The 56228-nt window shown below is 36.7% G+C and carries 62 protein-coding genes and 3 pseudogenes (1 of these 65 only partly in view); 32 read left to right on the plus strand and 33 right to left on the minus strand.

Translation table 11 applies throughout. The annotated features are described in order from the left end of the window. Positions 1–70, minus strand: the start of a protein-coding gene (locus tag H6F45_RS08495; RefSeq protein WP_137668306.1) for a hypothetical protein. It extends 224 nt beyond the left edge of the window; 70 of the gene's 294 nt are visible here — the first part of the coding sequence; its start codon is at positions 68–70; the stop codon falls past the left edge of the window. 378 nt (positions 71–448) lie between these two features. Further along, a complete protein-coding gene (locus tag H6F45_RS08500; protein ID WP_137668305.1) occupies positions 449–1024 on the minus strand; it encodes a Uma2 family endonuclease in 576 nt (191 codons plus the stop codon). Between the two features lie 409 nt (positions 1025–1433). On the opposite strand from H6F45_RS08500, the gene H6F45_RS08505 reads away from it, so the two are divergent. Beyond that, the gene (locus H6F45_RS08505) at positions 1434–5420 is read left to right on the plus strand and encodes a magnesium chelatase subunit H (RefSeq protein WP_190346946.1); all 3987 of its coding nucleotides are present in this window, start codon (positions 1434–1436) and stop codon (positions 5418–5420) included. A gap of 85 nt (positions 5421–5505) precedes the next feature. Here H6F45_RS08505 and H6F45_RS08510 read toward each other — a convergent pair whose 3' ends face one another. After that, positions 5506–5706: a hypothetical protein gene (locus H6F45_RS08510; protein WP_137668303.1), complete on the minus strand. Its 201-nt coding sequence runs from the start codon at positions 5704–5706 to the stop codon at positions 5506–5508. 183 nt (positions 5707–5889) lie between these two features. After that, positions 5890–6072: a hypothetical protein gene (locus H6F45_RS08515; protein WP_137668302.1), complete on the minus strand. Its 183-nt coding sequence runs from the start codon at positions 6070–6072 to the stop codon at positions 5890–5892. Positions 6073–6087: 15 nt separating this feature from the next. On the opposite strand from H6F45_RS08515, the gene H6F45_RS08520 reads away from it, so the two are divergent. The 4 genes from H6F45_RS08520 to H6F45_RS08535 all read left to right on the plus strand — a co-directional run bounded on the left by H6F45_RS08520 (position 6088) and on the right by H6F45_RS08535 (position 8045). Beyond that, a complete protein-coding gene (locus H6F45_RS08520; RefSeq protein ID WP_096566385.1) occupies positions 6088–6366 on the plus strand; it encodes a type II toxin-antitoxin system RelE/ParE family toxin in 279 nt (92 codons plus the stop codon). Between the two features lie 74 nt (positions 6367–6440). Further along, complete coding sequence (locus tag H6F45_RS08525; protein ID WP_096566387.1) at positions 6441–6752, plus strand: HigA family addiction module antitoxin; 312 nt, start codon at positions 6441–6443, stop codon at positions 6750–6752. 7 nt (positions 6753–6759) lie between these two features. Further along, positions 6760–7335: a Uma2 family endonuclease gene (locus H6F45_RS08530; protein WP_190346947.1), complete on the plus strand. Its 576-nt coding sequence runs from the start codon at positions 6760–6762 to the stop codon at positions 7333–7335. 41 nt (positions 7336–7376) lie between these two features. Beyond that, positions 7377–8045, plus strand: a complete 669-nt coding sequence (locus H6F45_RS08535; RefSeq protein WP_190346948.1) for a hypothetical protein — start codon at positions 7377–7379, stop codon at positions 8043–8045. Positions 8046–8295: 250 nt separating this feature from the next. Here the strand turns inward: H6F45_RS08535 and H6F45_RS08540 are convergent, their stop codons facing one another. Then, complete coding sequence (locus H6F45_RS08540; RefSeq protein ID WP_190346949.1) at positions 8296–9090, minus strand: GIY-YIG nuclease family protein; 795 nt, start codon at positions 9088–9090, stop codon at positions 8296–8298. Between the two features lie 85 nt (positions 9091–9175). Here H6F45_RS08540 and H6F45_RS08545 point away from each other — a divergent pair, with 85 nt between their 5' ends. After that, on the plus strand, positions 9176–9394 hold the full coding sequence (locus H6F45_RS08545; protein WP_190346950.1) for a hypothetical protein: 219 nt from the start codon (positions 9176–9178) through the stop codon (positions 9392–9394). A 131-nt stretch (positions 9395–9525) separates the two neighbouring features. On the opposite strand, the gene H6F45_RS08550 is transcribed toward H6F45_RS08545, so the two are convergent. Together H6F45_RS08550 and H6F45_RS08555 are read right to left on the minus strand one after the other, a co-directional pair. After that, positions 9526–9855 carry a type II toxin-antitoxin system RelE/ParE family toxin gene (locus tag H6F45_RS08550; RefSeq protein ID WP_137666900.1) on the minus strand — a complete coding sequence of 110 codons (330 nt, stop codon included), beginning with the start codon at positions 9853–9855 and terminating at the stop codon, positions 9526–9528. A gap of 8 nt (positions 9856–9863) precedes the next feature. Then, complete coding sequence (locus tag H6F45_RS08555) at positions 9864–10103, minus strand: type II toxin-antitoxin system ParD family antitoxin (RefSeq protein WP_137666899.1); 240 nt, start codon at positions 10101–10103, stop codon at positions 9864–9866. Between the two features lie 105 nt (positions 10104–10208). Here H6F45_RS08555 and H6F45_RS26965 point away from each other — a divergent pair, with 105 nt between their 5' ends. Beyond that, positions 10209–10334, plus strand: coding sequence for a hypothetical protein (locus tag H6F45_RS26965; RefSeq protein WP_277876967.1), 126 nt, complete (start codon positions 10209–10211; stop codon positions 10332–10334). 44 nt (positions 10335–10378) lie between these two features. On the opposite strand, the gene H6F45_RS08560 is transcribed toward H6F45_RS26965, so the two are convergent. From H6F45_RS08560 to H6F45_RS08575, 5 genes are all read right to left on the minus strand, one after another. After that, positions 10379–10579, minus strand: coding sequence for a hypothetical protein (locus H6F45_RS08560; RefSeq protein ID WP_096566407.1), 201 nt, complete (start codon positions 10577–10579; stop codon positions 10379–10381). Further along, complete coding sequence (locus H6F45_RS08565; RefSeq protein WP_096566409.1) at positions 10576–10875, minus strand: BrnT family toxin; 300 nt, start codon at positions 10873–10875, stop codon at positions 10576–10578. Before H6F45_RS08565 ends, H6F45_RS08560 begins: the two co-directional genes overlap by 4 nt. Positions 10876–10996: 121 nt before the next feature. After that, entirely contained in the window at positions 10997–11131 is a 135-nt protein-coding gene (locus H6F45_RS26970) for a hypothetical protein (RefSeq protein WP_268932417.1), read from the minus strand. Positions 11132–11148: 17 nt separating this feature from the next. Further along, the gene (locus tag H6F45_RS08570) at positions 11149–11469 is read right to left on the minus strand and encodes a type II toxin-antitoxin system RelE/ParE family toxin (RefSeq protein ID WP_137666898.1); all 321 of its coding nucleotides are present in this window, start codon (positions 11467–11469) and stop codon (positions 11149–11151) included. A gap of 2 nt (positions 11470–11471) precedes the next feature. Next, positions 11472–11723: a type II toxin-antitoxin system ParD family antitoxin gene (locus H6F45_RS08575; RefSeq protein WP_137666897.1), complete on the minus strand. Its 252-nt coding sequence runs from the start codon at positions 11721–11723 to the stop codon at positions 11472–11474. 324 nt (positions 11724–12047) lie between these two features. On the opposite strand from H6F45_RS08575, the gene H6F45_RS08580 reads away from it, so the two are divergent. Together H6F45_RS08580 and H6F45_RS08585 are read left to right on the plus strand one after the other, a co-directional pair. Then, positions 12048–12314: a type II toxin-antitoxin system HicA family toxin gene (locus tag H6F45_RS08580; RefSeq protein ID WP_190346951.1), complete on the plus strand. Its 267-nt coding sequence runs from the start codon at positions 12048–12050 to the stop codon at positions 12312–12314. Beyond that, a complete protein-coding gene (locus H6F45_RS08585) occupies positions 12298–12510 on the plus strand; it encodes a type II toxin-antitoxin system HicB family antitoxin (protein WP_137666895.1) in 213 nt (70 codons plus the stop codon). Before H6F45_RS08580 ends, H6F45_RS08585 begins: the two co-directional genes overlap by 17 nt. A gap of 112 nt (positions 12511–12622) precedes the next feature. Here H6F45_RS08585 and H6F45_RS08590 read toward each other — a convergent pair whose 3' ends face one another. The 3 genes from H6F45_RS08590 to H6F45_RS08600 all read right to left on the minus strand — a co-directional run bounded on the left by H6F45_RS08590 (position 12623) and on the right by H6F45_RS08600 (position 13586). Further along, positions 12623–12997: a PIN domain nuclease gene (locus H6F45_RS08590; protein WP_242052572.1), complete on the minus strand. Its 375-nt coding sequence runs from the start codon at positions 12995–12997 to the stop codon at positions 12623–12625. After that, positions 12985–13206: a hypothetical protein gene (locus H6F45_RS08595; protein ID WP_137666893.1), complete on the minus strand. Its 222-nt coding sequence runs from the start codon at positions 13204–13206 to the stop codon at positions 12985–12987. The genes H6F45_RS08590 and H6F45_RS08595 overlap by 13 nt, the downstream gene beginning before the upstream one ends. 71 nt (positions 13207–13277) lie before the next feature. Continuing rightward, positions 13278–13586, minus strand: coding sequence for a hypothetical protein (locus H6F45_RS08600; RefSeq protein ID WP_242052573.1), 309 nt, complete (start codon positions 13584–13586; stop codon positions 13278–13280). A gap of 112 nt (positions 13587–13698) precedes the next feature. On the opposite strand from H6F45_RS08600, the gene H6F45_RS08605 reads away from it, so the two are divergent. Continuing rightward, positions 13699–14868, plus strand: coding sequence for a DNA (cytosine-5-)-methyltransferase (locus H6F45_RS08605; RefSeq protein WP_190346952.1), 1170 nt, complete (start codon positions 13699–13701; stop codon positions 14866–14868). 447 nt (positions 14869–15315) lie between these two features. Here H6F45_RS08605 and glmS read toward each other — a convergent pair whose 3' ends face one another. Together glmS and psaC are read right to left on the minus strand one after the other, a co-directional pair. Then, positions 15316–17193 (minus strand): glutamine--fructose-6-phosphate transaminase (isomerizing), encoded by a 1878-nt coding sequence (gene glmS / locus H6F45_RS08610; RefSeq protein ID WP_190346953.1) that lies wholly within the window; start codon positions 17191–17193, stop codon positions 15316–15318. Between the two features lie 268 nt (positions 17194–17461). Then, complete coding sequence (gene psaC / locus H6F45_RS08615; RefSeq protein WP_010997613.1) at positions 17462–17707, minus strand: photosystem I iron-sulfur center protein PsaC; 246 nt, start codon at positions 17705–17707, stop codon at positions 17462–17464. A 510-nt stretch (positions 17708–18217) separates the two neighbouring features. Here psaC and H6F45_RS26975 point away from each other — a divergent pair. Further along, positions 18218–18343 carry a hypothetical protein gene (locus H6F45_RS26975; RefSeq protein ID WP_277876968.1) on the plus strand — a complete coding sequence of 42 codons (126 nt, stop codon included), beginning with the start codon at positions 18218–18220 and terminating at the stop codon, positions 18341–18343. A gap of 139 nt (positions 18344–18482) precedes the next feature. Continuing rightward, on the plus strand, positions 18483–18845 hold the full coding sequence (locus H6F45_RS08620) for a DUF6464 family protein (RefSeq protein ID WP_096566423.1): 363 nt from the start codon (positions 18483–18485) through the stop codon (positions 18843–18845). Between the two features lie 66 nt (positions 18846–18911). Here the strand turns inward: H6F45_RS08620 and fmt are convergent, their stop codons facing one another. Beyond that, positions 18912–19913 (minus strand): methionyl-tRNA formyltransferase, encoded by a 1002-nt coding sequence (gene fmt, locus H6F45_RS08625; protein ID WP_190346954.1) that lies wholly within the window; start codon positions 19911–19913, stop codon positions 18912–18914. A 523-nt stretch (positions 19914–20436) separates the two neighbouring features. Here fmt and H6F45_RS26465 point away from each other — a divergent pair. Both H6F45_RS26465 and H6F45_RS08630 read left to right on the plus strand, forming a co-directional pair. Beyond that, a pseudogene (locus H6F45_RS26465) lies at positions 20437–20547 on the plus strand (RNA-guided endonuclease TnpB family protein); the annotation flags it as partial. Positions 20548–22066: 1519 nt separating this feature from the next. After that, positions 22067–23377 carry a hypothetical protein gene (locus tag H6F45_RS08630; protein ID WP_137666885.1) on the plus strand — a complete coding sequence of 437 codons (1311 nt, stop codon included), beginning with the start codon at positions 22067–22069 and terminating at the stop codon, positions 23375–23377. A gap of 405 nt (positions 23378–23782) precedes the next feature. Here H6F45_RS08630 and H6F45_RS08635 read toward each other — a convergent pair. Further along, positions 23783–23999, minus strand: a pseudogene (locus tag H6F45_RS08635) (hypothetical protein); the annotation flags it as partial. A 22-nt stretch (positions 24000–24021) separates the two neighbouring features. On the opposite strand from H6F45_RS08635, the pseudogene H6F45_RS26470 reads away from it, so the two are divergent. Next, a pseudogene (locus H6F45_RS26470) lies at positions 24022–24171 on the plus strand (DUF4114 domain-containing protein); the annotation flags it as partial. 66 nt (positions 24172–24237) lie between these two features. Here the strand turns inward: H6F45_RS26470 and H6F45_RS08645 are convergent. After that, positions 24238–24657 carry an NUDIX hydrolase gene (locus H6F45_RS08645; RefSeq protein ID WP_137666882.1) on the minus strand — a complete coding sequence of 140 codons (420 nt, stop codon included), beginning with the start codon at positions 24655–24657 and terminating at the stop codon, positions 24238–24240. 581 nt (positions 24658–25238) lie between these two features. Between H6F45_RS08645 and H6F45_RS08650 the strand changes: the two genes are divergently transcribed. Next, entirely contained in the window at positions 25239–26048 is an 810-nt protein-coding gene (locus tag H6F45_RS08650; protein WP_137666881.1) for an SDR family oxidoreductase, read from the plus strand. 359 nt (positions 26049–26407) lie between these two features. Here the strand turns inward: H6F45_RS08650 and H6F45_RS08655 are convergent, their stop codons facing one another. Continuing rightward, complete coding sequence (locus H6F45_RS08655) at positions 26408–26869, minus strand: cupin domain-containing protein (protein ID WP_096572601.1); 462 nt, start codon at positions 26867–26869, stop codon at positions 26408–26410. A gap of 118 nt (positions 26870–26987) precedes the next feature. Beyond that, the gene (locus H6F45_RS08660) at positions 26988–27776 is read right to left on the minus strand and encodes a cysteine hydrolase family protein (RefSeq protein ID WP_096566437.1); all 789 of its coding nucleotides are present in this window, start codon (positions 27774–27776) and stop codon (positions 26988–26990) included. Between the two features lie 92 nt (positions 27777–27868). On the opposite strand from H6F45_RS08660, the gene H6F45_RS08665 reads away from it, so the two are divergent. Then, complete coding sequence (locus H6F45_RS08665) at positions 27869–29278, plus strand: amidohydrolase (protein WP_190346955.1); 1410 nt, start codon at positions 27869–27871, stop codon at positions 29276–29278. A gap of 253 nt (positions 29279–29531) precedes the next feature. On the opposite strand, the gene H6F45_RS08670 is transcribed toward H6F45_RS08665, so the two are convergent. After that, positions 29532–31634, minus strand: a complete 2103-nt coding sequence (locus H6F45_RS08670) for a hydantoinase/oxoprolinase family protein (RefSeq protein ID WP_190346956.1) — start codon at positions 31632–31634, stop codon at positions 29532–29534. A gap of 297 nt (positions 31635–31931) precedes the next feature. Here H6F45_RS08670 and H6F45_RS08675 point away from each other — a divergent pair, with 297 nt between their 5' ends. Together H6F45_RS08675 and H6F45_RS27320 are read left to right on the plus strand one after the other, a co-directional pair. Beyond that, positions 31932–32492 (plus strand): helix-turn-helix domain-containing protein, encoded by a 561-nt coding sequence (locus H6F45_RS08675; protein WP_242027357.1) that lies wholly within the window; start codon positions 31932–31934, stop codon positions 32490–32492. A 307-nt stretch (positions 32493–32799) separates the two neighbouring features. Beyond that, positions 32800–34014, plus strand: a complete 1215-nt coding sequence (locus tag H6F45_RS27320) for a hybrid sensor histidine kinase/response regulator (RefSeq protein ID WP_137667070.1) — start codon at positions 32800–32802, stop codon at positions 34012–34014. A 359-nt stretch (positions 34015–34373) separates the two neighbouring features. On the opposite strand, the gene H6F45_RS08685 is transcribed toward H6F45_RS27320, so the two are convergent. Beyond that, the gene (locus tag H6F45_RS08685) at positions 34374–35459 is read right to left on the minus strand and encodes a response regulator (protein ID WP_190346957.1); all 1086 of its coding nucleotides are present in this window, start codon (positions 35457–35459) and stop codon (positions 34374–34376) included. Positions 35460–35992: 533 nt separating this feature from the next. Between H6F45_RS08685 and H6F45_RS08690 the strand changes: the two genes are divergently transcribed. Then, complete coding sequence (locus tag H6F45_RS08690) at positions 35993–36523, plus strand: hypothetical protein (protein WP_190346958.1); 531 nt, start codon at positions 35993–35995, stop codon at positions 36521–36523. Positions 36524–36679: 156 nt separating this feature from the next. Here H6F45_RS08690 and recA read toward each other — a convergent pair whose 3' ends face one another. Further along, positions 36680–37756 (minus strand): recombinase RecA, encoded by a 1077-nt coding sequence (gene recA / locus H6F45_RS08695; RefSeq protein ID WP_096566445.1) that lies wholly within the window; start codon positions 37754–37756, stop codon positions 36680–36682. Positions 37757–37944: 188 nt separating this feature from the next. Between recA and H6F45_RS08700 the strand changes: the two genes are divergently transcribed. After that, positions 37945–38118, plus strand: a complete 174-nt coding sequence (locus H6F45_RS08700; RefSeq protein WP_190346959.1) for a hypothetical protein — start codon at positions 37945–37947, stop codon at positions 38116–38118. Here the strand turns inward: H6F45_RS08700 and moeB are convergent. Continuing rightward, positions 38072–39244, minus strand: coding sequence for a molybdopterin-synthase adenylyltransferase MoeB (gene moeB, locus H6F45_RS08705; protein ID WP_096566447.1), 1173 nt, complete (start codon positions 39242–39244; stop codon positions 38072–38074). The two genes, H6F45_RS08700 and moeB, sit on opposite strands and share 47 nt — an antisense overlap. A gap of 56 nt (positions 39245–39300) precedes the next feature. On the opposite strand from moeB, the gene H6F45_RS08710 reads away from it, so the two are divergent. From H6F45_RS08710 to H6F45_RS08750, 9 genes are all read left to right on the plus strand, one after another. Next, positions 39301–39441 carry a hypothetical protein gene (locus H6F45_RS08710; protein ID WP_190346960.1) on the plus strand — a complete coding sequence of 47 codons (141 nt, stop codon included), beginning with the start codon at positions 39301–39303 and terminating at the stop codon, positions 39439–39441. Between the two features lie 221 nt (positions 39442–39662). Next, positions 39663–40748 (plus strand): hypothetical protein, encoded by a 1086-nt coding sequence (locus H6F45_RS08715; RefSeq protein ID WP_190346961.1) that lies wholly within the window; start codon positions 39663–39665, stop codon positions 40746–40748. 42 nt (positions 40749–40790) lie between these two features. After that, on the plus strand, positions 40791–41387 hold the full coding sequence (locus H6F45_RS08720) for a 4Fe-4S single cluster domain-containing protein (protein ID WP_190346962.1): 597 nt from the start codon (positions 40791–40793) through the stop codon (positions 41385–41387). After that, a complete protein-coding gene (locus H6F45_RS08725; protein WP_190346963.1) occupies positions 41384–42163 on the plus strand; it encodes a hypothetical protein in 780 nt (259 codons plus the stop codon). Before H6F45_RS08720 ends, H6F45_RS08725 begins: the two co-directional genes overlap by 4 nt. Positions 42164–42193: 30 nt before the next feature. Next, positions 42194–43078, plus strand: a complete 885-nt coding sequence (locus H6F45_RS08730; protein WP_137667076.1) for a hypothetical protein — start codon at positions 42194–42196, stop codon at positions 43076–43078. Next, positions 43062–43976, plus strand: coding sequence for a hypothetical protein (locus tag H6F45_RS08735; RefSeq protein WP_137667077.1), 915 nt, complete (start codon positions 43062–43064; stop codon positions 43974–43976). Before H6F45_RS08730 ends, H6F45_RS08735 begins: the two co-directional genes overlap by 17 nt. Before the next feature lie 22 nt (positions 43977–43998). After that, a complete protein-coding gene (locus tag H6F45_RS08740; protein WP_190346964.1) occupies positions 43999–46347 on the plus strand; it encodes a hypothetical protein in 2349 nt (782 codons plus the stop codon). 28 nt (positions 46348–46375) lie between these two features. Further along, positions 46376–47482: a hypothetical protein gene (locus tag H6F45_RS08745; protein ID WP_190346965.1), complete on the plus strand. Its 1107-nt coding sequence runs from the start codon at positions 46376–46378 to the stop codon at positions 47480–47482. A gap of 10 nt (positions 47483–47492) precedes the next feature. Beyond that, positions 47493–48815 carry a vWA domain-containing protein gene (locus tag H6F45_RS08750; RefSeq protein ID WP_190346966.1) on the plus strand — a complete coding sequence of 441 codons (1323 nt, stop codon included), beginning with the start codon at positions 47493–47495 and terminating at the stop codon, positions 48813–48815. Between the two features lie 102 nt (positions 48816–48917). Here H6F45_RS08750 and H6F45_RS08755 read toward each other — a convergent pair whose 3' ends face one another. Then, positions 48918–49352, minus strand: a complete 435-nt coding sequence (locus H6F45_RS08755) for a hypothetical protein (protein WP_190346967.1) — start codon at positions 49350–49352, stop codon at positions 48918–48920. 55 nt (positions 49353–49407) lie between these two features. Here H6F45_RS08755 and H6F45_RS08760 point away from each other — a divergent pair, with 55 nt between their 5' ends. Both H6F45_RS08760 and H6F45_RS08765 read left to right on the plus strand, forming a co-directional pair. Then, the gene (locus H6F45_RS08760) at positions 49408–49905 is read left to right on the plus strand and encodes a hypothetical protein (protein WP_137667081.1); all 498 of its coding nucleotides are present in this window, start codon (positions 49408–49410) and stop codon (positions 49903–49905) included. A 29-nt stretch (positions 49906–49934) separates the two neighbouring features. Continuing rightward, positions 49935–51569, plus strand: a complete 1635-nt coding sequence (locus tag H6F45_RS08765; protein WP_190346968.1) for an AAA family ATPase — start codon at positions 49935–49937, stop codon at positions 51567–51569. A 6-nt stretch (positions 51570–51575) separates the two neighbouring features. Here H6F45_RS08765 and H6F45_RS08770 read toward each other — a convergent pair whose 3' ends face one another. From H6F45_RS08770 to H6F45_RS08795, 6 genes are all read right to left on the minus strand, one after another. Beyond that, positions 51576–52046 carry a M67 family metallopeptidase gene (locus H6F45_RS08770; RefSeq protein WP_137667083.1) on the minus strand — a complete coding sequence of 157 codons (471 nt, stop codon included), beginning with the start codon at positions 52044–52046 and terminating at the stop codon, positions 51576–51578. Positions 52047–52156: 110 nt separating this feature from the next. Further along, the gene (locus H6F45_RS08775; protein WP_137667084.1) at positions 52157–52927 is read right to left on the minus strand and encodes a carbonic anhydrase; all 771 of its coding nucleotides are present in this window, start codon (positions 52925–52927) and stop codon (positions 52157–52159) included. 77 nt (positions 52928–53004) lie between these two features. Continuing rightward, the gene (locus tag H6F45_RS08780; RefSeq protein ID WP_190346969.1) at positions 53005–53670 is read right to left on the minus strand and encodes a retron system putative HNH endonuclease; all 666 of its coding nucleotides are present in this window, start codon (positions 53668–53670) and stop codon (positions 53005–53007) included. Further along, positions 53667–54977: an AAA family ATPase gene (locus tag H6F45_RS08785; RefSeq protein ID WP_190346970.1), complete on the minus strand. Its 1311-nt coding sequence runs from the start codon at positions 54975–54977 to the stop codon at positions 53667–53669. The genes H6F45_RS08780 and H6F45_RS08785 overlap by 4 nt, the downstream gene beginning before the upstream one ends. 30 nt (positions 54978–55007) lie before the next feature. Beyond that, complete coding sequence (locus H6F45_RS08790) at positions 55008–55733, minus strand: ABC transporter ATP-binding protein (protein WP_096566453.1); 726 nt, start codon at positions 55731–55733, stop codon at positions 55008–55010. Positions 55734–55861: 128 nt separating this feature from the next. Further along, positions 55862–56089: a ferredoxin family protein gene (locus H6F45_RS08795; RefSeq protein ID WP_096566455.1), complete on the minus strand. Its 228-nt coding sequence runs from the start codon at positions 56087–56089 to the stop codon at positions 55862–55864. Positions 56090–56228: the final 139 nt, after the last annotated feature.

Here is a 56228-nt window from a genome sequence, read left to right on the forward strand (position 1 = left end):
ACAGTTGTTGACGTTCTGTAGATGATAGCTGTTGGATAGCAGCGATCGCATTTTCGAGTCGTGAAGTCATAGTGCTGTTTTGTTTATATGATTCTATATTTATTTAAACTCAAGGGCGATCGCTCTCCCAACTTATGCCTGAATAGTGATCGCTCGCAACTACTCTAATGTTAGGAGATCGCCACCTCAATCGCTCAGACAACTTATGTATTTATTTTTTATCACTAGCACTAAATGGTGAAACAAGTATGTAAACGAAATTTAAAACCAGGTGAGAGAACCTGCATTCTTTGTTAAGATTCATCATTTTGTGTCATCTAGGGGAGAAAATTCGCACAAAATCAGAGTTTTCTACTAAAAAACTCTTATTACCGAAAATAATTGAAGTTACAAACGGCTATATTAGCCGTGACAAACTTCAGGAAAACACGCTTTAAAGGAGCTTATTTTACCAAATCATCCCCAAATTCAAAACAAAACCCTTTAAAACATCTTCCCCCGAAACCGTAGCAGGAGAATCTAAAACCTCAACCTCTTTTCCTTGTCTATAAATCTCAACTTGACGAGATTTACGATTAATTAATATCCCCAAACGCACACCATTATCTATATACTCTCTCATCTTTTCTTGTGTAGTCTTCAAACTATCACTAGGAGAAAGTAACTCAATTACAAAATCAGGACAAATAGGAGGAAACTTTTGTTTTTCCTCATCAGTTAAAGCATTCCATCTTTCTAACTTGATCCAAGAAGCATCAGGAGAACGATCTGCACCATTTGGTAACTTAAAACAAGTAGAAGAATCAAAAGCTATCCCAGTACCATCAATATCAGTCCAATTCATTAATTGTTGAGTGATTCTACCATTACGATTTCCCGTTTCTCCTCCCGTTGGTGGCATAATTATTAACTCTCCATTTGCATTTCTTTCAAATCTCAATTCCCGGTTGTTTTGACATAGTTGAAAAAACTGCTCATCAGTCATTTCTATTACTGATTCTAAATTAACAGTTAAAGCATTCATGGTCATATCCTCATTGAAAAATAAGGCTGTAATTTTAACTATCTCATATCATATTATATACGATTAATTTAATTTTTTTTATATAGATTATTTAACAGAGAAAATAACGATGTACACAAAAACTCTCTTACCTCTGTGGTTCATTCCTATACCAACTACATAATCATTCAACAACCATATAGTTAAATAACCAACTATTTATGTAAATAGAAATTACAAACATCTGAGAAAACCTTGCTAAATTGTTAAGATTTATCAATAATGATTACGTTTTTTATATCATTTTGTTTCAGTTCAGGGAGAAAACCCCCACTGACACAGAGTTTTCTGGTACAAAACTCTTAATTGCCGAAGAAAATGGAAGAAATGAACTTCCAGTAGAGAACACGCCTCAAAGGAGCTTATCTGAATGTTCACCCAGGTCAAGTCCACAATTAGACATATTGCACCTGACGACCTACGCGGACGCAATCTGATTAAAGTCGTTTATGTTGTGCTTGAGTCTCAATATCAAAGTTCTTTATCTCAAGCAGTACGGGAAATTAACGCCAACCATCCCAGCGTGGCCATTGAAATTAGTGGTTACTTAATTGAGGAACTGCGCGACTCGGAAAACTATGAAGATTTTAAACGCGATATAGCTAGTGCTAATATATTCATCGCTTCCCTGATATTTATTGAAGACTTAGCGCAGAAACTCGTCGCAGCAGTCGAACCCCACCGGGATAACTTCGATGTAGCGGTTGTGTTCCCCTCCATGCCTGAAGTTATGCGCCTTAACAAAATGGGTAGCTTCTCCTTGGCACAGTTGGGACAATCTAAGAGCGTTATTGCCAACTTCATGAAGAAGCGTAAAGAGAAATCTGGCGCTGGTTTCCAAGATGGAATGTTAAAGCTCTTGCGTACCCTTCCCCAAGTGCTGAAATTCCTCCCCATTGAAAAAGCGCAAGATGCGCGTAACTTCATGCTGAGTTTTCAGTATTGGTTAGGTGGTTCAGCAGAAAACCTGGAAAACTTCCTGCTAATGCTGGCTGATAAATACGTCTTAAAAGGGGAAGATAAACAAAAACTAGCTGCTGCTGAATATCAAGCACCAGTAGTTTATCCCGACATGGGTATTTGGCATCCTTTAGCGCCAAATATGTTTGAAGATGTACGAGAATATCTAAACTGGTATTCTGTCCGCAGAGACATTTCTCGAAATATCAAAGATCCCCTCGCACCATGTGTAGGTTTGGTTTTACAACGAACTCACCTAGTTACTGGAGATGATGCACATTATGTAGCAATTGTCCAGGAATTAGAATCATTAGGTGCAAAAGTTCTCCCTGTGTTTGCTGGTGGTTTGGATTTCTCTAAACCTGTAGATGCTTATTTCTACGAACCTACAACCAGATTACCCTTAGTTGATGCGGTTGTTTCCTTAACCGGTTTTGCTTTAGTGGGTGGACCTGCAAGACAAGACCATCCCAAAGCTATTGAAGCATTAAAAAAATTAAACCGTCCTTACATGGTAGCCTTGCCTTTGGTGTTCCAAACCACCGAAGAATGGTTAGATAGCGATTTGGGGTTACATCCTATTCAAGTGGCTTTACAGATTGCTATACCTGAACTAGATGGAGCAATTGAGCCTATTATCCTATCCGGTAAAGATGGGGCAACAGGTAGAGCGATCGCCCTCCAAGACCGGGTAGAAATTGTTGCTCAACGTGCCTTAAAATGGGCTAGTCTGCGTCGCAAACCCAAATTAATCAAAAAAGTCGCCATCACCGTTTTCAGCTTCCCCCCCGATAAAGGAAACGTGGGAACTGCGGCATATTTAGACGTATTTGGTTCTATCCATGAAGTTCTCAAAGGACTGAGAAACAACGGTTACGATGTGCGGGACATCCCGGAAACCGCCCAAGAGTTGATGGAACAAGTCATCCACGACGCACAAGCACAGTACGCAAGTCCTGAACTCAACATTGCTTACAAAATGTCAGTCCCCGAATATGAAGCACTGACACCGTACTCCCAACGCTTAGAAGAAAACTGGGGTCCACCACCAGGAAACTTAAACAGTGATGGACAAAACTTGCTCGTATACGGTAAGCATTTTGGTAACGTCTTCATCGGTGTGCAACCCACCTTCGGCTATGAAGGCGACCCCATGCGCTTATTATTCTCCCGTTCCGCTAGTCCTCATCATGGCTTCGCCGCTTTCTATACTTATTTAGAAAGAATTTGGGGTGCTGATGCCGTTTTACATTTTGGTACACACGGCTCATTAGAGTTTATGCCTGGTAAACAGATGGGGATGTCTGGAGATTGTTACCCAGATCAATTAATTGGCACAATTCCCAACCTGTATTATTACGCAGCGAATAACCCCAGTGAAGCGACTATTGCTAAACGTCGCAGTTATGCAGAAACAATTTCTTACTTAACTCCACCTGCGGAAAATGCTGGTTTATACAAAGGTTTGAAAGAACTCAGTGAGTTAATTGGTTCTTACCAAACTTTGAAAGACAGCGGCCGGGGAGTTTCCATTGTGAATGCGATCGTTGACAAATGCCGCATTGTTAACTTAGATAAAGATATTGACCTGCCAGAAACCGACGCAAAAGATATGTCCTCTGAAGAACGGGATAATATCGTCGGGATTGTTTATCGCAAGTTGATGGAAATTGAATCTCGCTTATTACCTTGCGGTTTGCATATCATCGGTAAACCACCTTCTGCGGAAGAGGCGATCGCCACTTTAGTGAATATTGCGAGTCTAGATCGGCAAGAAGACGGTATACTTGGTTTACCCTCCATCATTGCTAACAGCTTAGGCCGCAACATTGAAGAAATCTACCGCAACAGCGACAAAGGCATTTTAGCCGATGTGCAATTATTACAAGACATTACAATGGCTACCCGTGCGGCTGTAGCGGCTTTAGTACAAGAACAAATTGATGCAGAAGGTCGAGTTTCCTTAGTATCCAAGTTGAACTTCTTTAACATGGGTAAAAAAGAACCTTGGGTAGAATCGCTGTATCAGTCAGGTTTTAATAACGTAGATACATCTGCATTAAAACCCTTGTTTGAGTATTTGGAATTTTGCTTAAAACAAGTATGTGCAGATAACGAACTTGGCGGTTTATTGCAAGGTTTAGAAGGTGAATATATTTTACCCGGACCCGGTGGCGACCCCATCCGTAATCCTGATGTATTGCCCACAGGTAAAAATATACACGCTTTAGATCCCCAATCTATTCCTACCACTGCGGCGGTACAATCGGCGAAAATTGTCGTTGATAGGTTGTTAGAACGCAATAAGACTGAAAATGGTGGAAACTGGCCGGAAACCATCGCCTGTGTCCTCTGGGGTACAGATAACATCAAAACCTATGGCGAATCCCTCGCCCAAATTATGTGGATGGTGGGAGTGCGTCCTGTTCCCGATTCTTTAGGACGGGTGAACAAGTTGGAATTGATACCCTTAGAAGAATTGGGTCGTCCTAGAATTGACGTAGTAATTAACTGTTCTGGTGTCTTCCGTGATCTGTTCATTAACCAGATGAACTTACTGGACCAAGGTGTAAAAATGGCTGCTGAAGCTGATGAACCCTTGGAAATGAACTTTGTGCGGAAACACGCACTGCAACAAGCAGAGGAAATGGGAATAAATCTGCGTCAAGCTGCAACCCGTGTTTTCTCTAATGCTTCTGGTTCTTATTCTTCTAATATCAACTTAGCGGTGGAGAATAGCACTTGGGATAGTGAAGCAGAGTTGCAAGAAATGTATTTGAAACGCAAATCTTTCTCTTTCAATTCTGATAACCCTGGGGTAATGGATGAGTCACGGCAGATTTTTGAAACTACTTTGAAAACTGCTGATGCAACTTTCCAAAATCTTGATTCTTCGGAAATCAGTTTAACTGATGTTTCCCATTATTTCGACTCTGACCCAACAAAATTAGTTGCAAGTCTGCGTACAGATGGTAAGAAACCTGCATCTTACATTGCAGATACAACTACCGCGAATGCACAGGTAAGAAGTTTATCGGAAACTGTGCGTTTGGATGCGCGGACGAAGTTGTTAAACCCCAAATGGTATGAGGGGATGTTGTCTCACGGTTATGAAGGTGTGCGGGAACTTTCTAAGCGGTTGGTAAATACTACTGGTTGGAGTGCTACTGCTGGTGCTGTAGATAACTGGGTTTATGAGGAGACAAATGAGACGTTTATTAAAGACGAGGAAATGCAGAAACGTCTGATGAATTTGAATCCTCATTCTTTCCGCAAGATTGTTTCTACTTTGTTGGAAGTCAATGGTCGCGGTTATTGGGAGACAAGTGAGGAGAATTTAGATCGGTTGAGGGAGTTGTATCAGGAGGTGGAAAATCGGATTGAAGGTATAGAATAATCATCATCTGATGTTGTAAAGACGTTGCCTTAATTTTGTAGAGACGTTACATGGAACGTCTCTACAAGTTATCATTAGGCATCCTTTATTTTTTGAACAAAAGTCCAATCAGAGATACTGGTACAACAACTATTCCCCATAAAATAAATATAAAAACTATACCCAGTCCACTACCAGCAGCGTAAGCATCACTGCTTGAGATCATATTTGTGTCTAGTCCACCAACTCCTGCAAAAAGGCAGTAACCACAGAATATAGTCCACAGAATAACAATGCCTCGAATCATAATTTTCTCCTTAAGCCGTTTCTAATTGCTTTTTGATTTGATTACTCAGTAATTTAGCATATAATATGCAATATGCAACAAGTCTAGGTAATGTAATCGCTTGTTTGGGGATGTGAGGAATGCGATCGCTGTTTTGGGGTTTGGAGGGGGTGCGATCGCGTTTAGGGATGTGCAGGAAGCGCGTTAGCGGTAGCTTACCGAAGGTATCGCTTTTTGGGGTTTGAGGATGTGCGATCGTTGTTTGGAGGATGTAGGGAGAGCGATCGCTTTTTGGGGGATGTGGAGGTGCGATCGTTGTTTTGGGAATTTGGGGAGTGCGATCGCGTAACTGTAGGTAGAAATTTTGTATAATTCACATAATGACATAAAATTCAAAGATAAATGATTCAAACATTTAAAAATAAGTCTTTAGAAAATCTGTTTAAAGAAAATTTTAATAAAGGAGTTCCCGCAAACCTAGAAAAGAAAATTAGAATTAGATTAGAAGTTATAGACTCAGCTTTAATTGTAGATGATATTAGATTACCAGGATATGATTTACATGAATTAAAAGGAGATAGAAAAGGAACTTGGTCAATTAAGGTATCAGGAAACTGGCGAATAACTTTTAAATTTGAAGATGGTGATGCTTATGATGTCAATTTAGAAGATTACCATTAATGTTGTGTTAAGATAGTAGTAAATAGTTGAAAACTGTTAAATAAATTTCACCAAGCTATTAAGGAGTATTAATTATGAATAATTGGCAAAATATTACTGAAGATAGATTAGCAAGACCAATACATCCAGGTGAAGTAATTGCAGATATTTTAGATGATTTAGAAGTTAATTATCACGATTTTGCCGAAGTTTTAGGAATATCTCATCAAACAATTCAGGAAATTATTAATGGTGAAAAATCCATTACTGTAGATATTGCCATTCGTTTGGGTAAAGCGTTAGGAAATGGACCGAGATTGTGGTTAAATCTTCAGCAAAAGGTGGATGTTTGGGATGCTTTGCAAAGTCATCAGGAAGAATATAATAAAGTTATGACTTTGGTGTAGAAGAAATATGGATTTTATCACTCTGTATCTACCTCCATCAATTCAAATAACTGATGATCAATTCTTTGAATTATGTCAAATCAATGAATTAATCAAAATTGAACGTAATGCAGATGTTAGTCTGATATTAAAACCTTTATTGGGTGGTATAACTAGCAATATTAATGCTGGTTTAACTGCTCAATTAGCAAATTGGAAAGATGACAAATCACAAGGTGTAGTTTTTGGTTCTGATGTCGGTTTCATTTTACCAAATGGTGCTATTTATTCTCCTAGTGCTGCTTGGATTAAATTAGAAAGATGGGATGCTTTAAGTGATGAGGAAAAACAAAAGTTTCCTCCTATTTGTCCTGATTTTGTAATTGAGTTACTTTCTCCTAGTGATAGTTTGAAGACTACACAGGAAAAGATGAGGGAATATATTGACAATGGTGTGCATTTAGGTATATTAATTAATCGTAAGTCTCGTCAGGTGGAAATTTATAAACGTGGTAAAAAGGTTGAAGTTTTGGATTCTCCTGCTACAGTTTCGGGGGAAGATGTTTTAAAGGGTTTTGTTTTGAATTTGTGGATGATTTGGTAGTTTATTAATATAGACAATAATTCAACCTACATATTATGAATATGAATAGAAAAGATAGTAAAAACATTCATGAAATTCTATTGGAAGCTATACAAAAATCAGAAGTAGTAGACAATTTAAAAGATTTCGCTGAAATAGGGATAGACGAACTATTAGACGATGGTATCCTCAAAGATATTCCTGTTATTAGTCCATTGTACTCAATAATTAAATTAAATTCGACTGTACGAGATATAACATTTATCAAAAAAATTGTTAGTTTTTATTTAGAAATAGGATATGTAGATGATAAATTTAAGGAGAAATTTATGGTTAAGTATAAATGCGATCCTCAATATAGAAAAAAGGTAGGAGAATACATAATCAATGCTTTAGATAGGTTTGATCAAATAAATAAAGCTGAGGCATTTGGAAAAATATTTGCCGCATATATTAAAAATGAAATTAAATATAACGAATTAACACAATACTCATACGCATTAGATAAAATAGATTTCTTTAACATCCATATTCTTAAAAATTTTTATTTATCACAAATGTCTCCAGATCAAACATCATTTTTACAAAATTTTGTTTTTGCAGGTTTAGTATCAATAGATTTTGGAAATCATTTAATGAATCACAGTTGGTTTTCAGAATTTACACCACAAACAGGGTTTAGTAAAAATGAGTTTGGAGAAAAGTTTTTAAAAATTTTAGAATTAATTTAACCTATATAAATTAAATCACCATAATACTAATTAATTATCTATCCTAAGAGGTAGAAATAAAATTAAATATCATATACACTAATCTAGCTTGATTATTGTGAAAAATACTCATGTTTAATCTTTGATTACAAGGAACTTTCTAAGTTTAGCTTTTTCAACAAGCAACTAGAAAACCTATATTTTTGGCTATTTATTCCTTGTATTTCAGTAGATTAAACCCTAGTTATAAATTATGATATTTTTCATAATTTCAGGGCTGTAAAGGATTCTGAGAAAAATCGGTAACACCACAATAATCACTATAACGATGTTTGATTAAATACTGTCCACTACTCAGAGGTGTTGATAATCTATTAGGTTTTAATCCACGTCCTTCAATTTCACCAAGTTTGAAATTAGTTCCTTGAAATTGAAAGTTTTGATCAATTTTGAGTAGACAATTACGTACTTCTTGTAGTCTTCTTCTCCGTTCACTAAGATTTAAAATGGGTTCCTTCAAATCTTCAGATAGTTCAATCAATTCTCCCTTGGTTAGAGAGTTCATACATGAAAGAGCAGACATCCATAAAACTTTTTCAATTACTTCCGATGGTGATACATCAAACCATTCTTCACCTAAAGCATAAGGACGTTCATATCGACTAAATAACTTGTGAACTGCATCTTCAACAAAAGAAGCGTTGGGAACGGTAACTATAAACAAAAGTTGTGGATACTCTGGCAATTGTTGATCCCAAATTCTTTTTCGTACTGGTTCTGCTTGCTCAGTCATACCAATTTTGACTGGTAGCTGATTCCGTTGTTTATGAAAACGTACATCTTGAGGATGTGCATACCCATAAATAACTCCTTGATGGCCAAAATCAACGCACACAGAACCCTTTAGATTCCGTTCTAATTTTATATGTGACCTCTCTGTAAAAAATGTTTCTGGTAATATATCCATCAAGTAATTGTAATCAAAGTTATCTTGAAGAAGTCTATCTAATTGAATAGAATGTACGCCTTGTTGAGCAAATTTTTGAAGTTGTCCGTATAAATTCATGATTATCTTTATTTAAGTCGAAATTTCACTCAAAATTATACCATTGCAATTGTATAGATTATGTAAGCAAATCAGAGTAATAGAATTGTTTTTTGTAAATCGTGATACAAAAAGTGTATGGGGTGCGATCGCTCTGTGGGATGTGTGGATGTGCGATCGCTTTTTGGGGATGTTGGGGGTGCGATCGCTGTTTGGAGTTTTGGGGAAGTGCGATCGCTGTTTGGGGGATGTGGAAGGTGCGATCGCTGTTTTGAGGTTTGAGGAAGTGCGATCGCTCTGTAGGGATGTGGAGGGAGTGCGTTAGCGAAGCTTACCGAAGGTATCGCTTTTTGGGGATGTGGGGAGTGCGTTAGCGAAGCTTACCGAAGGTATCGCTATTTGGGGGTTTGGGAGTGCGATCGCTCTGTAGGGATGTGTGGGGATGCGATCAAAAAACTAAACTTCGTCATCTAAGAATGGCAATAAGTCCTCTAAATCTCTCGCCCCATGTAAAACCCGTAGAACCTCCACCCGTTCCTCTTGAACTTTATAAAAAATCAAATAGTCCTGAAAATTCTTAATCCGCCACTGGCGAATTGTTCCCATATCAGGCAAAGATAACACAACCTTACCCATATTGGGAGTTATCGCCAATTGAGCAAAAGCATACTCAACAAATTCCAAAAACTTCTCTGCTGATTCCCGATTACCGTTCACCAAAATATAATTTGCTTGTTGTCTGATATCCTGAGTAGCACGATTGCGAACAATTACCTGAAAAGCCATACTCACTACTACCCTGCACCAAAGATTGATCGGCGCAAATCCCGCCAATATTCAGGAGTTACAGGTTCTGCTTCTGAGTCCAAACCTTCTTGCAACAAACTAGCTAATTTTGCTTGAGCATCCTTACGCCGTTTATCTTGCTGCAATAACATCAAAAAATAGTCCGCTACAGTATCATAATTGCCAGATTGAAGTTGAATCTCAAGATAAGACTCCAGTTCTTTTGGTATTGGAAAACTCACATTCATAAGTGTCTAATATGAATAAAATTTTATTAGTATCTTATCATTTTTTGGTGGTGGGGGGAGTGCGATTGGCTTCGCCAGTGCCGTAGGCGATCGCTGTTTTAGGATGTGGGAGTGCGATCGCGTTTTGGGGATGTTGGGGGTGCGATCGCGTTTAGGGATGTAGAGAAGTGCGATCGCTGTTTTGGGTTTGGGGGGTGCGTTAGCGAAGCTTACCGAAGGTATCGCGTTTAAGGGATGTGGGAATGCGTTAGTAAAGCTTACCGAAGGTATCGCTATTACTGAATACTTTCAATTAATTTAATATTATTTCTCAACCATTCATTGACTAAAATTTGCACATCAATATTTTTTTCTTGAGCGATTTTTTTGAAAAAATTATCAACATCTGGTTCAAGGTAAATTGGATAATGAAACGTTGCATCAGGGTGATAAAACTTACCTTGTTCAGCTTCTGAAAAATCATATTCTGCTTTCATAGTTTTCTTCCTTGGTAATATTGCTGTTCATTAAAAGTTGCTTTTCGTGCTGAAATGATACGAATCAAACATGAATCTTCATCTGTTTGTTCAAAAGTATGAATAACAACCCTTAAAATACCCGTTTCATCTAAACCTATAGTAATCCATCTGTCTTCATAATCACTATGTTCCTCATCATATAAACTTAATTGATATTGATCACGAAAAACAGTTGATGCCAACCGAAAATTGAGTTGATGTTTACGAATATTTTGTTTTTCTTTGGCTGGATTCCAATCAAAATTATAACGCAAATTTATAAATTACAAAGGATTGAATAAGTTTACACCATGATTATATCATAATTTTATACTTTGACAGCGTTAGTGGTGGCTTACTATAGGTATCGCTGTTTGGGAGTTTGGGGAAAGTGCGTTAGCGGTAGCTTACCGAAGGTATCGCTGTTTTGAAGTTTGGTGATGTGCGATCGCTTTTGGGAATGTGTAGGGGATGCGATCGCTGTTTGGAGATGTGAGGATGAGCGTTAGCGAAGCTTACCGAAGGTATCACCTATTTGATAAACATAACTATTCTTCTTCTGCTAATATCTGTGAAATATCCCGTGCAGCATAAATTAACCGGACAATTTCAATACATTCATCCCCTTGCAAATAAAAAATTAGATATTTTTCAAATCCTTTAACCTGCCACTTTCGCAAACCCACTAAACGAGGATTTCCAATATCATAAACACTACCAATACCCGGTAGTTGTGCTATTTGTGAAAAAGTCTGCCTAGTAGCATCAAAAAAACTCAATGCTGCATCGAAATTGCTCTGTGCAATGTAAGCAAACTGTTCATCTAGATCAGCACTAGCCTTTGGTCTAATTATAATTCGCCTAGTCATTGTTATGATTTGCGAATTTTTTCAATCAGTTGGGAGCGTTTTTGTTCCCACCATTCATCTGTAATTTCTATTCCTTCACCGCTATCTAATCCTTCCAATAATAACTTTTCTATTCTTGATTGTTGGACTCTTTCTAAGTCTTGACGAATCAAATGTCTAATGTATTCGCTGGTTGTACTGTAGCCACCTTTTTCAACCTGTTCGTTGATAAAATCCCGCATAGAATCGGGAAGAGAAATATTTACTGTAGTCATAATTAACAAGTGTTGATTTTTCTGACTATTTTATTATGGCAAATATTGTCAATTTTTGTCAAACAGTCTGCACACTGATCGCTTGTTGAGGGTGTTGTAGGTGCAAGATATGAGTTTAGGGATGTAGAGGAAGTGCGATCGCTGTTTTGGGTTTTGGAGGGAGTGCGTTAGCGAAGCTTACCGAAGGTATCGCGTTTTGGGAGTGTTTGGGATGCGATCGCTGTTTTGCGGATGTAGAGAAGTGCGATCGCGTTTAGGGATGTAGAGAAGTGCGATCGCCGAAATCGTTTATTATAGAGATTTGAACCAATAAAATCATAACTTGTGAGTCAACAAGACAAGCTATTAGCTAAAATTTTATCAGGCGCATCTGATACAAATATATCCTTTGAGCAACTGTGTCAACTATTAATCAAATTAGGATTTGATGAAAGAATTCGTGGAAGTCACCACATTTTTACAAAAGAAGGAGTTGAAGAAATCTTGAATCTCCAACCCAAACAAGGAAAAGCCAAAACATATCAAATTAAACAAGTCCGTGAAGTTTTACTCAAATATCAGCTAGGAGGTCAAGATGACTCTACGGTATGAAATTATTATTTATTGGAGTGAAGAAGACCAAGCATTTATCGCAGAAGTTCCAGATTTACCGGGATGCGCTGCTGATGGAAAAACTTATCAAGAAGCACTGCAAAATATAGAAATTATTATGCATGAATGGATAGAAACTGCTCAAGAGTTAGGTCGAAAAATTCCTGAACCTACACAGCGTTTAATGTCTGCTTAATTGAGGATGTAGGGAGTGCGATCGCTGCATTTAATTAACAATAATTAACTCATCAATTGATTTAAAACCAACACAGTTAACCCTGGTAAAGAAGGTAAACGTATATCATTTGTCAAGAAAAAAGACGCACCACCATAAATAGCAGTGGCCATTTGAATAGCACCGGTGTTCTTAAATTGTAATCTGCTCTTAATTTAGCTGCATTTTCAGCGATATCTGGTAAAACTTCAATAGTTGTTAAACCTTGAGAATTGAAAAGAATATCACGATATTGTTGAGCTAATATTGTATTTCCCGGACGTAAAGGATAAACTAAAACTTCTGATACAGTTAAAACCGACGTGACAACACTAAACTCACCTCTATACATTGCTGTGAAAAAAGCATCTGTAACTTCTAAATAGCTAGGATTTTCTTCTATAAAATAAATTAGCGGTGCAGTATCTAAACCTATAATTTTATCCTGTAATTCATTTAACCATTCCATGAATCACGCTCCTGATTGACATATTCCTGAGCGTCAATATTTTCCCAAGTTTCTTTACCTAAACCACGTAACTCTAAAATACTACGCTTTGGCTTTGGTGTCATTTTCCATTGTTGACGAATTAAGATAGATAAATCTTCAACTAATTTAAGCTGTTCTTCAGAAGTCAGATTTTTAGCTTGTTCTAACAATTCTTGATAATTAGACATAAATTTTTTCGCTTGTTTTCTACCTTAATTTCACTATACTCTCAATATCAGCAATAGCAGTAGGTGAAATCTCAATCCGGTATGGCATATTTTTCCTTAAATTCTGCAAATGCTTGATTTAAGGGCATACCTTCGCCTTGTTCAAACTCATTTATACTTTGACGTATTTTAGCAACAGATTCTAATAATTCCAGTCTATCAATCAGTTTTTGATAACTTTCAGCATCTTGAACCACAGCAGCAGCTTTAGCAACTAAACCCGACGCAGTGATATTTTGATCGCACGTCAACAACTGTACAATTTCACCTTTACTAGCTAAAACTAACGCAGTTGCTGCAATTTGTCTATCGTGCATTTCATTAGTTGAATATAAGCTCATAGTCATTTCAATAACAATCGCTATTATTAGATGTAAAAGATGTAACCAATCATCAATATTGCATATTCAAGGAGTATATAATTAGTGATATTAACAATTGGGAGCAACAACCGTGATAGATGGTAAAGCTATTTCTATTTCATTATTTACAGGTGCTTATGGTCTAGATTTAGGATTAGAAGAAGCAGGTTTTCATACTGTAACTGTAGTAGAAAAAGATCGTGATGCTGTTAAAACAATAGCTCTTAATCGTCCATTCCTCCAAGAAAGTGCAATTTCCAGAGAAATACAAAACGTCACCTCTCAACAATTATTAGAAGAAGGGGGAAGAGTTTTAAATTTAGGACGTGCTTTACAACCACAAGAAGTTGATTTAGTTACAGGTGGTCCACCATGTCAACCATTTAGTACCGCAGGAAAAAGAGGTTCAGTAATAGACCCTCGCGGTAGTTTATTTATGGACTTTATTCGCATTGTTAAAGAAGTCCAACCTCGTTTTTTCTTAATGGAAAATGTTAAAGGTTTGCTTTCTGCTCCCCTGCGTCATCGGCCAATTAATCAACGGGGAAAAGATTACCCACCTTTAGAAACTGATGAAATGCCTGGTGCTGCTTTAAAAGTAGTATTATCAGAAATGCAAGCAATAGGATATAACATAGTTTATAACCTATTAGAAGCAGCAGATTATGGAGTACCCCAAAATCGAGAGCGTGTCATATTCATTGGTTCTAGAGATGGGGAAACTGCAACATTTCCTATTCCTAAATATTGTAAAAACGGTCAAACTTTACCTAAATGGAGAACATTAAAAAATGCTTTAACTGGTTTAGTTGATGCAGAACCAGAATTTATGTCTTATTCAGAAAATCGTTTAAAGTATTTGAAATTATTAAAAGCTGGACAAAATTGGCGACATTTACCAGAAGATTTAAAAAAAGAAGCTATGGGAGGAGCTTATAATTCTGGAGGGGGAAAAGTCGGTTTTTATAGAAGATTATCCTGGGATAAACCTTCACCAACAATAACCACAAGTCCCCATCAAAAAGCTACAGATATGTGTCATCCTGTAGAATTACGTTGTTTAACAGTGCGGGAGTCTGCAAGGATTCAAACATTTCCTGATGATTGGATTTTTTATGGTTCTGTAAGTTCTAAATATAAACAAATTGGTAATGCAGTTCCTGTATTGCTTGCGAAAGAAATTGGTAGTTATCTCTTTAAGTTAATTCATGGAAACAAATCGAAAGGTAAAGAGATAGCCGAACAATTATCACTTTTTTAAGTAGAGATCAGCAATTTTCTATTTTGTAGCCAATTCAGCAAAAGCTTTATCAATTTTCTACTGGAATTTTATTTGATTGTTGGTGTAAAACCTTAGTCAGTACAAAAATACTATATAATACTGTTTGTAGATGTGGAGGGTGCGATCGCGAAGCGCTGCTGCAAGCAGTTCGCCAATCTCAAATCCCCAAACGGTCAATCTTCGTTGTGTGACAGTTTAGGGTGCGGAAGGTGGGATGTACTACTTGCTAGGCTTTGTTGATCTGTGACAGTTGAGGGTGTGGAATGTGGGTTACATAGCGTTAAAATTTATTCTGTATCCAGTCCCGTCTGCTTCTACTCACAAAAAATTCTCCTTTGGATGATTGATACATACACCCACAGGAGAAATTGTACAACTGTTTTATTTATTTTCCAACTTTTTTATCATCCTACAGCAAAATATCAACTATTCCACCGTTACTGACTTCGCTAAATTCCTCGGTTGATCTACATCTAAACCCTTCCTTGCTGCAATATGATAAGCCAATAATTGTAAAGGAATAACCGTCAAAATAGGCGACAAAATTTCCTCCACATCAGCAACAGGAATTAAATCATTAAAGATTTCCGCAGCTTCTCCATCATTCACAGATGTCACTCCTATTAACCGGGAATCTCTCGCCTTCGCTTCTTGGGCATTAGAAATCACCTTTTCATAGACACTACCAGGCATAGCGATCGCTACTACCGGAACTTTACTATCTAATAATGCGATCGGTCCATGTTTCATCTCTCCTGCTGGATATCCTTCCGCATGAATATAACTAATTTCTTTTAATTTCAAAGCCCCTTCTAAAGCAATAGGAAAATTAATTCCCCTCCCTACAAAAATGAAATCTTTTGTTTCTGTAAACTCATGAACTAACTGTTCAATATATTTTTCCTGAGTTTCTAAAATCGCCTCAATTTCTATCGGTAACTGCCTTAAACCAGCAATAATTTCTGTTAACCTTTCAGAAGAAATTGTTTGCCGACGATAAGCTAAATCTAAAGCTAAACCATAAAACGCCATCAACTGAGCAATAAAAGTTTTCGTCGCCGCAACACCAATTTCAATCCCCCCATGAGTATTAATAATATTACTCACCATTTGCCCCAAAGTGCTTTCCGGGCGGTTGGTAATGCCTAAAAGTCGCGCTTGATACTTAGCTTCTTTTACTTGTCTACGGTCTTTTTCCATACTTAAAGCAGCTAAAGTATCCGCAGTTTCTCCTGATTGAGTCACCCCAATAGTTAAAGTATTAGCAGTCAAAGGTGTAGGTGCATAGCGAAATTCAGAGGCATATTGTACTTGAGTGGGAATTTCTGCCAATTGTTCTAATAAATACTTACCTACCAACGCTGCGTGCCAACTTGTACCACAAGCCACAATTTGAATTTGTTCTAAATCTGCGTAAAATTCCTCTGCTAAATTCAAACTAACAGGAGTTTCCCCACTTCCCGGAAAATAAGCTTCTAAACAAGCTCTAACTACACCCGGTTGCTCATAAATCTCCTTGAGCATGAAGTGTTTAAATCCCTGCTTTTCCACCATAATGGGATTCCAATTCAAAGTGCGGGGATGCTTCTTTAAACGATTTCCAGCAAAGTTGTACACCTCAACCCCCAACGGAGTCAAACGGGCAATTTCCCCATTTTCTAAGGGCAATACAGCGCGGGTATGGGCAACAATTGCCGGCGTGTCCGAAGCACAGAAAAACTCACCTTGTCCAAACCCAATTACTAAAGGCGCTTGCTGACGCACTACAATCAATTCATCAGCGTAGTCAGCAGAAATAACTGCGATCGCATAAGCCCCTTCTAACTTTTGCACCGCTTCCCGCACCGCTTCTAAAAACACAGAAGCCGAATTACTATCTTCAGGAATATGCTTTAAACATTCAGCGATGAGATGGGGAATAACTTCTGTATCTGTATCTGAACGAAATTCATGTCCTAATGCTTTTAAATGTTCCCGCAATTCACGATAATTTTCAATAATTCCATTCTGCACCACCGCTATCCGCAAAGCAGTATCCTGATGGGGATGGGCATTATATTCTTCTGGTTTACCATGAGTTGCCCAACGAGTATGACCAATACCAATTTGAGCCGGGTTTTCTACTTGTTCCAGTTTAGAACGCAAATTTAGTAATTTACCCTTAGCCCGCACGCAATGGATATCACCTTCCCATATCGTAGCAATACCCGCAGAATCATAACCTCTATACTCTAACTTTTCCAGTCCAGATAATAAAATATCCGTTGCTGCTTGAGTGCCTATATATCCAACAATTCCACACATTTTTTATACTACTCCGGTTATTAGTTAACAATTATCAGTTAACAGTTATCACCATAAAGCGGTAATTATATCAAATCAAAAGGCTGGGGACTGGTGACTGGGAACTGGGGAAATATTTATCTTTCTCCTGCCTCCTGAACTCCTAAAAAATATTAAGTGCTGAAAACTGAGAGAAGAAACAAGAATCGTGTTAGTTGATGGGTTTCTTGTTTCTCCCTAGCTCAGTCTTCAGCACTGTTGTACTGAGTATTTTAAAATACCAGCTTTGTTAGTATGCTAGACCCATGCTGCGAGTTGTTTCAGCACCCAAATAAACGCGGATGCTCAAAAAGTCGGTGGGGCAAGCTGTTTCACAGCGTTTGCAGCCTACGCAGTCTTCTGTGCGGGGTGAAGATGCCACTTGAGCAGCTTTACAGCCATCCCAGGGAACCATCTCTAAAACGTCAGTGGGACAAGCGCGGACACATTGGGTGCAGCCGATGCAGGTATCGTAGATTTTTACGGTATGAGACATTGAAAAAACTGCTCCTTTCGAGTTCTCTTCTTTGGGAAGGAATCATAATCAACGCATAGTTTACCGCAGTGCTGGATGGGCTGTAAGTAAAAGGCTACATAACTTCAAACAATTTAATAAGCCCTATGAACATTTTATTTGCCAAAATCGCTGCTATTCAGCTTTAATCAGCAACAGGGGCATCAAGTGTTTACTCTATTGACTGTCTCCAAATATGGCAAATTGTAAAGATGTGTAAATTTCCGAGCAATTTCTCAGGGTTATCTATAGTACCTATAAATTGGTCGCTGGTAACTCTCAAGTTCCATCAATTTGTTAAGAAGTATTAACTAATTAGATACAAAATTACACAAAATTAAATGCGCTACAATTTTCTAGTAATCATCAAATATGTTATGTTTTTTTGACTTATTTTATGTAATATTACTGTAGAGTAAGATCAAAATTTTATCTCAGGAGATCAAGGAGTCGTAGGGGCTACGTAGGGGCGAAGCATTCGGAAAATAACCTGTGATACAAATTGACAATTTATCGCCCGAATGCTTCGCCCTTAAAGGAGTCAGGAGAAATAATTATAGTAAAGTAGGAATTGTGCGTCGCTATCTATCTCTGTTACACTTCAAAAGAAATTGTTAAATTTTTTATTAAGATGCAAATTGCTCAAAAATATAGTAAATCATTAATCATAATCCAGCCCTAGTCACCTATGGTAGAGGTTAATTCACCGATTACGATACCATTTTTAATAATGTAAATCCCATCACATAAACTGATTATGGAACCAGACTCTTTACCAACTGAGTTGATTTTAACAAACCCGCGTCAGTCTCTTGGTAGATTACAACTTGATTGGACACCCCAACCAGGGAACTATGTTGATTTTGAAGGTAAAACCTATGCAGTATTAGAGCGTCGTCATAGGTATCAGTTGAAAGCAGGACGCTACCGCCTACATAATATCGCTATTTATGTCCAAAAAGCTAAACGACCATCAGAAAAAAGTTTAGTAGCTGGACGTTGGGTTATAGGTGATGCTAGTTGTGATTACAATGCTCATTCAGAAATCATCCGCTGTGCAGTCAACCCAGATGGTCCTTGTGAGTCTTGTCGGTTCTATGAAAGTTCAGGTGACAGATGACAGGTGACAGGTGACAGTAAGAAGGCAAGAGGCAAAAGTTTATTCTTCCCAATTACCAATTACCCATTACCAATTACCCATTACCTCCCCTATGGTTAAACGAGTACCATTAACAAAGTCCCATCCTGACTGGAGACGTTTACCAGTTGGTTGAACTTCTCTTAACCATAACAACCCTTCCCCAGTTTGAACAATTGCTCCTATACCTTTGGCAATGTTTACTACTTCGCCAGGTTGGGTAGATACAGTTGACAAATCTGGTAAATTGTGTATTTTATCTCGTAATTGTTCTGGGAGTTCTTGAATATAAGCACGTTTAAGAGGAACTGTAGCAGTAATTCTCAAAGGTTGATTGCGAAAAGTTGTGACGCAGTTAGGATAAAAGCCTCTAATTTGATTATGTAATTTAATGGCACTTTTTGACCAGTCTAGGCTATAGTCTTCTTTTTGAATCAATGATGCATAATTGGCCAGAGAATCATCCTGGGGAATAGGTGTAATTTCCTGGCGTTCCCATTTTAATAAAGTTTCCAGCAATAAATCTGCACCTATAACCGCTAATTTATCGGCTAAAACTTGGGCATTCTCCAGTAAACCAATTGGTGTATTTGCTTTTAATAGCATATCTCCTGTATCCATGCCCACATCCATTAACATGGTTGTGATACCAGTTTCTTTTTCACCGTTATAGATACACCACTGAATAGGAGCAGCCCCTCGATATTGGGGTAAAATCGAACCATGTACATTGATACAACCCAATTTTGGCATATTTAAGATTTTCTTAGACAAAATTTGTCCATAAGCAACAACAACAAACGCATCCGCATCTAATTGTTGTAGTTGGTTTAAAGTTTCCCCATCTTTTTTAACTTTCTCAGGTTGCCATACTGGGAGATTGTGAGCATTAGCAAGTGTTTTGACAGGAGAAGGTGTTAGTTTATTCCCACGTTCTCGTCGTTTATCCGGTTGAGTGACAACTGCTAAAACTTCAATATCTGGATTATTCAGTAATTTTTCTAGAGTGGGAACAGCAAACTGGGGAGTACCAAAAAATACAACTTTCATTATTAATTTGTTGCGAGTTTTTAGCTAGGATTTACTAGTTAATATTAAATGCGTCACGATTCACTGACAACTGACAGCCCACAATGGACTAAATCACAATAACCGTGAAAAAGACGCAAAGCAATTTTGCTTTGAGTACATTAATTTTCGCTATTTAATGGTAGAATGTTTATTATAGGTGCTACAAAAAGTTCCTGAATAAAATACAACGACCCAACCAGCAGGTTAACCAAGATCAATCACTGATTGTATCTGCTGTTTACAGGTTCTAATCTTTTGTATTGTCTCATGGCAGGACAATTAAGCATCTACTCACCCAGCTTATAAGAAAATCGAGTGAGCCAAAACCACGCCCGATAAAGTATCTCCACCAAGTTCCGATACTTTATCGTACTTTAGGCGGTGGATGTAGGTGAATGCACTGCCCATGCGTGGGGCTATTATGATCCTGACTTATTTGCTTAGGGATTGACAGTTCCCCTAAATAATGCTATTTTTGGAGTAGGTCGAACTGGTAATAAACATGATTGTTTTCGAGTTCAAAGCCAAAGGCACAAAACAGCAACATCAAAGAATTGATGAAGCTATACGGATAAGCCAGTTCATTCGTAACAAGTGCCTACGGTTTTGGATTGTTTGTAACTGTGGGTGCATTCTTGATCGTGACCACAACGCTGCAATCAATATTTTGGCGAAGGCACTAAAACAGACAGGCTATGATTTAAGTACCGTCGGGCGGACGGAAACTTTTACCCTTCGACTGCGCTCAGGGTTAACGCTTGTGGAGAGATGACCCTCTACCCAGATTTGGTAACAAGTTTGGGCACGGTTGCTCATTGAAACAAGAATCCCCGTCTTTTTAAGGCGGGGAGGGTCAATTGATTGCAAGCTAATTTGTAACTGCTGAATTTGGTAGAGATAAAGGTGAGGTTTTTGATGTTGACCCGACTTTGCCAAAATTTTAAAGGAATAAATCAGTTTTAGACTTGACACTCTGAGTCCTAAAGGAGCGGATATTCTTGATTCAACGAGTCCACTTAGACTAGATCCCTTGCAGTTTCTAATCCAGAGGTGGTTCTCTCCTCAAGCGTTACTTAGGGAATGCCCTTTCCTAGTTGGATGATTCCAAATTTTGTTTGAGTTTAAATTCTGTGTCGTGTTTCGACTTACTTCGACTTACTTCGACTTACTTCGACTTACTTCGACTTACTTCGACACCGCCCTTCGACACCGCCCTTCGACACCGCCCTTCGACACCGCCCTTCGACACCGCCCTTCGACACCGCCCTTCGACACCGCCCTTCGACACCGCCCTTCGACACCGCCCTTCGACACCGCTCAGGACAGGCTCAGGACAGGCTCAGGACAGGCTCAGGACAGGCTCAGGACAGGCTCAGTACAAGTCGCTCAGTACAAGTCGCTCAGTACAAGTCGCTCAGTACAAGTGCGCTCAACACAAGTCTAGCTCCCATGTAGACGCGAAGCGGCTTCCCGAAGGGTAGATTTTACCTATTCCTAGCAAGGAACTAGAACTATGGAATAGAACCCACCAATCTTCAGTTGTCAAGGTATCGATTGCCGTTAGGCAGTTATGTTTTTATACAGGTTGATTACCTGCCCATGAAGGGGCAATCCGTTCGCCTACATCCACTGTTCCTTAGTACGATAAAGTATCAATGCCTTGCTCCGATACTTTATCTCGGTAGTTTTGGCTCACTTGATTTCCTTATAAACCTGAAGGAATGGATTAGCTCTTGCTAAAACATTTTTATCAGAATAAATGAATTTAGGCACTAGAATTAGTCACCTAACAGCGTAGTTTATATCCTGTCGGAAACTCCTATATTTGGTTATACCTATATTGTGGTCTACCTAAATATAGGCAGTTTTTAGATATAAATACTTATTTAGAGAATCCGAAAATGATTAACGTCGGTATTCTCTGTGATTATATTCACCTAAAAAAACTAAGTTATTTAAAGAATGTAAAGGGGTTAATTGATGATTAGAAAACTTTTGTAAAGTGATGCAAAATTTATCCAGATAATCTCGTTAGAGATTCTAGTTTGTTGTTATACATATAATCATAGCTTTTTCTCTTCCTGCATAGACATTGCTCCTCACACAGCCACTGCCCCTTAGAGAGTCCAATCATGCTGAAATCCCTTTTGCTGTCAGGATGGTTCCGCGTACAACCATTTTTTAAGTACGTTATCGTTGTTATATTAATTGCTCCCTTGGTAGGTGTATCAATTCACTCTAGCATAGCGAAACAATCACATTTAAAAGTAGGAAAGATTAGTACAGGAATTGGCCAATCTGATTCAAATTCCCAGGTAACGGCTATAGCTGGGAAAAATGATTTAAAGATAGGTAAAGTCAACTCCTTGGAAGCAAAATTTGGGAACTTTGGATCAGTAAATAAGCCTGTGAGTCAAGCAAAACAAGTATTACAGGCTGATAAAATTAATTCTGGGGCAGGACAACAAAATCAGCACTCAAATAGTAATTTACCTGTCAGCGATATTTTAGCGGTAGTAAAACAGGAAAACTTAGCAAAAATACCTACTAGTCAGAGAGATTTAATTCAAAAATTAAAAGATGTTAAGAGCCAGGCTTTACAGGGTGAGGTAAATTCTTTAGAACGTGCGAGTTTAGAGAATGAGGTATTAAAAACATCTGCAAGCACATCAAATATTAGAGAACCACAGCCATCCACAATGATGGAAATACCTGTAAATGAACAGCAACAGCAGTACGATACAGTACCAGATGATCCCATAAATAGTCCTCATCCAATTCCTTGGAAATGGATCATGATGACTCAAGAAGCTATAGGTGGTAAAGGGGGTTCTGGAGTGCGGCACTATCGCAGTATACCAGTGGTTTCTCCTGATGGTAGGTATGCGGTTTATAGCCGAGTGCAACTGGAAATACAACCGGAAATGCACAACAGCCGAGTTACCAGCTTGTTGTTTATCGAAGATCGGCAAACCAAGAGACTGCGGGTGATGTCAAAAACTGCTGCTGTTGGCGATCCCCTGTTAGATCAACAGATTTCAGATCAAGCTGATACCCAAGGGAAAATAGGGGTATTAGTTCCGGTTAGTTGGTCCGAAAAAGGCGATCGCTTTTTAGCCCGCAAATTTGTAGGTATGTTCAACACAGCAGACCTGACAGATCATGCAGTAATTTGGGAACGGCAAGAAAATCATACTCAAACCGTTGCTCCTGCCCAAGGAGAAGATGAGCATGAGAAAATAGCAATCTTGTTAGGGTGGAGTAAAAAACAACCTGATCACGTGCTATTCCGTGCGGGTGAACTAGGGGAAGAAAATTGGCCTTTGGTACAAGTTGCCAGTGATGGCAAAACTATCAATGTCAGCAACGACGGTGATCAACCTGTGACTTTTGGGACAAGAGATAGACAGGTTTGGGCAGAACCTCAAGTTGCGTCTAGATAGTTAGTCAGGAGATCAAGGAGTCAGGAGTCAGGAGGCAGAAGAAGCAGGGGGGAAGGGGGCCCTCCTCACAGGGGTAGGTTTTTAATATTATCTATTAAGGCAGGACCTGGAAGACAAGGAGGTATTGTAGACAAGGAAGATTTTCTACAAAAAATGTACTTCGGCTTCGCTCAGTACAAGGTCTGTTTAGCCTCAGTTTTTGTTACCAATTGTACATTATTGGTACGTATTTCCTCCCTTGTCACCTTGTCTGCCTTGTCCTCCAAGTCTTGCCCTCACGACAATGTAAAATACCTACCCTTGTGAGGGGAAGGGGGCAGGGTGCAGGGGAGAAGATTTATCCCCCTTGCTCCCCGCTCCCTGCTCCTTGTCTTATTTCCTGTTCCCTGTTCCCCGCTCCCTGTTTTAAGCTGATTTAAAAAATCTAATAATTTCCCGCACATGATCCAGAAATTGCCCATCAGTAGAAAGTTGAGCTATAGCATTTCTGGCTTCTCTCGATATTCGTTCATGTTCAGTATGGTTTATCGCCCTTAATTCTTCCTTCTAAACTAGCGACAACACGCGCTAATTCTTTATGGGTTTCTTCACTAAACCTTTGGTTATTTGCTACTAAAGAATAACCATTCAATGACCCAGAAGTTTATTTTACATTCTTAGGTGCTAACCCTGGTCGTGTAGATCATGTTCGACTTTTGGGAGATAACACCTTTGGCTTTGAAGATTTACCAAATGGGGGAGACTTGGATTACAACTATATAATTGTCAAAGTTAACTTGTCATCCATAGTTTAGAGATAACAAATATAGAGACGTTTAATGAAACGTCTCTATAATCATGATAAAAATGTTAAATAAATATTAAACTTTGACTTGCTCTTTTGAAGTTTGCAAAATTCTTTTAAGAGAATTTTCTTTGACTATCATGGCAGCGTGATTAATATCTAACCATATCCTTTCTCTTTGAGATGCTTCTGGCCAGTCTTCTAATACTTGATCTACTGGCAACCAAAATAAATGAACCCGGTAAATATTACCACGTTTACTATATTTATAAGCACCGATTTTTTCAGTATTTACCCGACCAATAACCCCTGCTTCTTCCCAAGCTTCTTTAGCTGCTGAATCAGGTGGAGTCATCCCTTTGCAAACTCCTCCTTTGGGAATTACCCAACTTTGCCGTTTACGATTAGTGATTAATAAAACTTCTACTTTTCCATCTCGGACACGATATGGAATCACTCCTGATTGTTTACAAATTTTATTGGTTTTTCTGCTCATAGAAGTACATTCCTGATACATTAACTTCTAGATTGTAATTACTGCCATATCTACAAGGCGATCGCTATGGTCATGTTGACAATTTTTACTATATGTCTTTGGTTACATCTTTCACGCTGTTAATTGGTTATTCCGTATAATTTTTCACCAAGTTTGACTATTGCTCCTTTGTGATGGTATTTCATATCCAATTAACAGGATAATTATATTGTCATGAAAGCAAAGCCTTGAACGTATTACTCGATTATATTAATTAAAACCAACTGCGGAGGAAAGCCATATTGGCAATAAAATAGTGTAATTATAGTGTCAGTTATGTAAACTCAACTGCCAACATTTTGGTTAATTGAACCAGAAAAACCGCCATTAAAGCAGATTATCGCTGGGGGTGTGATTTTGCCAGATGGACAAATTGCGATCGCTCGCTGTTGTACATTTACAAACTGGTATTTATGTTTTTTAACCTGCTGCTGATGGAAACCGACAGCTGAATACTTACGTTAATTTAACACATCTCATTGAAGATTGGTATATAATATAAATCAGTTTTTTTAAACATAACTAACAACATAAAAACTTTCATGGCAGATTTAATATTAGTTCCGGGTGCAACTGGTGGTGTAGGACAACTTGTAGTTAGCAAACTTTTAGAAAAAGGTTTGTCAGTTCGCATTCTCACACGGGATGCAAACAAAGCTGCAAAAATGTTTAATGACAAAGTAGAAATTTTTGTTGGTGATATCCGCGAACCCAATACCCTCTCACCAGCAATGTTAAATATCACTTCTATTATCTGTTGTACGGGAACTACTGCTTTTCCTTCTGCTAGATGGGAGTTTGATTCATCTGTGAATCCCATTGATTTTGGTTTAGCTTTGTTTGATACTCAACCACTTGAAAATAAAGCTAAAAATACACCTTTAAAAGTTGATTCCCAAGCTGTAAAAAATTTAGTTGCAGCAGCACCGAAAATTTTAAATAGATTAGTGTTTGTTTCTTCCTGTGGTATTCTCAGAAAAAATCAGTTTCCTTTTAATATTCTCAATAAATTTGGTGTGCTGGATGCGAAAAAGGAAGGTGAAGACGCTATCATTAATTCAGGTATTCCCTATACAATTATCCGCCCTGGTAGGTTAATTGATGGACCTTATACTTCTTATGATTTGAATACTTTACTCAAGGCAAAGACAGAAGGTAAATTAAATGTAGTCTTGGGTAAAGGTGATCAACTTTCTGGTGATGCTAGTCGCATTGATGTGGCTGCTGCTTGTGTGGAAAGTTTGTTTTATCCCAGTGCTGCTAATCAGGTTTTTGAGTTAGTTAATCAAGGAACAAGACCAAATGTAATTGACTGGGAAAAGCTTTTTTATCAATTGACAATTGACAATTGATAATTGATAATTGTTTCATTCAAGGCTTCCGCCGTGAGCGTCAGCCGATAGCGTAGCGTGGCGTTAGCCATACGGTTTAAAACCTCCCCTTTCAAGGGGAACAAAACAAAAAAAAAATCCGCTTTGTCATTGTCAATTTTTAATTGTTAATTGTCCATTATTGAAATATCCCCAAATCCTTGATTTTTTCTGAGACTTTGAGGATATATGGATTCCAATACTGCTCGGTTAAGGATTTTCGTAGGTTGGGTTGAACAAAGTGAAACCCAAAGAACCCTTGTAAATGTTGGGTTTCGTTCCTTAACCCAACCTACATAATTTATTTTTTTGAGCTTAACCGACAAGTATTGATATGGATTCTAGTTTTCAACGAATTTCAAAGAATCTAATCTTCCTAAAACCGCCATATCTTCAGCATCCAATTCTACAGGTATACCACTCCTAATTAGTTCTGAAAAGTCTTCATTAGGAACCATAATTGTTAGTATGTAAAGACGATTTTTACCTGTATTTCTAATCAAATGAGTGCCATTTGGTGGAACTAATAAACTATCTCCGGCCTTGATAGGTACTTTTTTGCCATCACAAATTGCAACTCCTTCTCCTTTGAGAATAAAAAACATTTCCACTGCCCATTGATGGCGATTTGGTGGAGTTTGTCCCCCAATATCAAAGATTTCTACACAACAAGTTAAGGAAGTATTTGCAGTTGTGGAATCAAAGATAATTGCTAACCGATTTGTATCACGGGGATTGATACGGTATGCTTGATAATCTTGGGGAGATTTGATAACTGGAATTACACAACTTGTAGTAACCATATATTTGGTAATTGGTGATTGGTGATTGGTGACTGGTGATTGGTGATTGGTGATTGGTGATTGGGTATTAATCAATCCAAAATCTAAAATCCAAAATCTAAAATCCAAAATCTAAAATCTAAAATCTAAAATTATGCTGACTACTGACTCCTGCTATAATTGCCGAAGAATCAGTAACAAAACCAAAGCATTGTTTAACGTTGTACAAAGTTGCTAACCAACAATATTCTGGTGAAGTTGTGGCTGTACAATCTTGGACTAAAATGCAGTCGTATCCTAAAAAATTAGCATCACATAAAGTTGTGAGAACACATTGATCAGCATTGACACCCGCAAATAATATTGTCGTTATTCCTAAGTTTCTGAGAATACTATCTAAGGATGTATCCCAAAACCCACTCATGCGATATTTATCAATGCAAATATCTGTCTCAAGTTGTTCTAATTCCTCTACTACCGCCGCTGCCCAGCTATCTTTCATCAGCACCTTTGCACCGTTTTTAGGTAGGCTATCACCTAATCCTACACCTTCACCGGTGGGATTATAAACATGAAGCAAACCTGCACTAATATTGAGTAAGTCTGGTCTATTACCCCAATTTAACCAAATTATTGGCACATTAACAGCCCGCAATTGTGGTAATAAGTTTTGTAAAGGTACTATGGGTTGACGTGCGGGGGTGACATCCACACCAATATGCGCTAACCAGCCATCAGGATGACAAAAGTCGTTTTGCATATCAATAATGATAATGGCGGTTTTTGCCAAGTCGATACGCACAGTTTTGGTTTCTGTTGTTAAAATAACGGGTTGTGGGGTTTTTTGCGGACGAGTAATATCTGCAAAGCTTTCATTGACTTCCCAAGCGTTGGGGTAAAATCCTAGTGTTCGTAAGGGTAGATTCATAATTGTTGGCACCCAAGATCATTGATTCTTTTGTAACTTGAAATAATCATAATTGTGCAATTGCTTAATCAACGTTAAAAAAGGTGAAAATCATGAACTTTACTATTAAAAAAGCTTTAATTGCTGTTACAGATGGTTACACAACTTTAGATGTTCAGGTTGTTAATGGTATCATCGCTGCTATTGGTGAAGATTTGGATGTGATTGGTACTGCAATTGACGGTGAAAATAAACTGCTGCTACCTGGTTTTTTCAACGCCCACACCCATTCTTCGGAAAAGTGGCAACGGGGAATAATTCCACCTTTACCTTTAGAATTATGGTTGGCGTATTTGTATGATTTTTCTCTTCTGGATATTGAACAAGTTTATCTCAGCGCCTTGGGTACGGCTGCGGAAACTTTGCTGTCTGGGGGAACAAGTGTTGTAGATCATTTGGTGTTAATTCCTGATAAAGAGTTAGAAACTATTTCTACTGCTGTTCGCGCTTATCAAGAAATAGGAATTAGGGCTTTTATTGCTCCTTTAATTCAAGATGAATCTTTAACTGCGGGGATGCCAGAAGGTAAATTTTTAGAAAATCATCAACCTTATTTTCGTTCTCCTGCGGAAACATTAGCAATTATAGAAGAAGCTGTTATTAAGTTTCATCGTCCAGAGGAAGGTATAACTATTTTAGTTGCACCGACGGGAATTCAATTATGTACTGATGCTTTATTTACGGGTTGTATTGAGTTGAGCGATCGCTACAATCTTTGTCGTCATTCGCACTTATTGGAAACTAAAGCCCAGGAAAAGTTAGCATTAGAAAAATATGGTTGTAGTGCGGTTGAACATTTAAATCATATTGGATTTTTGCATGAAAAAACCAGTTTAGCTCATTGCGTTTGGTTAACTGATGCTGATATTCAAATTTTGGCAGAAACCAAATCTACTATTGTTCATAACCCGTTAAGTAACCTGCGTTTAGGTAGCGGTATTGCACCGATTTTAAAATATATTCAAGCAGGGGTAAATGTAACTTTTGGTTGTGATGGTGCTTCTAGTAATGACTCTCAAGATTTGTTAGAAGCGATTAAAATAGGTTCTATTTTACATAACGTGACTGATTTTGATTATAAATCCTGGATTACACCACGTCAAGCGGTAGAAATGGCTGCTTTAGGTGGTGCAAAAGGATTAGGGATTGATGAAAAATTGGGGTCTTTAAATGTGGGTAAAAAAGCAGATTTAGTACTTTATGATTTAACCAGTTTATCTTTGCTTCCTCGTACAGATCCCATTGGTTTATTAGTATTAGGTCGTCCTGTAAATGTTGTTAATAGTGCTTGGGTAAATGGTAAACAAATTATTGATAATGGGAAATTTACAACTATTAATGTTGATGAATTGCGAAAAGAATTATTTAACCGTAGTCAGTGGGTAAGTCGGGGAAAATCACCAACTTTAGAACAAATTGAGGTTCATTATCGTCGAGTGATGGGCTTATCAATTGACAATTGATAATTGATAATTGATAATTGTTTCATTTTTTTAAATCCTCTTCCTTTCAGGGAGAGGTAATTATCAATTGTTCATGATTGAAATATTTTTTTTGTAAGTATGTCAACCTTAAAAAACCTCATATCCAGATCCCCTACTTCTTTAAGAAGTAGAGGATTTATACACCTTCCTGTTTTACGTTTAATAATATAAAACAATGCGGCTTTTGGGAAATAAATCAACCAACAACCTGACATTTTTTAAAACGAAAAAACTAAACAAGGCGTTGTAAAATTAAATGATTACGCTCAGTTAATATTGCTTTCCAGTTCGGTTCAACGACAATTGTGCTAATTTTTTCCACAATTATTGCAGCACCATTTATATGATCTCCTGGTTGTAAATGTTCCCGAAGATAAACTGGTGTATCATGCCATTTTTGTTCAGTAAACATTTGGACTATTTCCACTGGTTGGGGTGTTTTCTGTTGTGGGCGTTGACGAATAATTACAGGTTCTTCAGGCGTATCCATTTTTTGGATGACTTCTACAGAAATGGATTCAACAATTAAGGGTTTTTCTGTTTGAATGAAACCATACCTTGATTTATGTTCGTTTTCAAAATTATTTTGCATGAATGCCACATCTAAGGTAAAATCTACTGTGATAATTGAATTATTACCCTCATATTTTAAATTAACTTTTTTAACTACTACTTCTTCTAGTTTCGTTTCTTGTTGTTTGTTTAACTCCCTTCTGGATTGGTCTTCTAAAGATGCCATTAATTGCTGTAAGTGGGGAATTAATGATTGATTTAAAGGGTGTTCTACTCCTGTTAATTTGGTAACTCTCACATCAGCTAAACCCATACCATAAGCAGAAAGTACCCCAGCAAAAGGGTGTAAAAATATCTGTTTCATTCCTAAAGTATCAGCAATTAAACAAGCAACTTGTCCACCTGCACCCCCAAAACAACAAAGTACATATTGAGTGACATCATAACCACGTTGGAGGCTGATTTTTTTAATAGCATTGGCCATATTTTCGACAGCAATAGAAATAAAACCCGATGCTACTTGTGCGGGAGTTCGATAATTTCCAGTGAGAGATGCAATATCTTCAGCTAATTGTGTAAACTTCTGAATTACTATTTCTTTATCTAGGGGTAATTTCCCTTCACTACCAAAAACTGCGGGGAAATATTGAGGTTGAATTTTCCCTAACATGACGTTAGCATCTGTGACTGTTAATGGTCCTCCACGTCGATAGGAAGCGGGTCCAGGATTTGATCCAGCAGATTCTGGTCCGACACGATAACTAGAACCGTCAAAAAATAAAATTGAACCACCACCCGCAGCAATAGTATTAATTGCTAATACGGGAACTCGCATCCGCGCACCGGCAATTTCTAAATCTAGTTGTCTTTCATATTCTCCTTTAAAGTGAGCAACATCTGTACTTGTTCCTCCCATATCAAAGGTAATTACTAAATCAAATCCTGCTCTTTTGCTAGTTTGAACTGCACCAACAATACCACCAGCAGGGCCACTTAAAATACTATCTTTACCTTGAAATTGTTCTGCATCGGTTAACCCTCCATCAGATTTCATAAACATTAATCTGACATTGGGTAAATGACTAGCTACTTGGTTAACATAGCGACGGAGGATAGGAGTTAAATAAGCATCAACAACAGTTGTATCTCCTCTACTCACAAGTTTCATTAAGGGACTGACTTGATGGGATACTGAAATTTGTGTAAAGCCTATTTCTTCGGCAATTTGGGCTATTTGTTGTTCATGTTGGGGATAGCGATCGCTGTGCATCAAAACAATGGCACAACTTCTAATTCCTGTGTTGTAAACTTTTTGTAAATCCTGTTTAACTTGTGCTATATTGACTGGTATTAATTCATTACCTTGGGCATCATATCTTTCATCTACCTCAATTACCTGTTCATAAAGCATAGTGGGTAAAATAATCTGACGAGCAAAGATATTTGGGCGGTTTTGGTAGCCAATTCTTAACGCATCTTTAAAACCTTTGGTAATGAGCAAAACAACCCTATCACCATGTCTTTCTAACAGCGCATTGGTAGCTACTGTTGTTCCCATTTTGACAACTTCTATATTTTGATAGGGAATCTGTTCATTACCGGATATGCCGATAATATCCCGAACTCCTTGAATAACTGCATCTGCATATTGTTCAGGATTTTCTGATAATAATTTATAGACTATTATCCATTGCTGATTAGGCAAAGGAACAATTAAAAAACGTTCTGGACAATTTACAAGTCGATCTATTATTGTTTGATTATTGGTGACAGCGACAATATCTGTAAATGTGCCACCCCGATCAGCAAAAATTTTCAACATTACCAAAATTCCTCAATAATATATAATATATATAGCAATACCTATGCCAATTTTCCAAAGATAGGTCTGAAACCCAATAAAATCGTTACGATATCAATAGGGTTTCAGAGTTTTGGCGAAGGTATTGATATAGCAAATTCGTTTTTATTTCTGAAGAGATTGGTGTGGGCGGGAAATTTTAGATGTTAGATTTTAGATTGGATATAACAAAAACAATCCAAAATCCTTGCATCGAAAATCCAAAATTAAGAACTCCTGCCTCCTTTCCTTAGTAATAATACGGTGAGTTCTCACTTTATGCTACTAGGATTCAAAACCCAACTCAAAGTTAACAAGCAACAACGACTACTACTGGCGCAACACGCAGGAGTAGCCAGACACGCTTGGAATCAAGGTTTAGCACTTTGTCAACAGGTATTATTACATAACAAACTTAATCCTCAAGACAAAATCAAATTTCCCACAGCTATAGATTTACATAAATGGTTAGTAGCAGCCATTAAATCTACCCTTCCTTGGTATTATGAAGTTTCTAAATGCGCCCCTCAATACGCATTAAGATATCTGTCAGATGCCTTTAAATCCTTCTTCAAAAAAAGTAAAGGCTTTCCTAAATTCAAGAAAAAAGGGAGACAGGATTCTTTTACCTTAGATGGGGCAATTCATATTGACTATAGAAAAATCAAAGTCCCTGTAATTGGCTGGCTAAAAACTTATGAAATTCTCCCGACAGGATATAAACCGAAATCTGTCACCATAAGTAAACAAGCTGATAAGTGGCCATGTCTGCCGACAGGCAGGTTTATCTCTTGGAAAATAGAAATAGGGTTTGCTGAAAAAGTTATCTGTGAGGGCTAGGAGTATGGCTAACGCCACGCTTATTTCGACTGCGCTCTTTGAGGATCATAGCACCTAAAACCAGGCGCAATTTTAATTTTCATCATCCTCAATCCCTTGATTTATCTAGGTTTTACATTTATTCAGCATCCCCGAAATAGAAAAGCTAACAGCAGTTAGCGGTCAGCCGTAAAACCCTTTTAGTGCAAGGCTCTGTGATGAAAATTTTTATCTTATTTACCTACAATATGCTGTATTACTAATTAACAATGAATAATAACCAACTACCAATTATTAATCACCAATCGCCAATCATAAGGAAGAAACTGTGAAAATTTTAACTAACCATAGCACTATTTTAGTAGTTGACGACAATCCTATTAATTTAAAACTTCTGGATTATACCTTGAGTGCCGCAGGATATAACGTCAAAATGGAAGCAAATGGACTAAATGTGATACAGAAAGTTGATGATATTATGCCTAATTTAATTCTGCTAGATATTATGTTGCCTGATATTAGCGGATTTGAAATTTGTGAGCAACTTCAAGCCGATCCTCGCACGCAGTCGATCCCGATAATTTTTATGACTGCTCTGGCTGATACTATGGATAAGGTGAAAGGTTTAAGTCTAGGTGCTGTTGATTATATTACTAAGCCCTTTCAAAAAGAAGAATTACTAGCCCGTGTACGTACGCATTTACATTTACAGAGTTTAATTACATCTTTAGAACGGCAAAACCAGGAACTCAGACAACTGACACAACGTAATGAGGACTTAGAACAGAGAGTGGCAGAACGAACAGCAGAATTACAAGCAGCACTAGAAAAAGAAAAAGAATTAAGCCAATTGAAATCTCGGTTTATTACAATGGCATCCCACGAGTTTCGTACACCTTTAGCCATTATTTCTTCATCATCGGGTATTTTGCAAAAATTTAGCGATCGCCTGAGTGCAGAAAGAAAAGAGCAACATTTCCAAACCATCCAAAACACCATTAAGCATATAACCCAAATACTGGATGATGTACTGATGATTAACCGCGCCGAATCCGAGAAAATAGAATTACATTTAGAAGCATCAGATATTATCGCTTTCTGTCGTCATCTCAAAGAAGAAATCGAAACTACGAGTAACCAACATACAATTAATTTCTATTTAGATTTAGGCGAGGAAATTATGGAAAATTATCTGATTATTCAGTTTGATGAAAAAATTTTACGGCAAATTCTCACCAATCTCCTGACTAATGCTATTAAGTATTCTCCGTCTCACAATTTGGTTAATTTTAGTTTGACTAAAAACAATAATCAAATATTATTTAAAATTAGCGATCGCGGCATTGGTATTCCTGAAGCAGATCAAGCTAATTTATTTGAACCTTTTCACCGAGCATCTAACGTTGGTACAATTGTAGGAACTGGTTTAGGGCTGGCCATAGTCAAAAAATGTGTGGATCTGCACCAAGGGAAAATTAACGTAGAAAGTCGTGCGGGAGAAGGAACAACATTTACAGTTAGTCTTCCTTTTTTCAAAGGATAATTAATATCACGTCTAGTTAAACAATTAACATATCTGTTGAGGCTGGTAATTGGTAATTGATAATTGGTAAGTAGGTAGGCACAAAAAAACCAAACTATGTAAAGCAGGACTTACACAAAAAATAACGAAATTAGGGGTAATTCATGAATTACCCCTACGCAAAAATCATGTTTGTAGCCCAATCTGGCGTAATTACTATCAAGATAAGTAAGTAAGTTGCTGGGAAAAAACAGAAGTATGTAACAAAGAATAAATTAATCAAAAACCTCTTGCCTCTTGCCTGTCATCAGGACAATTTTTAGCGCCCACCTACTTATTAATTGTCAATTATCCATTATCAATTGATCATAATGTTATTATCACTGGGGAAGCATAATTTTAATAATAGTTTCTGCTCCTGGTATACTCTCAATTAAAAACTTTCCTCCATGCAGTTCCACTAACCTCTTAGCAATTGATAATCCCAGTCCAGAACCTTGTTGTTCATACATTTTACGTTCAAACTGGACATAAGCCCCAACTCTAGAAATTTGCTCTTTGGTCATTCCTCTGCCGTAGTCAATCACATATAAATGATAGGAATTATTACTGCTATAGCCGATAATTTTTACTGGTGTATTAGGTAGAGAAAATTTCAAAGCATTATCAATTATTTCCTCAGCAATTTTACTGAGTCTGACAGGAGAAACTTTGACTATTGCATCAGATATTTCTATACTCAAATCTGCTGTTCTATGTGCTTTTTCAGCAATTTGTACAGCTACATTTTTCATAGTTGATTTGACAAAACTTTTGACTCCATTATTACGAAGCCGTTCCACTTTTTCTGGATCAGATGCTATTAATTCCAAGTCTGCATACATCAGGAAGTTAATAGTTAGTCTATGTAACCTCAGAGCAGCTTGATGAATGGATCCTAAAATTTCCAGATTTTCATGGGAAAGGTTTTCCTCAAGCATCAATAAATTTGAGAATCCTAAAATATGATTCAGAGGAGTATTGATTTCATGGGGAAGTGAATGACTGATAGAACTGCTTAAATCATTTAATTTTTTTTGAGTTCGTTCATCTACTATTGCTTGTTTATCCAATCGAGTATTAATTGCTTGTAGTAATTCATCTGGATGAAAAGGCTTAGTTAGGTAATCATCTGCACCAAGTTCCATCCCTCGACGTAAATCTGATTTATCCGCTCTAGCAGTTAAGAAAATTAAAGGAATGGTTGCAGTAGAAAAATCCTGACGAAGTTGAGTTAAGACACTATAGCCATCTAACTCGGGCATCATCAAATCACAAATAATTAAATCAGGATGTTTATCTTTAGCCAATTGCACACCCTGTAAGCCATTTTCTGCAATTAGTGTATCAAACTCTGAGAGTTCTAAAATTTCTTGGATATTGTTTCTGATTTCAACTTCATCTTCAATAATTAAAATGTTTTTCATTTTTTGTTTCCCTGATATTATTTGGTAGATGGATTAAAAATAAGGATAACAACTCAGATTGCCTTTTGCTTTAATCTTGATACTTGATTATGACTAATTGTAAGCTATTTGCGCTTCGTGATAAATGAGGAATAACTGACTTAATATAATTTAGCTGATCCTACTGTCCACTTAGAAAGTCTTACCGTAGATATACTTACAGTATATCAGTAGGTTGCAGGGATTGAAGGGATTGAATATTCAACTTACACAAGTTAGGACTTACGCAATATTGTACTAAAAATATTGTACTAAAAATATTGTACTAAAAATATTGTACTAACAACCTGATTCTTGGGTAGGGGTAATTCATGAATTACCCCTACTTTCCTTCTATTTTGCATAAGTCCTGCAACTGTGAATGTGAACAATTTACGAACAATTTACGAACAATTTACGAACAATTTACAGTCCAATAATTTTCACATCTTCAACCGGACTAGGGCTAAAAATAATAGAATTAATGACTAATATAATATCTGCCAAAAATGCTTATGAGAATTTCGTTTTTTAGGTTTTTGCTAACTTCTCTGTGGTTGATGGTTGCCTTTTTACCTACAAATTTGCAAAATAGGAATACAGTTTTAGCGGAAGCACCCCCAGAAGTTTCTCAATTAGTTAATGGTAAACAGATTAATGTTAGTAAATCTGAATTTGGAGTGAGAATAGTAGACTCCCAAGGTAAAGCTAATTTTTTTCCCACCACCAAAGTACCTTTAAAAAAAGGTGATGCTTATGGTTGGAGAATGACACTACAAAATTACCAGGGTAAAGTCAAATGGCGGGAAGTTTTACGTTTACCAAAAGCCCCAGAAACTTGGGCTACACCGGAGAAGGATGAGAATTTTTCCCTATCTGCGGATGGTAGTACAGCCATCACAACGCGGACGCAAACAGTTAAAAATGGTGTGATTGAAAATTACTGGAAAATCGCTCCTGGTGATCCTCTTGGTAAACACAGAATAGAAGTTTATGTTGATGATCGTCTGATTTCTATTTTTGAATTTGAAACTGTAGAATTTTAACATTTCTCGTTCCCATATTCTGTATTTTCTCGTTCCCATACTCTGTATGGGAATGAATTATAGAAGGCTCTGCCTTCAATAAAAAAACAGAGGCAGAGCCTCTGTAATAGCATTCCCAGTCTGAGACTGGGAACGAGATCAAAGAAAATAGGGTTTTTATTCTTCGTCTAATTCCATTTCTTCTTCATCATCTTCTTCATTAGATTTAGAAACAGAATTAGCAGAAACTACTGCGCCTTGATCTAATTTCCCGCGGACTTGTTCTTTAATTTTTTCTGCAAAATCTGGTTTTTCTTCTAGATATTTAATGGCGTTATCTCGACCTTGGGAAATATTATCACCGTTGTAACTGTACCACGCACCTTTCCGCAGTAAAATGCCGGTTTCTTCTGCTAAGTCCACTAAACAACCAAGGGTAGAAACTCCTTTACCAAAGATAATGTCAAATTCGGCAATTCTAAAGGGTGGTGCAACTTTATTTTTGGCAACTTTCACTTTTACTCTATTACCAAATTCATCAGAACCTTTTTTCAAGGTTTGAATTCTGCGAATATCTAGACGCACGGAAGCGTAAAATTTCAACGCATTACCGCCCGTTGTGGTTTCTGGACTACCGTAGGTGACACCGATTTTTTGCCGTAATTGGTTAATAAATATAACTGTGCAACCAGATTTACCAATATTACCTGTAATTTTCCGTAAGGCTTGGCTCATCAATCGTGCTTGTAAACCTACGTGAGCATCACCCATATCACCTTCGATTTCCGCACGGGGTACTAGGGCGGCTACGGAGTCAATGACAACTATATCAACGGCGGCGGAACGTACTAACTGATCAACGATTTCTAAACCTGCTTCACCAGTATCCGGTTGGGAAACCAGTAAATTTTCAATATCTACACCTAGTGCAGCTGCGTAGGTGGGATCTAATGCGTGTTCTGCATCTACGAAAGCAGCTATGCCGCCATTTTTTTGTATTTCTGCGATCGCATGAAGAGCTACTGTAGTTTTACCAGAACTTTCCGGTCCATAAATCTCAATCACCCTTCCCTTGGGTAAACCACCACCCAAAGCTAAATCCAGTGTTAGCGCCCCTGTGGAAATTGTTTCTACACGCATCCGGGTAGCATCACCCAAGCGCATAATTGCCCCTTTACCAAAGCTGCGCTCAATCTGGTTGAGTACCATATTCAGTGCTTTTTGCTTGCCAGTATCCGCTGTGTTGGTTGCCATTAGAGCCTCTAAATATAGGATTTAAGAAAGTTGCGTTGGGTTCTTGATTGGAACAGATATACTATTTTAACCGGAAAAAGTGCAATTGGTAAGGTGTGGGAAAAAAGTTTTATGGGAGGAGTCAGGAGTGGTAGGGGCGAAGCATTCGGGCGACTAATTATAAATTTTTGTCCAAGCCTATTTTCCGAATGCTGATGCTTCCAGCACGCTTCGCGAACGCCCGTACAGGAGTCAGGAGAAAGATAAATATTTCCTGTTTCCCCAATCACCAGTCCCCAGTCCCCTATCACCAATCACCAATCACCAATTCCCAATTTAATACTGTGGCACAGAAGGATCTACTTCCAAACTCCAAGCATTAATGCCACCTTTAACGTTAGTTCCCACTATACCCGCTTCTTTGAGAATAGCCAGAGCTTTGGCAGAACGTCCACCCATTTTACAATGGGCAATTAAACGGTGTCCGTTAAGTAATTCTTTTACCTGAGTAACACCATCACCATTTTCAATCTCTGGCAATGGTACTAAGACAGAACCAGGAATTTTCGCAATTTCATACTCGTGGGGGTTACGTACATCCAACAGGACAAAATCTTGCGCCCCGCTATCAATTAATGCTTTTAATTCCGTAACGGTCATTTCTTGAATGTCCATTTGTTGCTTCGCTTCTGCTGCTTTTGCTTGGGGAATACCACAAAATTCTTCGTAGTCAATCAGTTTTTCAATTACCGGACGGATGGGGTTAGGACGTAATTTCAACTCTCGGAATTTCATATCCAAAGCGTTGTACAACATTAAACGCCCACTGAGAGTAGTACCTTTACCAATAATAATTTTTACCGTTTCCGTCGCTTGGATAACGCCAATAATTCCCGGTAAAATTCCTAACACTCCACCTTCTGCACAGGAAGGGACCATTCCTGGTGGTGGTGGTTCGGGGTATAAATCACGATAGTTAGGACCACCTTCGTAGTTAAAGACGGTTGCTTGTCCTTCAAAACGGAAGATTGAACCGTAAACGTTAGGTTTGTTTAATAATACGCAAGCGTCGTTAACTAAATAGCGTGTGGGGAAGTTGTCAGTTCCATCAACGACGACATCATAAGGACGAATGATATCTAAAGCGTTTTCCGCACTGAGACGAGTTTCGTATAAGTCAACCTGACAATAGGGGTTAATTTCGTGAATGCGGTCTTTTGCGGATTCAATTTTGGGTTTACCTACCCAGGATGTGCCGTGGATAACTTGACGTTGCAAGTTAGAAAAATCAACCACATCAAAGTCAACAATACCGATGCGGCCAATACCTGCGGCTGCTAAGTATAACAGCAATGGCGAACCAAGTCCACCAGTACCTATACATAATACACTGGCAGCTTTGAGGCGTTTTTGTCCTTCTAGACCCACTTCGGGCAAGATTAAATGACGGGAGTAGCGTTCGTAGTCGTCTTTCGTTAACTGGATTTCATCCAGATTAGGATTTAGCATAGTAAGAAAATGCAGAATCTCAGAGTATTAATATTAACTCAAAGTTGGTTCAGTTTATGAGTTCTATTTTTTTGGCTGGGGGAATTATATCACGTTGGGGACTGGGAAGGGGGCGATCGCACTTTTTGCGGTTAAATTATATTAGCTCACGCAAAGACGCAAAGACGCAGAGAGTAAAAGAGTGGTTAATTTATTAAAATATTAAAAATTTTATTAAAAATTTACTATCCGCTGAATTATGTAAATAAAAATCACGATTTTAGTTAAGTATGTTGCTTTGTTGACATGAAATGTAATAACATGGAAAAAATTAAATTTTGGCTAAATTTCGTTTTAAGTTCAAAGTTTTAAGTTCAAAGTTTTAAGTTCAAAAAAGCACCAGGATTAATTTAATTCAGCAATTAGCAGGAAATAAAATATGAGTGGCAGAAAAACTTTTAACGTCACTGCTGGTATTTCTACTGAATCACAACCAGGATTGTTTGATGGTATCACCTCAGCATTGCAAGCTTACCAAGAACGGAAACGGCAAGAAAGAGAAGCAGCTATCAAAAGGGAACAAAATATACAACAAAAAATTACTCAAATTCGCGCAAAAAGTCGCTCTGGTGCGGTAAAAAAGATGATTATTGCAGAACCTGAAGAAGTGAAATCAAGTATAACCAAAGTAACAATAGATGCTGAAGTCAAGCAAGCTTTGTCTCAAGATGCACAAAGACAGGTGCAGAGTTTACTGAGGCAATTACCGAGTATTCAGTCAGAATATCAAATTTTGGTAGATCAAGAATTATTAGATGCTGTAAGTGTTCAACAAGCTATTCAGAAAACAGAAATAGCATTACAGAATCATAATTTAACTGAAGCTCAGAGATACTTACAAGTATTAGATGATGCTCGGATTCAGGCAACTCAACAGATGAAAAGTGAGGTGACAGCACAGCTTGATTTTATACAATCAAGATTAGCAAATTTAGAGTCTCGTCTTCCTGAAAGTGTCACTCAACAATTACAAACTAAAATTAATGTTATGTGTAATAGTTGGCACAGTCTTAGGGATGAAGACATAGCAACCATACATGAAGAAATTAGTAATTATGAGTCGCAAATTGAGCAAATTCAAACTGCGGCGGATAATTTAGTAGCATCTTGGCAGCAAGTTGGTTATACTGCCCAAATTTGTGCAATTGATGACGGTGATGTCATTATAGAAATTGAAACCCATGAGGGGGCAAATACTCAAATGCGGATACAGTTTGATGGTCAACAAATTGACTTAGCAGGTCCCCATGATCAAGAAGGTGAGTCTTCCTGTGCTAATCGTACTTTTGATGTGATTCAACTGTTTCAACAGCAAGGTTATCAGGTGGAATGGAGCGAATGGAATGGTGAACCTGTTGATCAGGAATGGTGTAATTTGGATATGAGAATTATGTCAGTGAAAACTACTACAGAATTTTATCAAGCTGATACATCTGAACGCCGTTCAGAAAGTCAGGGATATTAATTGAATAGTTAAATTAAATAGTTAAATTAAATAGTTAAAATTATGACACAACCTCTATTAGTAAATATAGCCGATTGGTTGCCCCGGTCCTCTGCCAATGGTCCAGGACATCGCATGGTGATTTGGGTGCAAGGTTGTCCTTTTCGCTGTGTGGGTTGTCAAAATCCCGACTATTTGGAATTTAAGTTAAATCAGGTGGTGACAGTTGAGCAAATTTGGCAAAAATTCCAACAATTACCAGATTTAGCAGGTATTTCTATTTCCGGTGGTGAACCATTCGCTCAAGCGGTGGCTTTGGCAGATTTAGCGCGTCGAGTGCAATCTGTGGGTAAAACGGTAGTTTGTTGGACAGGGTATCAATTAGAACGATTACAATTAAATAATATTCCTGGTAGCCAAGAGTTCTTAAATCATATAGATTTATTAGTAGATGGCTTGTTTATACAACAGCAAATTAGTAATCAACCACTAAGAGGTTCAAATAATCAAACATTGCATTTTTTATCTGGTAGAATTGTAGAGGCTGATGTGGTGAATATACCTCGTCAGGAGTGGGTATTAGGTTCAGATACTTTAACGTATACGGGTTTTCCCGTGGAATATCCGCAAGTTGATCAGGGAGGAGTAGAAACTAGATGAGTATTGTAGTGATAGGCGATCGCGCAACTGGTAAAACCAGCATGGTGCGAGCATTGGCAGAAAATGGCAAATATGTACAAATAGCCGATGGGCAAATATTGGCGATGGACTTGTATAATCCAGACACCAAGGAAATCGCAGGTACAGATCAATTAAACACCAGAACATTAAACATGGAGGTAGATTTACCAGCGACTGGTGCAAGACAACTAAATATTTTATGGATAGATACCCCTGGAGAATTTTGGAGTAACCCCCAACTAAGAAGAGATTTTCCCTCTGCTTGGCAAGCAATGGAAGATAAAGTTAAACAAAGTAAAGCAGTAATTTTAATCTTACCTCCTCACCAAAGTCTTGTATCTAGCACTCGGATAAATTTAGCTCCTGATTATTTACAACCAACAGCAATGAATCCTTTACCTAATGCTGATCAATGGGTGAATGGTTTACAGAACTGGTTTGACTTTTTACAACAAAATTGCCAACGAGTCAAACACATAATTATTGCCCTGCATAAAGCGGATTTATTTTGTGATGTGGAATCAGAAGGAAAAACTTGGAGATATAAGCCAGATCGAGGAGGTGCAGCACCGTGGTATGAATATAGTGATCATGTAGTTGACGCATATTTTGGGGTAGCAAATCAAGTAATTCGTAAATACAAAAGTACAGAAATTGGTTCTCGGACAAACTTCTTTATTACTACTACTGAAAATCAAGAATTACTAGAATTACCTTGGTTGTATCTTGCTCCTTATCTGATCCATAGATTCTGATATTATCAATAATTTCAATACAATAATTTTATGACTCAAAGTACAGTCCTGAAACTTAAAAAACAATCTATAGGCAATGATATTAGAATCATTGGCTCACGTAAATCTGGAAAAACCACTTATTTAGCTTCACTATTAAGGCTACCCGATGAGTTAAAAAAACAATTTCCGGGTTTGAAAATTATCCCAGCATCCGATGATGCTGAGGAACTGATTGGTGCAGCTAAAAATATTTTAGAACAAGGTGCAGTTTTTACGGGTAATGATATTGGTAATGAACCATATTTTTCTTTTGAAATTCAAATCCCAGCTAGTAAAAATTCACCAGGAATTACATTAAATTTAGCTGTCAAGGATTATGCAGGAGAAACATTTGAATGTGCTGCTTACCCCAGTAGAGCATCTGAGTTTGCAGAATATTTAGAAGATTGGTTAACCTCCCCAAGTTGGATGATTATGCTCACAGATTGGGAAGCTACCAATGATCAAAAAATCTATGCACCTGCTTTATATAAACTCTTGACAGAATTATCTGAGCAAGCTGGAGTGAATGAAACTTTAAATAATTTGAGAGTAGCAGTAGTGATGAGTAAATGTGAACGAGGGGAAATTTGGCCTTGTCGTTTAGATGCTGAAGAAGATTTATTTAAAGTTCGTTTGCAGGAAACCTATAAAGTTTTGAAAGAGAAATTGCCACCTGACAGATTACGTTTTTTTGCCTGTTCTTCCTTTGGGATAATGAGCGATCGCTTGGGAGAACATGATCCTCGTCCTAATCGTTATATACCCGATGATGGCAGTTCCGCCGAGTTCAGCGCCTATTTACGAGATAAGGATGCGTGGAAACCCTTTGGTTTAATTTCCCCACTTTATTGGTTAAGCACAGGGAGGGTATTCCATGACGAACGCCTCTAATCTTCCCCTTGACATCGGTGGAAACCAGGATTTCCGGGTTATTGGTCCCCGTCGTTCTGGCAAAACAGCTTTTATGGCTGCCTTAGCTCGTTGGCCAAATGCTAAATCAGACAGTCCCATTGTTTCCGTTGATCCTTATAACGATGAAGCTGGGGAATTAATTAATATAGCTCAGGACATTTTAGAAGATGGAAAAGAATTAGCAGGTACAGATTATGGTAGTGGAGACGCTGAGAACTTACCAACATACACCTTACTAATTACCTTAAAAGCTAAATTTCTCAATCATCCTCTCCCAGCTTTAAGAAATCAACCGATCAGATTACGAGTATCCTGTCGAGAATATTCAGGAGAACTGATCAAAGAGTTAAAGAATATTGCCAACCCTAGCTCACATTTGGTTAGTTATTTAGATGATTGTGCCACTGCGTCGGGGTTATTGATACTCATAGATAGCACTGCTACCAAAACATCTGATAAAGAATATGCTCAAGCATTGGAGAATTTACAAAGAGAATTAAATGAACGATTAAGTATTAATAATGGAGGATTACAGAACTACCGAATAGCTGTAGTATTTACTAAATGTGAACAACCTCCAGCTTCAGGTTATTGGCAGAATATAGACACTTTCCTGGGCTTAAAATTTCCCAATGTTAAAACTACATTAAACAAATGGCGTAATAATTGGGGATGTTCTACAAATTACTTTTTTTGTTCTACCTTTGGTATAAAAGGAACACCACCAAGACCAAATTTCAGGAAAAAAAGTAGAGATGCGGGTGGAACTTATGGAGTAATTGATAAACCAGGAGTATGGCGACCTTTAGGTTTAGTTGCGCCTTTATATTGGTTAGCAACGGGTAAGGAAGATAATCAATTAAGAGATATCAAATAAGAGAAATTGAGGAGAAGATAAAATGACAGGTATTCCCATTTACCAATTTTGTAGAGCATTTGATAACGTCCGTTGGTCAGATGTATATCAACGTTATGTATCTGGTGGTTATGCTTTTGAAAAAATCACTCGTTGGAATCGAGAAGTTCCTGAAGAAATTCGTCAAGTAGTGATTAATGGTTATTTTGCTCTGAATGATAATTATCCACCAGAAGAAGATGATTTTGCTTTGATTGCGAGAGAAATAAATGATAAATATGCGGTTTTAGCTGTTGCTAATAGACAACTAGATGATGGTGGTCGTCCTACTATCGGGTATAAATATTTTTGGTTAGAAAAATCATCTCCAGATGTTGATGGTATCTTAACTCTAATATCTTGGTGGAGTGATCAACAAGAGCCGAAGCCGAAGTTTAAGATGGAGGAATTGGTTGAGTCATCATCACCACAAATATTTTACTATCGTCAAGAATATCCAAAAACGCACTTTAAAGAACCTTCTTTACAAGAAACTTTGAAAACAGTCGAAAAATTACAATTAATTCCTCATACTGTTGTAGCAACAAAACAGGAATGGCATGAAAGACCTGAATACATAAAACTACACTATTTAGCTTTAGGCCTTAGTTTTCGCGCTAAATATTCTAATGCTTGGGCTTGGTCTAATGCTTGGGCTTGGAATGTAAATAAAATAGCATCTCCAGAGAGTTTTTTAGCTATCTTTTACACTACTCAAGAGGATATACCTAAGAATCTTCGTCAACATCACTTAATACCAGTACAACAAAATAATTATAATAATGTACCAAATAATAATCAAATTACTGGTTCAGGACAGCGAGAAAATCCCACACCTTTACCTACAAAAATACCTAGTCAAATACCACCAGCAATTGAGAGACAGATTAAATCTTGTTTAGGTTTAGTTAGTTTAGCTAATAGATTAAGTCTTAATAAAAAAATTGAGGAATTATTTGGTTATATAAAAGATCATTCAGATGCAGATTGGACTAATTGTATAGATAGAAGAACTTTAAAAAACGCATCTATATCTGACAGTTACCCACAATTAATATACCTTATCGCACCTAATGATAAATCATCTGAAAAATGGCTATTAGATATGGTAAATTCCTTGGAGATTGAAACTAAAAAAACATCTCCGTTTGAAGCTTTTAGGGAAAAAGTAATAAATTTACTAAGTGTACCACAAGATGATGAACCTGCAAATTTTCAACAAATTTTGTTAGAAGCTAGTTATAATTATTCAGATGTTAAAGTCAGACAGAAATTAGAAGATGCTATATATTATGGCATTTCTTTTTTGCTAGATAAAATAATACACCCAGATCAAAGAATTGATAGCAATGGATCTAAAATATTAGCTCAAAAAATTGATTATTTGTTAACCCAATCTCAAAGCATTTGGCAAGATTATTTCCAAAAATATGCAGAAATTGTTGCTAAAATAACTTTAGATGAAAACCATGAAGAAGCTAATAATTACCCATCAGTGATAAATTTCTGGCAACAAATTTTAGATATTATACCGAATCTAAAAAATATTCATGAACAGAATAGACGTTCTTATTATGGAAACTATAAGAGTTTAGCTATTATCTTTAGTAAAACACAACAAAAAGATTTATCTGAATTTCTGTATCGCATGAGTGGAAATATTGGGAGGGACATTCCCCCAGAAATTCGGAATAGTCTTTCCCCAGACATCAGATCACGTTTATTTGGTGTACCAAATCAAACAATGTTGGGACAAGTATATTTCACTCAATCAATTCATCATCATAATAATACAGGAGATGGTGGTGGTAAAGCTATATTCGGATTTTTATTTTTTTTAGCTGGTACTCTCATTTTTTTTAATTTTATTAAACACTGGCCAGCACTGATTATACCTCGTGTATTAACATATTTAATATTCACAATTACTGCTATTACATTAACAGGTAATCCACTTAAAATAAGGTATTTCAATATACAAGCTGCTTTTAGTTTTATATATATTTTTGTAGCAGTTGCATTTTTAGTAGGAAGTTTTGACATCCAAGCAATATTAAAAAAACAAAGTTGTTCAAATGTAAATGTTATGGAAAGTTATGAAAATTTTAAAAAATGCTATGAATATACTCAAGAAACACAACGAATTAAAATTATGACTAATTTTGTTCCTAATGACCCAGAAAATAAATCTGCTAAAGAACAAGCTAAATTAGCTATTAGATATATTTTAGAAAGCACTGACAAAAAGATGTTTGATGAAAGGAAGAAAAAATTAGAATTTTGTAAATCAACAAAATACACTTTGTATGGTGAATGTGTAACAGCTAAGGATAGAGATTTTACCAGTTACTAAATCACTAAAAACATAATATAAATAACCCATGAACACCCTTCCCATGAGAGCCGGCTTTTACACCCTATCCGGTATATTTTCCGCCTTAATAGGCTGGAGTATTAGCCAAATAATCTGGCAAGAAATAGGCGCTTATTTAACGCCATTTATTCCCCAAGGATTTAATCTTCCTCCCTACATAATCTTATTAGTAATTGTCACACCCTGCATAGCTAGTGGAATGATAATTGCCGAAATTTTTATCAGCAACCCTACCCGTTATCAAGCTAATTGGCGAGTTCTTTCTCGCACATCCTTAAAAAAAGTATTTCTTGTTGGTGCATTTCTGGGTTTAGTCCTCAGCATTTTCAACTGGATGCTATTAGCAAGTAACTGGTCTGGAGGTTTTGTCAGAATCATTTCTTGGCTAATTATTGGTGCATTTGCTGGTTTAGCAGAAAGTATTAGTTGGAGTTGGCGAAGTATTGAAGGAACAGGTAATAGAGTCATTCAACGCATTATTCAAAGTACATTATTTGGTGCAGGTGCAGGATTTTTTGCTGCTAGTTTTTGTGAAGGAGTTAACAGAGCATTAGGTCAATATCAAGAACCCTTTGGTTTTTTCTTGTTTGGTGCATTATTAGGATTAGGTTTGTCTTTTGCATCCACACCTACTTATCAAGTAGCATTGAGAGCAGGAACAGGTTTTGAAGCTAAAAAGAAACCCCGCAGTCGAAAAGCTGCAAATACTCAAATCCAAACTATTCATACCAGTCCAACACAAATACTTAGACCAGCTTTAAATAATCAATCTTTAAAATTTATTCCCGATGATGATTACAAACATATTGAAGAAGGTGTTTCTATTCAATTACCAGCAAAAACTAAGAAACCTTTAATCATTGGTTCAGGTGACGACGCGGATATTTATATTCCTCATTTACCAGAAAGATGTGCATCTTTACAAGTTAATTCTGGTACAGTAATTATTCGTGCTTTAGCTGAAGATGCTGTACGCATTCAACAAAAATTTTTAGCAGAAAGTAAAACTACCACTCTTAAACATAACCAAATTTTAACCCTTTACCATGAACACGATGAAGAAAAATTCTACAGATTCATTTTCTATAACCGCCTTCTTGACCCCCAAGCTTAAATTAGGAATTGTGGCTTTTTTACTGGGATTTCTACCTTTACCAGTTCTTGCTAGTTCTAAAATTGAAGTATCTCCCCGTCCTACAGATGGTGATATTGTCAATTTAAAAGTTAGCGTGGTGAATGATGATAATATTCCCATTGAAGGTCTACAAACATCTGATTTTAAAATAGAAACTGCCAGAATTACAGCTAAAAGCGAAGGTACTCCTATTAATCTCCAATACTCAGAAGTTAATCGGTTGAAATTAATTCCCCCAGGAGAACAATTAACTTCAGATCCCGCTTATGTTGTCATTCTTTTAGATATGAGTGGGAGTATGAAAGTTAAAGATGCTAGTAAAGTTAAAAAAATAGATGGTGCGATTCGTGCGATTCAAGGATTTATTAATTTAGTGCGGGAGAAAAATTTACCTGTACATATTTCTCTAGTACCATTTGGAGAATCTAATAAACCTCAAGATAATTATGAAGTCAACCAAGAAATAATTGCGCGAAACTTATTACCAGCAAATTCACCGGATTTAGATCAAAGAGTAGCTGATTTAGCCTCTTCTCCCACTAATGCAGGAACTAATTTATATGACCCTTTAAAAGAAGCGGTACAATATTTAGGTAACAACTCCCAGGAATTTACCAGAAAAGCAAATGCTAACCGCAATTTAAATAATGATGATGAACCAATTCCGCCGAAATTAGCTGTGATTTTACTATCTGATGGTTATCATAATAGGAATCGAGGTACAGAAGATCAACAATTTGAAAATTTAACAAAAATCTTTCAAAAATATGCTACAGTCAGGGTGTACACTTTAGGCTATGGAGAGTCTTTAAGACAGCTAAGAGATCGTGCTATTAATTGCAACATTCCTTATAGTTTATTAGCGCAAAAAAAAGCAGTTGATTTAATTCAATCCTGTAAACTTTCTTCAGGTGATATCTACAATTATATTGTAGACCAACCCAGATTAAAACAAATTGCCGAATTAACAGGAGGTATTAGTAAATTTCCCCAAAATGCTAATGAAGCGGTAAATAGTTTAGAAACTTTTTTTAAAGCATTACGAGAATATGAAGTGCAATTTAAACAACCCAATGCCATACCAGGAGAAGAATATCAAGTACAAGTTAGTATTAATTCCTCTAGCAGAAAACTGAATTTGAATGCTGAACCTGTAAAGATTAGAATGCCTAATATATCATTTTATAAACTACCTTTAATTCCAGATCGGTTAATTATTCTAGTTTTCACGTTAGGAGTTTTAGGTGGTGGTTTATGGTGGTTTAAAGGTTGGAGCAAACAACTAAAAGATGAAGCTGAACGTTGGATTTAACACAATTAGTAAATTTACTAAATTTACTAAATTTACTAAATTATGATATAAGTTGGGTTGCGCTTTGCTTAACCCAACCTACAGAAGACTACAGAAGACCGTTTAACCTAGATTGACTCTAGCCAATAATTGCTCACGCGACAACTGAGATAAATTAAGTAATAAATCAGTTCTTTCTGCAAGAGAAAGTTCGATGATAGGAGTGACAACAGCAGATAATTCCTGATCTAAATTACCAAACCGCGCTGTTAATAAACTCTCTACTATTAAACGCAGTCCTTCTTGTAGTCCTTCTTGTCTTCCCGTTTGTAATCCCGTTTGTAATCCTGTTTGTAATCCTGTTTGTAATCCCGTTTGTAATCCTGTTTGCAATCCTGTTTGTAGTCCCGTTTGTAGTCCTTCTTCTAATCCCTCTTTACGCCATTCTTCTCTTTGTTTGAGATATGCTGGTGATAAGCTCATAATTAAATCCCTCTCGTCATCACTGATATCATTCTTCACTTCTATATTTTTACGCCAAGATGCTAAAATTTCCACTAGGTAAGTGAGATTCCCTAGTCATACAAAATCTATTAATAATGGTGTTTTCATTATGTCTGAATATACTTTAGTTATCAGAATACCACAAGCAGGAAACAAAGAAATTAGCTACTCTATTAATTTGAATGGACTACATGAAAGCTATCCTGAAGATTATTTTCGTCAAGAAACTCCCCGATTTAATATTAGTCAAACTATTGAAAAACAGTCAGCAAGAAAGATTGAAGCAGCTAACTTATCTATGATTATTGCTAACTGGATTTCTGATATCAAACTTGGTCGTCATAGAACTATAGTTACTCTTGATTTACCATTAGATTCAGCTATTGGATTAGAATCTGTTGTTCCTCCCATTCAAACTATTGCAGCACCAGCTAAACAACCTAGTAAACAACCATTAACACCTCCGAAATCTGTAGTTAACCCAGTGAAAACTCCTAATCCTGTTATTCAAAATACAACTAAAATTAATCCTGCGGAAACACCAGTGGAAACACAAAAAAATTCATCTCCAGATATTCGTACAGATAGCAACAAAGCAGATTTTTAGTAAATTAGAAAAATAGGGAATGTAAAAATATGAAACCTGAATTACCATACAATAAATGTCAGCAAGAATTACAGGATTTATTAAAGTCCCGTTATCCGTTAATTTTCTTGAGAACATCAGAAGAAAGTCGTGCTATTCGTTGTGTGATTGATGCTCATTTAGCCATTCTCAATACTGGAGATATTCAAGATGGAGAATTAGCACAGTGGAGTAGTACAGAAGGTTTTCAACAAAGATTAGAAATTCCCACATCTGCAAATCAAGCAGAATGGAAAAGGATGGGTAATGCACTTGATACAACGGGTAATCCGATTTTACAATCTTTGGATATTTTACAAAGTCGTTTACAAGACCAAGTAAGTAAAAATTCATCTAAACAACATACTTATTTATTACCAGATTGGTCTGTTTTATTACGTCCAGATGACTATTTTATAGCACGAAGATTAAAAGAATTAATAGTAGCAATAGACCAAAAAAGACCTGTAGTAAGAATGTCATTAGTTATTATTGGTGCAGATTGGACTATTCCGACTATTCTTCGCAATATAGTACATATTATAGATTTACCTTTACCTGTAGAAGAAGAACTATATGATAATGTTTTCAGTGTTGCTGTAGAAAAATATGGTTTAGCGGAAGCAGATGCTTGGAGATTAGCAGAACAGGCTCAAGGAATGCCTTTACAAGCGGCTATTTTATCAGCTAAATTATCAACATCTCGCAATTTGTGGACAGATCCAGAAGCTGCTGGACAATTATTATTAGAAGCTAAAAAACAGGAAATTAGAAAAACTGGAGTTTTAGAATATTATGCTCCCTCTGGTCAAGGTTTAAGAGATGTGGGAGGATTAAGTAAAGTCAAAGAATGGATTTATAGTCGAGAGTCTTGGTTTGCTCAAGATTCCCAGCCAGAATTACGTCCGCGTGCTATTTTATTAGAAGGTTTTCCTGGTTGTGGTAAAACATTTATAGCTAGAGCGATCGCTCAACAATGGCGTGTACCGCAGATTAATTTTGAAATTGCTCGCTTACAATCTCGCTGGGTAGGAGAATCAGAAAGTAACACTTTTCAAGCACTCAGAGCAATAGAAGCATCAGCACCAAATATCCTGTTTATGGATGAAATTGAAAAAGCTTTTGCGGGGGTTGGGGGTGATAGTTCAGGAGTTAGTACGAGACAGTTTGGGACATTTTTATCATGGTTAAATGATCACGAATATCCGATCTTTTTCATTGCCACTTCTAATGATAGAGAAAAATTACCTCCCGAATTATTTCGTGCTGGAAGATTTGATGAAATTTTCATAGTTATGCCACCTAACACAGAAGAAAGATATCAGATTTTACAAAAGCGAATTACTGCTTATAAATTACCACCGACTCCATCCTCTATATTAGAATATCTCGTAGATAAAACCGCCGGATATTCAGGAGCAGAATTAGATAAATTAGTTAGAGAAGCTATATATTTTGCGGGATATGGTAACATCCCCACTAAAATTAATTGGGAAAATGCCTTATCCCAAATTAGTCCTCAATATCGTACTCCCAATATGCAACACTTGTTGCGAAAATATTTAAATTTATTAGCAGGTGGTGGTGGTAAACCTGCTTCAGAATTAGAAATGGGTTTTTTAGAGAGTCTAATTCTTGGATCTTAGTTAACGTCAAGTTGCTAAAATTATACGTTCAATTGTTTCAGCTTGAAACTGATGATTTTCATCTAAACAAAAACTATTTAATTCACCTGCTTTACCCTGATTCACTGATACAATAATATAAGAATATTCTGGCCAAGCATAGATTCTATCCCACTCTGAGGGGATAGCGGGATAGTCAGGATGGGAATGAAAAATACCAATTATATTTAAATTGCGGTTTCTCGCTTCCTTTTGTATTTGTAACATGAAAAAGGGAGCGATCGCATATCTTCTTCTGGTACTATATTCTTCCTGGTTTTCTGTAAAATTATCTTTTTCCGTATTCCATACATTTTCTGTAGGTATTACTTCTACAACAGTTTTCACGTCATGACTGAGATAACCCAGTATTAACCCACAACATTCATCAGGGTAGGTTTTTTCAGCATGAAGATTGATACTTTCTAAGTTTTGATCATTAATTTTTAAAATCTTCATAAATCATAGATTCTGTAATTAAGATATTCAAAAGCTAATCTAGCTATTAATTACATATTATTACATATTGTTGCATATTACATAAATTTTACATAGATTTTACATAGATTTTACAGAAAATTAACTTTACCTGTATCAATATCATAAAATGCACCGATAATTTTTAATCTATCTGCGCTGATTAACTGCTCTAAAATGGGTGAACTTCTTTGCATTTTTTCTGTTTGAAATTGAATGTTACTAATGACAGCATCTCTATCATTATTAATATCATTATTATTAATATCATTATTAATATCATTATTAGTATCATTATCTCTCTCTTGATTTTCAGATATTGCTGGTTGAATACCATCAACAATAGTATCAATATTTCCCGGTACTTGTTTGTTTCTGATTGCTGCTGCAACTGCACCACAGTTTTTATGACCTAACACTACAATTAATTGTGTACCTAAGGCTGTGGTAGCATATTCTAAACTACCAATAGCTTCATCACTAGCAATATTACCAGCTACACGCACAACAAATAAATCTCCTAATCCTTGATCAAAAATTAATTCTGGTGGTACGCGAGAATCTGCACATCCTAATATTGCTGCATAGGGATATTGTGTTTCCGAAATTGATTGTAAACGTCTTTTTGTTTGGTTAGGATATCGGCGATTTTGATTGTAAAATCTTTTATTTCCTGCTATTAATCTTTTTTGTGCTTCTGTTGCACTGACTGGGTTAGGATTGGGATTTTTTTGAGGAATGATAATTTCTGAACGGTTATTAATGATTTCATTACAAGCAGTCAGACTACCAATACTTAATGTAGTTAAACCTGCGATTTTTAAGAAGTGACGACGACCTACAAAACCGTTAATTCTACTCATGATTTTATCTCAAATCTGTACTGTTTTTCAAAACATATCAGATTTAATTATGATTCTAGAGTACCAAATTACACGGTTTAAGGGTTATTTAATCTTTTGCTTAAATACCAAACAATAGATTGACAGTATGGACTATACTTACCATCTGCATCTTTGCTACTTAGTTCTTCTAGTTTCTTTTTAATAGCTTCTTGTGACCATGTTTTGTTAGGAAATTTTTTATTTAACACTGTAATTACTGTGTCTAAAGCTATTTTACGATTTTCTCTAATAGTTTGATAATTCAGATTTAAAACTTCATTTAATTCATGATTAATAGTTTCATCATCACATATAGATAATATTTTTCCAGTAGAACTATATTTGATCTGATTTTCACAATTCTTATTACTATCTACTGGATTAAGATTCATTTTATAATTTCTATGTGTTCCTTCATAATCTCCTTTTCTTGCGTTACAATGTAAATTCTTTTTTCCTTGACCTCTATTACCTGAACAAGAAGCTATTAGATTTTTATAGTCTAGTTGTAAATGTGGATTATCAGCTTGAGGTTTATTATGTTCAATTTCCATATTATCTATAGATATTCGTTGCATACAATAGCAACAAATATAACCTTGTTCTGCTAATAATGCCCTTTTTAAAGGTTCTTTTGGACGATAATCATCATAGTTTGCATCCTGTGTCTGACGATATTTTAAAAGACATGGAGGTTCAGCACCTTTAATAATACGTTTCATTCTACTCTGCTTAAAAAGTCAATAAGTGTATAGGCTTGAATCATATCTGGATCATTATTTCCTAATAATTCAGATAATTTTTGTAATTCTAGTTTCGCTGCTTCTAAGTTATCATTATCTATCATTTTAAAACATTCGTCTATTCTCTCTTGCATTTTCACAGGTCTTTTTTCTACACCCATAACTTCAAACAGAATTGAATTACTATCTCTACCAAATGTGTGGGGCGTAAATTCTAAAACTTTTCCATCTTCTAAAATAAATACGTTTTCTCTGTTTACTCCACTCAAAACTTGAGGTGAATGAGTAGTAACAATAAATTGACAGTTGGGAAATGTTCTTCTAAAACTAGGAATGACTATTCTTTGCCATTGAGGATGTAAGTGTAAATCTATTTCATCAATTAATATTATTCCTGTTCCGGTTTGCAGTATTTCTGAAGGATCAGTAATACTAGGATTTAAAATTGCTAACCTTCTGGCAATGTCAACTACTATCATCAATAAGGTTTTTTCACCATCGGAAAGTTGCTCTAGTTTAAAAATTTCACCATTTTTTTCGATAACTAATGAAGGATTATTAAGACGATGACTACTTAACTCTTTACTACTACTTACACGAGCAATATGAAGGTTTACGAATTGGCTATTGGGGAAAGATTCTAAAAATATTTCTATAGCTTTTCTAACAATTTCAAGGTTGCTATTTCTAAAGCTATTATTTTCTCTTAATCGAATTTCATTTTCATATTCCTCTTCTTCTTTAAACCAATCAAAAAAATCTTTAAAATCGTTGATATTGTTTGAAAATGACGATTTATAAGCATCAAATTGATTAGGTTTACTAATAACTCTTTTTCCAAAACCAGAGTTTATAACTATTCGCTGTGTTTGATAATAAACTAATAATGGTATGGATAAATTAGGTTGATGTTTTAATTCTTGATGTACGTGAGAAACATACTGATTAATTTCTGTTTTCTTTGTTATAGATTTAAATTCATCTCTATCTCTGGAAATATCCCAAGACATTTTTATATCTGAGTAAATTACAATGCGAATAGATTCTTGTGTTCTATGTGCATTTATATTTATATCATCCTCTGTTAAATCAAAATCTAACTTTTTGTAAGGTTTCTTGGGCAGTAATTCAAATATAAATCTTGACAAAAGTATAGCAATACTATCTAAAATAGATGATTTACCTGAACCATTAGATCCAATGAAAACAGCTAAATCTGGAGGAAGTTTCAATTTCAGTTCTTGAAAACCTCGAAAATTCTGTAAATGTAATTTTTCAATGTGCATAGTTCTGACTCCTGACTCCTGACTCTTTATTTAATGTCCTCCCGCACCTAAATATAATTCTCCCACTTTTGGATCATTCAATAATTCTCTCCCAGGTCCAGACATTGCATCACGTCCTGATTCTAACACATACCCTGTATCAGCCATTTCTAAAGCTTTTCTAGCATTTTGTTCTACTAAAACTATCGCAGTACCAGCTTGATTAATTTGTTTGATTTGTTCAAATACCTGTGTTACCAAAATCGGAGATAAAGCCGCGGAAGGTTCATCTAATAATAATAAACTAGGTTCTAACATTAAAGCTTTACCCATCGCTAACATTTGTCTTTCTCCACCTGATAAAGTTCCTGCACGTTGACGACGGCGATCGCTCAATCTGGGAAACATTGCAAATATATTATCCTTCAAAGGTTTCAGGGGAACATTCCGCACAAAAGCCCCCATTTCTAAATTTTCTTCTATTGTTAATGATGAAAAAACGTTGGCAATTTGCGGAACATAACACATTCCCTTTTTCACAATTTGATCGGATTTTAAACCATTAATTTTTTCCCCTTTAAAGGTAATCGTACCTGTGTGGGGTGTCAAAAGTCCAAAAATTGTTTTTGCTAACGTAGATTTACCAGCACCATTAGGGCCAATTACAGTTACTAATTCTCCTCTTTCAACTCGAAAATTAATACCCTGCAATATATCGACATCTTTAATATATCCAGCATGGACATTTTCAACTTCTAATAAATAGTTATTAGTCATAAGAAATAGGGAATAGGGAATAGGGAATAGGGAACAGGGAATAGGTAATAGGTAATAGGTAATAGGTAATAGGTAATAGGTAATAGGTAAAGTTTTTTCCCAATCACCAATCACCAATCACCAATCACCTATTCTGAAATTTTCTGCAATTCAGGGCGTTCTTCTGCTAAAATTGCGTTTTCTACTGGGCAAACTTGTAAACAGATGCCACAGTCGATACAGGTAGCAAAGTCTATCCAGTACCAATCTGTACCTTTAATGTTTTTACCTGGTCCTTCATGAATACAAGCTACAGGACAAGCACTTACGCAGTCAGCAACCCCTTCACAAACTTCCGTTACTATTGTATGTGGCATTTTCTCGTTCCCCTCTCTTGATTGAATCAGCAGTTTCTAAGTTAACAATTTGTAATATTAACGCAAGTAATCAGCTTTCAGTGATCAGCTTTCAGCTTTTATTAATCAACGAATAACAGGAAAAGAACCGCAAAGGTAA

The sequence above is a fragment of the Sphaerospermopsis sp. FACHB-1194 genome (assembly GCF_014696235.1).
GTDB lineage: Bacteria > Cyanobacteriota > Cyanobacteriia > Cyanobacteriales > Nostocaceae > Sphaerospermopsis > Sphaerospermopsis kisseleviana.

Bases quoted from the DNA above. Each gene is read 5' to 3' on its own strand.
- H6F45_RS08535 (WP_190346948.1), top strand. From the start codon at position 7,377: ATGAATAGAAAAGATAGTAAAAACATTCATGAAATTCTATTGGAAGCT.
- H6F45_RS08555 (WP_137666899.1), bottom strand. From the start codon at position 10,103: ATGAATGTGAGTTTTCCAATACCAAAAGAACTGGAGTCTTATCTTGAG.
- H6F45_RS08660 (WP_096566437.1), bottom strand. From the start codon at position 27,776: ATGAATCTACCCTTACGAACACTAGGATTTTACCCCAACGCTTGGGAA.
- H6F45_RS08735 (WP_137667077.1), top strand. From the start codon at position 43,062: ATGACGAACGCCTCTAATCTTCCCCTTGACATCGGTGGAAACCAGGAT.
- H6F45_RS08655 (WP_096572601.1), bottom strand. From the start codon at position 26,869: ATGGTTACTACAAGTTGTGTAATTCCAGTTATCAAATCTCCCCAAGAT.
- moeB (WP_096566447.1), bottom strand. From the start codon at position 39,244: ATGCTAAATCCTAATCTGGATGAAATCCAGTTAACGAAAGACGACTAC.
- H6F45_RS08720 (WP_190346962.1), top strand. From the start codon at position 40,791: ATGACACAACCTCTATTAGTAAATATAGCCGATTGGTTGCCCCGGTCC.
- H6F45_RS08570 (WP_137666898.1), bottom strand. From the start codon at position 11,469: ATGACTAGGCGAATTATAATTAGACCAAAGGCTAGTGCTGATCTAGAT.
- H6F45_RS08700 (WP_190346959.1), top strand. From the start codon at position 37,945: ATGCTGATGCTTCCAGCACGCTTCGCGAACGCCCGTACAGGAGTCAGG.
- H6F45_RS08780 (WP_190346969.1), bottom strand. From the start codon at position 53,670: ATGAAACGTATTATTAAAGGTGCTGAACCTCCATGTCTTTTAAAATAT.
- H6F45_RS08525 (WP_096566387.1), top strand. From the start codon at position 6,441: ATGAATAATTGGCAAAATATTACTGAAGATAGATTAGCAAGACCAATA.
- H6F45_RS08775 (WP_137667084.1), bottom strand. From the start codon at position 52,927: ATGAGTAGAATTAACGGTTTTGTAGGTCGTCGTCACTTCTTAAAAATC.
- H6F45_RS08505 (WP_190346946.1), top strand. From the start codon at position 1,434: ATGTTCACCCAGGTCAAGTCCACAATTAGACATATTGCACCTGACGAC.
- H6F45_RS08785 (WP_190346970.1), bottom strand. From the start codon at position 54,977: ATGCACATTGAAAAATTACATTTACAGAATTTTCGAGGTTTTCAAGAA.
- glmS (WP_190346953.1), bottom strand. From the start codon at position 17,193: ATGTGTGGAATTGTTGGATATATAGGCACTCAAGCAGCAACGGATATT.
- H6F45_RS08770 (WP_137667083.1), bottom strand. From the start codon at position 52,046: ATGAAGATTTTAAAAATTAATGATCAAAACTTAGAAAGTATCAATCTT.
- H6F45_RS08520 (WP_096566385.1), top strand. From the start codon at position 6,088: ATGATTCAAACATTTAAAAATAAGTCTTTAGAAAATCTGTTTAAAGAA.
- H6F45_RS08560 (WP_096566407.1), bottom strand. From the start codon at position 10,579: ATGAAAGCAGAATATGATTTTTCAGAAGCTGAACAAGGTAAGTTTTAT.
- H6F45_RS08620 (WP_096566423.1), top strand. From the start codon at position 18,483: ATGGAACCAGACTCTTTACCAACTGAGTTGATTTTAACAAACCCGCGT.
- H6F45_RS08740 (WP_190346964.1), top strand. From the start codon at position 43,999: ATGACAGGTATTCCCATTTACCAATTTTGTAGAGCATTTGATAACGTC.
- H6F45_RS08790 (WP_096566453.1), bottom strand. From the start codon at position 55,733: ATGACTAATAACTATTTATTAGAAGTTGAAAATGTCCATGCTGGATAT.
- psaC (WP_010997613.1), bottom strand. From the start codon at position 17,707: ATGTCTCATACCGTAAAAATCTACGATACCTGCATCGGCTGCACCCAA.
- H6F45_RS08645 (WP_137666882.1), bottom strand. From the start codon at position 24,657: ATGAGCAGAAAAACCAATAAAATTTGTAAACAATCAGGAGTGATTCCA.
- H6F45_RS08710 (WP_190346960.1), top strand. From the start codon at position 39,301: ATGAGTTCTATTTTTTTGGCTGGGGGAATTATATCACGTTGGGGACTG.
- H6F45_RS08595 (WP_137666893.1), bottom strand. From the start codon at position 13,206: ATGTCTAATTATCAAGAATTGTTAGAACAAGCTAAAAATCTGACTTCT.
- H6F45_RS08715 (WP_190346961.1), top strand. From the start codon at position 39,663: ATGAGTGGCAGAAAAACTTTTAACGTCACTGCTGGTATTTCTACTGAA.
- H6F45_RS08745 (WP_190346965.1), top strand. From the start codon at position 46,376: ATGAACACCCTTCCCATGAGAGCCGGCTTTTACACCCTATCCGGTATA.
- H6F45_RS08585 (WP_137666895.1), top strand. From the start codon at position 12,298: ATGACTCTACGGTATGAAATTATTATTTATTGGAGTGAAGAAGACCAA.
- H6F45_RS08550 (WP_137666900.1), bottom strand. From the start codon at position 9,855: ATGGCTTTTCAGGTAATTGTTCGCAATCGTGCTACTCAGGATATCAGA.
- H6F45_RS08765 (WP_190346968.1), top strand. From the start codon at position 49,935: ATGAAACCTGAATTACCATACAATAAATGTCAGCAAGAATTACAGGAT.
- H6F45_RS08530 (WP_190346947.1), top strand. From the start codon at position 6,760: ATGGATTTTATCACTCTGTATCTACCTCCATCAATTCAAATAACTGAT.
- H6F45_RS08760 (WP_137667081.1), top strand. From the start codon at position 49,408: ATGTCTGAATATACTTTAGTTATCAGAATACCACAAGCAGGAAACAAA.
- H6F45_RS08665 (WP_190346955.1), top strand. From the start codon at position 27,869: ATGAACTTTACTATTAAAAAAGCTTTAATTGCTGTTACAGATGGTTAC.
- H6F45_RS08795 (WP_096566455.1), bottom strand. From the start codon at position 56,089: ATGCCACATACAATAGTAACGGAAGTTTGTGAAGGGGTTGCTGACTGC.
- H6F45_RS08725 (WP_190346963.1), top strand. From the start codon at position 41,384: ATGAGTATTGTAGTGATAGGCGATCGCGCAACTGGTAAAACCAGCATG.
- H6F45_RS08670 (WP_190346956.1), bottom strand. From the start codon at position 31,634: ATGTTGAAAATTTTTGCTGATCGGGGTGGCACATTTACAGATATTGTC.
- H6F45_RS08540 (WP_190346949.1), bottom strand. From the start codon at position 9,090: ATGAATTTATACGGACAACTTCAAAAATTTGCTCAACAAGGCGTACAT.
- H6F45_RS08650 (WP_137666881.1), top strand. From the start codon at position 25,239: ATGGCAGATTTAATATTAGTTCCGGGTGCAACTGGTGGTGTAGGACAA.
- recA (WP_096566445.1), bottom strand. From the start codon at position 37,756: ATGGCAACCAACACAGCGGATACTGGCAAGCAAAAAGCACTGAATATG.
- H6F45_RS08575 (WP_137666897.1), bottom strand. From the start codon at position 11,723: ATGACTACAGTAAATATTTCTCTTCCCGATTCTATGCGGGATTTTATC.
- H6F45_RS08630 (WP_137666885.1), top strand. From the start codon at position 22,067: ATGCTGAAATCCCTTTTGCTGTCAGGATGGTTCCGCGTACAACCATTT.
- H6F45_RS08675 (WP_242027357.1), top strand. From the start codon at position 31,932: ATGCTACTAGGATTCAAAACCCAACTCAAAGTTAACAAGCAACAACGA.
- fmt (WP_190346954.1), bottom strand. From the start codon at position 19,913: ATGAAAGTTGTATTTTTTGGTACTCCCCAGTTTGCTGTTCCCACTCTA.
- H6F45_RS08685 (WP_190346957.1), bottom strand. From the start codon at position 35,459: ATGAAAAACATTTTAATTATTGAAGATGAAGTTGAAATCAGAAACAAT.
- H6F45_RS08590 (WP_242052572.1), bottom strand. From the start codon at position 12,997: ATGGAATGGTTAAATGAATTACAGGATAAAATTATAGGTTTAGATACT.
- H6F45_RS08600 (WP_242052573.1), bottom strand. From the start codon at position 13,586: ATGAGCTTATATTCAACTAATGAAATGCACGATAGACAAATTGCAGCA.
- H6F45_RS08690 (WP_190346958.1), top strand. From the start codon at position 35,993: ATGAGAATTTCGTTTTTTAGGTTTTTGCTAACTTCTCTGTGGTTGATG.
- H6F45_RS08515 (WP_137668302.1), bottom strand. From the start codon at position 6,072: ATGTCATTATGTGAATTATACAAAATTTCTACCTACAGTTACGCGATC.
- H6F45_RS08500 (WP_137668305.1), bottom strand. From the start codon at position 1,024: ATGAATGCTTTAACTGTTAATTTAGAATCAGTAATAGAAATGACTGAT.
- H6F45_RS08730 (WP_137667076.1), top strand. From the start codon at position 42,194: ATGACTCAAAGTACAGTCCTGAAACTTAAAAAACAATCTATAGGCAAT.
- H6F45_RS08510 (WP_137668303.1), bottom strand. From the start codon at position 5,706: ATGATTCGAGGCATTGTTATTCTGTGGACTATATTCTGTGGTTACTGC.